This is a genomic window from Pseudomonas sp. CCI1.1, from assembly GCF_034348165.1.
Classification (GTDB): domain Bacteria; phylum Pseudomonadota; class Gammaproteobacteria; order Pseudomonadales; family Pseudomonadaceae; genus Aquipseudomonas; species Aquipseudomonas paracarnis.
In genome coordinates this window covers 6,185,878-6,240,082 of the sequence record NZ_CP133780.1, presented here as the reverse complement: position 1 = coordinate 6,240,082, position 54,205 = coordinate 6,185,878, and the positions used below count along the sequence as shown (strand labels likewise).

Here is a 54,205-nt window from a genome sequence, read left to right as displayed (position 1 = left end):
GGGGTTAGTGGTGATCAGGCGCAACTTCTCGGCCTGGCGAAACGCAACCACCAGCACGCCCCACATCAATCGGACGTAGGACAGCGACATTTCAGCCTGCATCGGCCACATGACCAGCTTGTCGAGCGTGGAACGGTCCACGGCCTCCACGGCGATATCGGCAAGCCGCGGCTTCAGGTGGCAGGAGATTATCGAGGTGTTGGTAGACCGGCGCTTGGACGACAGACTGCGATCAACGGCCTGGCGGGCGGTAAACCAGTCCAGCAGATCGCCGACAGTCTGCAAGGTGCCGGCGGCGGCCGAGGCCTTTGGGTCAGCGGCCAGACGCTCGCGGATCTTCGGCAACGCGACGATCAACCCCTTCACCGGCAACTGAGGAAACGCGGCGATCTTGTCCCACTTGCCGCCCGACACCAGGTACCAAGTGCCGCGTTCGCGGTTTTGATGAAAGCGGAAGTACACGCCTGGGTATCGAGCATCGCGCAGGTCGCGCACGCTGGTATTGCCGGCCTGCCGGCGGATCTCCGCATCGGTAAACGAAGTGAGCATTGTCTGGGTCATGCAGCGACCTTGGTTTGAGGTTGAAGAAGGTAGGCCCTGATTGCCTCAATGGCGTCGACGTGCCCACGGCAAACGATGGCCAGATAACCCTGATCGGTAAGCGCCTGCAGATATGCGTCCTGGGCCGGGGAAACGTCGGCGTCATAGGGCGCCCTGGCTTTGAATTCGATGTACAGCCCGAAATAACCACCGCGAGCCATCGGCAGCACTAGATCGGGAACTCCGGCTTTCACGCCCTGCTCTTTCAGCTTCATCGCCACCAGCTTGTGCCGGTGCCCGCCGTTCGGGACGTGATAGATCAACTTGGCGGCCGCCGGGTAGCGCAGGCTGATTTCCTTGATCAGCGCGGCCTGCTCCAGGCCTTCACGATCCACAGACTTGGCGCGCGCGGGCTTCGGACTGAACGGCTTCGCGGTGAACGGCTTCAAAGCTTCACCTTCCCTTCCCGAATGAGGATGTCCTGGGTGCGCATGACGCCCTCGGCCAGGTACAACCGAACGTCGTCACGACTCAATTGCACAGGTGCACGCAGGCGGCCGTCGGCGATGTCATGGCAGTACCCGCATGCCCAGGCGGCCTGGAAGTCGTTCGGCTTCATGCCCATACCGCAGGTGCCGCCAAGGCGGTAGTGCGCCAGGACAGTGGTGGACGGTTCGCAAGAGCAGCCAGGAAACCGAACCTGGCAGTCACGGTCACGCGCGGCCTTCGTGAGCTTGCTCATTGCGCCTCCCAATACCGAATCTGGCCAGCAACTCTTGGCGGGCAGCTTTGCCATCCGTCTTGATGCCCATCCGGGCGACTTGCGCACTGGCAACTCGCTCGGTGAGCTCAGAAGCCAGATCGGCGGCCGACTTGTTGCCGTCATAACCAATACCCACTGCGATTTCTTCGAGCGGGAGCCCCTGCACCAGCCGGCGTATGGTGATGTCGTAAGCCCGGTCAAACACCTTGCTGGCCTTCTCCGGGATCAAGTCGCCGAGGTTATGCAGCTCGCACTGCAAGGCTGCATGACGGACTGCCGGGTGAGACCAGGTGCGCGCACCAAAACGACTTGGGTGGGAGTTTTCGAGCGCCTCACGGAACGCCTTGTCGTGGGAAGGAATGCCCAGCATCTCGGGTGTCGGCTGGCACCACTTGATGAACTTGCCGACGCTTGGCGCGAAGTCTCCCCCGATCTGCCGGCAGTTCTGCAGCCCGTATCGGATCTGCTCAAGGGTCGTGATCCCTGCAACGATGAATGCCTTGATCCAGCTGCGCTTGGCGGCATTCAGCGATTCAGCATCAGGCCAAGCCTGTTTCCAGGCCGGGAAAATCGCCTGCAATTCTTTGAACAGCGCGTTCACGACGTCGGCGGTACCTGGCGGCAACTGCTTCGGCTGAACCAGCGTTACCGGCGGAAGATTGCCCATCGTGCTGAGCAGCTGTTCGGTGCTGCGTGGCTTCTTGATTTCCATCACAGATCCCCCAGATCGTTCGCCCAGCTGGTGTCATCGAAGTCAGGAGCCTTGCCCTGCCCCGAAGCTTTCACGCGTTCGCGCTTGACCCACTGAACCAGCCGGTAGCACCAGCCGGCGGAGGTGTCGATGGTTGCTGGCTTGGCGACGAAGAACCCCATGAACGCCCGGATCGCCGCTTCAGGGACGGCATCGGCAGGAAGCCCGGCGATAGTGATTTGATCGGACAGCCCCTTCTCGTTCGGAACCCAGGTGGCGAACATGGCGAAGCGCTGGCGATCATCCTGCGGTTCGATGGCGGCGCTGTTCTGTTCGGCGAGCGCGGCATCAATCTCGCGCTGCTGCAGCTGCTCTTCGGTTCCTTGATGGTTAAGTGGTGGATTGGGTGCAGCTGCTGCACCCCGTTCTGTTCCAGGCTGCACCCCGTTCTGTTGTGCGTTGCACCCCGTTGCGTCATCTGCACCCCGTTTTGTACGGGGTGCAGGATTTGCACCCCGCGATATCTGAAGGTCGTAAACGACTGGGCGGCGGTCATGACGATCGATGTGCACAGCGGCGATAGCCTGATTGCCCTTCTGGATCAACCCGGACTTCTCCAGATCGTCCAGCTTGTAGCGGACGGTACGCTCAGACAGGCCGGTGTCCTGTGCCAGGGTCGAGGCGGATGGAAAGGCACCAGCACCGTTAGGCCCGGCGTAGTTGGCGAGGCAAAGCAGCACGTGACGCGCGCTCGAATCTTTGAGAATTTCCGTTGGCAGGGCAAGCGCCCAGCCCATTGCTTGAACGCTCACAGCGAAGCTCCAATATTCTTTTCGGCCAGGTAGGTCAGGCCTTTTGGTGTTACCAGTGCCTGGAATGCCGCACGCTCGACGCCAGTCTCGGTGTCGGGCTTCAGCGCGGTGACTTTGTGCTTCATGTATCCGGAGCGAATGCGGGGCTCTGCCGCGACCCAGCGAGTGGAGCCACCGCGGCGATAGATCCAGCGGTTGGCCTGCATCCAGTCGAAGAGCTTCGACGGTGGCATGCCCAGGTGCTTGGCTGCGTCCGTGATGCAGATTGCCCCTTCCGCAGCAGCAAGCCTTTTGATGGCCGCAACCTTCGGCGCTTGAAGCTCAATGACTCCAATCAGGCGCAGGTTTTCCTCGGCCTGGTCAGCCGCAAGCCGCAATGCTTCAGGAAGCGTTGTCGGGATTTTCGGGGCTTCCGAGCATGCCTCGAGTTCGCGCCAGCGGCGGACAACAGCCATCCGCAGCGGGGCGCTGTAACCGGTCAGCAAGCAATCAGTGTGCTCACGATCCAGCAAATATTCGGTTTGATTGCGGTTCTGCGCGTCCAAATAGATGTGAGCAAAACTGCTCACATCTTCTTTCAGGTCGCGGATCATCGACTGGATGTCGCGCTTCACGTCGGGATGCCGCTTGCCGGTGAGTTGGGCTATCTCGCGGGAAGACATCGCGTGTCGCGACACGTTTTGATCTGGTCGGAAAAGTGTCGCGACATGGGGGGTATTGCCTGGAGCGGTATTGATGTTCATAATGGCCCCACAAGTTTTATTGCTGTTGAAAGGACCGCCCTGCCAGGCGGTTTTTTTATGCCTGCGATTCAGGCGGCCTTCAGCGATTCGCGAAGGATGTGCAGCGCTTCGATTGCTTCCTGAATTGCTTTCTCGCCCTGCGCTTTTTCGTGCTGGCTGATGTGGTTGTCAGCGGCAGCATCGAAGATCAATCGACCGACGTCACCGCACTCGGCGGACAGGTGGCCCAGGGCAACCATCAACGGTTTGGCCGCGGGCTTCTCACGGGCGACCAGCTCATAACCAAACTTGTCTGCGAGCGCCATCAAGGGCCGCATGTCGCCGGTATGCAGCAAGACACCGAACAGATGCTCGATGGTTAGGTGGTGAGCGGAGTTATCCGGGTTCGAGCGCTGCAGCAGGCTCACATGCGCAAGACACATCTTCCCCGCCAACTCCTCTGCCCCACTTTCCTTGATGGTGGTGTGGCAAGCCCTCAAGAAATCTTCCATTCGTAAAACCTCAAATTTGTTTCCGTGGCGCCTTTGCAGTGCTAAGGCGATCATTTGGTCAATGGAGTGCTGCGCAGGGATCTCAGGCGGCGGTCTGCTGCGCAGCATCGCCGGCCGCAGAAATGATCTGCCCCCATGGAAAAGATGGGCAAAGATCGGCGCGATTTACGGCGCCGCCGGTCAATGCTTCGATTTGAATCGCACGCTTTGCGGGAACAGGTCGCTCGCCGGAGCACCATTGATTAACGGTGGGTGCAGTGACCTTCAGCAGGCGCGCCATTTCCACCTGACTACCCAGCAAGCGAGATGCTTCTTTGGCCGCTTCTGCTGACTTCATGAGTTCTCTCCTGGAGATTTATGCCGAATATAAGGCATTACCTTATCACGGGCAAGTCATTGCCTAACCAACAACGCAATAGGCTTAATTAGGCAATGCTTACCGGACCAGAATTAGGCGCCGCCATTGAGGCCGCGCGGATCGCCAAGGGCGTATCGAAAAAGAATCTCGCAGACGACTTCTCCGTGAAGCCTCCGTCGATACAAGGCTGGGTGAAAAACGGCAGAATCGATAAATCAAAGCTGATGGACGTGATCGCCTACTTTTCCGATGTCGTTGGCCCTGAGCACTGGGGACTACGCCCAGGCTTCTCCTACGAAAACCTCGAGGAAGCTAACGAGGACTCTCCTGGTCAGCGCAGTAATGACGGGCAATCAATGGCTTCTTCTGCAGCGGATATGGTCCGCCAGATGTTGGCGACCAAGGGCAAAAGCCTTTCAGAGGATGCTCGGAACAGGCTGCTGGCCGCAGCAGAGCAGAGCGACTCAGGAAACGTCATACACGTCGACTTCTCTCGCCCAGGCCAAGTAGGCGACGAGGTATGGATTGCCCACTACGACGTGCGCGCAGCGATGGGCGGCGGGCAGATACCGCACGAATTCCCAGAGATGCTTCAAGACATACGGGTCAGCCCCAAGCATTTGCGCGAGATGGGTGTCACGTTCAAAGAGCACTTCCACCTCAAGATGATCACCGGGTGGGGTCAATCGATGGCTCCGACGATCAAAGACCGTGACCCGCTACTCGTAGACATCACGATCCGGGAGTTCACCGGCGACGGCATATACCTCTTCTCCCACGACGAGATGCTGTACGTGAAGCGCCTGCAGAAGAAAGGAAAGGACCGCTTCAAGATGATCTCGGACAACAAGCACCACGACGCCGAGGATATCCGGGTGGATGACACCCACATCCTTGCTCGAGTGCTTTACGTGTGGAACGGACAATCGGTATGACGCTATGTCCTTGACCAAGCCAAACCAAGACCTTAAGCGCGACCTACAAGGCATTGCCTCCGACCTCAAGTGGTCAGCCGTAGAGCTGATGAGGGTCGCGGAGCGACTTAGCCTTGCAGGGAATGAATCGGACGCCCAGGCCGTGCTGAGGTTGTGCGCCGTGTTTCATGCGGACGAGGATCGGCTGACGGGGTATGTGGACGAGGTGAAGGCAGGAAGGATTTTGCGGGGAAAGCCTGAATAGAAGGCGCAACGGATCTGAACACTCGATCATCACGAAGGAGCGATTTTGGTGAAAATCATCAAGTTCAGTTACAGGGATGCAAAGGGCGATTTGAGTCAGCGCGAGCTGATCCAGTGGTCAGAGAACTCGCTCTACATTCAGGGGAGGTCCGCGGCAGACTCATTCCCCAAAACATTCAGGAAAGATCGCATAGTTGAGGTTTACTTTGGGGCTGAGTTGCTGCTGAACGACGCCGCGCCACCTGCTCCCAAGCTGCTGCCAAAACCACGTCCAGCGGACATGGCCGTATCGGCCGCCTCTTCCCACCATCCACAGCCAAAGACACCACCCGGCGGGATTAACCAAATTCTTTTCACTGGCTTTGCGGCGGCGCACCGTGCCGAGCTTGAGCAAAAGGCAATGGATTCAGGACTCAAAGTTATGAGCACTCCTGGAAAATCTCTGACTTTTCTCTGCTATGGCGACAACGCCGGGCCTACGAAGGTTTCGAAAGCACAGGACGCCGGAGCATTCATTATTGATGCAGAGCAGTTTCTGAGCTTGATAGCTACAGGCGAGATGCCTTAGCAGGCATGACCCCATGCATTACAGAAAGCCCGCCAGCGAGCGGGCTTTTTATTGTCCATCAGAAAGGCGCCGCCTCTTCTTCTGGCTCAAACTCGACCTCTCCCCTTCCCACCTCCTCGACTTCTTGCTGCTCCCACCTTACCGTCACGCTACCGTCATCATTGAGAGTCAGCTCGAGTTCATCAGTGTCGGCGATCACGCCAAGCACCTCTTCCCACTCCCGATCTCCATCAGTGTCCAGCCGATGAATCGTGACCCAGCGCTGCGCCTGCGCCACCGGGTGATTGATCATCGATGAGACGCGCAGCCCCAGCCGCTCCATGCCACTCATTTCTTGCCGTACCGACAGTGCCGCCTGCTTCTTCGCCATGAAATCCCCTCCCAGACAAATGCTGTATATCCATACAGCTTAGGCGCAGCTTATATCAGGGCTTGCGAGAAAGTCATCTCCAAAAACGGAATATCGAGTACACCGAAATCATGAAATAATTAGGCATTACCTATTTACAGATGATTAGGCATTAGCTTATTGTTCATTCCATCGCAGTGACACACCGCCACTGCTGAGCACCACCGCTCTTTAACAGCCAGCGCAACAAACAACAGACCGCATTGCCTCTACCGGCGACCGGCGAGCAGACAGGCCCGAAAGCCTGCCCACGACAGGGAAAACCTTGTACGGCTGCTCGATGGTGAAACGCCAGAACCGAGTGAATGACCCGGCAAGCAATGCGCACCGCGAATCCCAGCGGCAGACGGGAGAGACACTGAATCGAATTAGCGGGCCCGATAGCTTCGGCTGGGACCGCCGGACCTCATGCACCCTGCCCCACTCAATCAGGGCACTCAGAGCTGTAGCGTGCATGTTGTAAGGACCTGTGATCCACGGCGAACAGATGCTGTTTGACGCTGTGAGTAGGAAGCTCGAAGCCCACCCACGAAGACAAACGGCCAGCCCTGCAATCAGCGGCGGGTAACTGGCCAACACCGACGACGCAACAACCCCGGTCTGCCTCCAGTAGAGGGACCGGGATTTCACCGATAGGCCTTCGCAAACGGGCCTGACGGGAAATCAACCCAGCGCAAGAGGAATCACCATGTTAGGCAAATTGTTCGGCAAGAAATCCGGCCAGGCTCGTGCAGCAGTCGCCAAGCTGGCTAATCGCGACCTGATGGAAGCGGTGGTGTACGGCTCGATCTACGTTGCGGCTGCCGACGGCGAGCTGGAAGACAGCGAGCTGTCCAAGATCGAAACCATCCTAAGCAACAACCCGGCGCTCCAGGGCTTCGGCGCTGAGCTGTCCAACACCATCGACCGAGCCAAAACCGACTTCAAGTCCGGCGCTCGCATCCTGCGCCAGAACGCCGAGAAAGAACTGGGCGACCTGGCGCACTCGCCGGCCGAGGCGCTGACCGTCCTCAACGTCATGTTGACCGTGGCCGAGGCAGACGGCGAGATCGAACCAGCCGAGATGATCGCCCTGGAGCGTAGCGCCAAGCTGCTGGGCCTGAACCTGAAAGACCACCTGTAATGCCAGGGATCACAGAGCTGGTTAAACGCCTGCGTGCGTTTCTCATCTTCGCTCTGCTCATCGGCGTGGTACTGATCGATTCGGTGTCTCGAATCATCAGCATGTGCGCCGACGGGTTCCTTGCGGTGCTGATCCTGCTTCTGATCTGGCCGCTGATCAAACAACGCTGAGCATCACCTCTGCCCATTCGCTGAGTGGGCTTTGGGATGCGGACGACAACCCAGCACACGCTGGCCACCTGCATTCAACCCACCCAGCACGGAGGATTGGCAGCCATGCACGAATAACACCCAGGCGCTCGACCGCCACCCCGGCGTCACATAGGGAGGTCTATGTAACGCAACGAAAAGCCCGGTCCCTACCGGGCTTTTTACGGACTGCCTTTATTCGTCAGCACCCTCCCCTGGGCCCACCGGCACCCACCAGGCGGTCAGGCTGCTGACGAATAAACGCAACCACAACCAAGGAGTCGGCATGAACCCAGCCATCCAACAAAGCCAAGCCGTTCTGCAGGCCCTGCGGGAACGTGTTTCGCTTTCCACTTCGGAGATGTACATGAAGATCGGTCGCGAAGAGCCAGTGAAGGTGCCCCGCTTCAACGTGGTACCGCTCGGCAATAACCTGTTCGATGTGGTGGAGCGCAACACTGGCGTTTCCCGCGGCGCACGCACCGGCCACGATGGCGCCTGCCAGTACGCCGACCAGCTCGAGCGCAACGCTGACTTCTTCAGCGCGGCAAAGGCAACGTCACGGCGTTTCGGTTTCCGAATGCTCCGCTGGACGGCCAGGTTCGCGGCGATGATGGTGCTGTTCGCCTACTACGGTGCGCAACCATGATCGGCGTTCCAATGCCCAATCCACGGGACTCGATCATTAACGACCTGAACAAGCAGCTGGACGCCTTCTTCGGCGCCGGCAACGCGGTGCAGGAAGTTGCTCCAGGCGTAAGCGGCGAAGTGGGTGGGCCAATCAAAAGCACGCGTAGCAACAAGCTCCGCACCGAACGCGACAAGATCGCGCCGAAGCTGAAAGAGGCCGTCGACTCAGGCGCTTCCCTCCACCAGGCATGCCTTGCCGCAGGCGTCGACTACAAGCGAGCCCGCCTCATTGCTCGCGAGAACGGCTTCAAACTTCCAAGCAACCCATGAAGCGCATCAACAGCCTGGTGCGCCAGCGCCTTCGACAATCGCAATTCAACCTCCCACCCAGCGGCCTGCAGGCCATACCGGAGAAACAGCCATGTCAACCGCAACAGATACAGCCGAGTTTCTTGAAGAACTCAACGGTGGCGCATTCGCCAGCCAAATTGGCCACGCCATCTCCGAAGTAGCGGCAGGCGTGGTTGACCACGGCAAGGCCGGAAAGCTGGTGATCACCCTGGATTTCAGCCAGATCGGCGAATCGCACCAGGTGAAGATCAAGCACAAGCTCGATTACAAGGTGCCGACCAAGCGCGGTACCCGCAGCGAAAACACCAGCCTTGATACGCCCATGCATGTGGGCACCGGCGGCCGCGTGACTCTCTTCGCGGAGAAGCACGACCAGCTGTTTAGCCGCGACGACGCGCCGATTCCTAAGCGCACCTGACCTATCCCGCTCACCACCCCTCCGAAATCAAAGGAAATTAGCGATGTCACTTACCAAAGATGCAATCCAGCTCATCACCGATACGGCGCTGGAAGCCAACGGCAAGAAGCTGGAAACATTGGTCCCTACCGTGGTGCTGCCGGAAAGCTCGAAAGTCATCGACTTAGAGAAGTTCCAGGCTGGGCGCAGCCGCTTCCGTGGCACCTACAGCACTCACTCGCTGGCAGACTTCAGCGCGTACGTGGTGGAACGCGCGGCACTTGGCGCCCGCGGCTTCATTGATCAGGACGCGATGAGCTGTGTGCTGCTGTTCAACCTGGGCACCGCCGATGTGCCCGGTCACGCCGATGACCGCGCCGTCCTCAAGCTGAAGCCAACCGCCGGCTACACCGCCGCCCAGCAAATCGGTGGGCGCGGCATCAGCCAGAAAGACCTGAGCGACTGGATCGAAGACTGGCACCAGTACCTCACCCCGGTTGATGAAGCTGGCAACGCTATCCCGGTGGCCAAGGCCATTGCCGCCGTGCGCACCATCACCATCAAGGCTTCCAGTGAATCGGAAACCACCGTGGGCGAGACCAGCGCCAGCCGCAGCGCCATGGATCAGATCGAGGCCCGCAGCAAGGAAACCCTCCCGGTGTCCTTGCAATTCAGCACCGTCCCGTTCGAAGGCTTAACCGAACAAGTCATCACTCTGCGCCTATCGGTCATCACCAGCGGCGCAGTGCCGGTGCTGAAACTTCGCTGGGTTGGCGAAGAGGTCCAGCGCGAAGACATCGCCCAGGAATTCAAGTCTGTGCTTCAAGCCAAAATTGGCGAATCCGCTGCACTGTCCCTGGGCGCCTTCGATCCGAAGTAACGCAACCCATCCCGCAACACCACCAGGCGCCTACGGGCGCCTTTCTCTTGTCTGGGAGATTTATGAATGAGCTGGCTCTTTTCGCAGGCTCTGGTGGCGGAATACTCGGCGGCCACCTGCTCGGGTGGCGCACCGTCTGCGCCGTTGAGCGTGATGCCTACTCCGCACAAGTTCTGGCGCAACGACAAAACGATGGAGCCCTCGCAACTTTCCCGATTTGGTCTGACGTGTGCAGTTTTGACGGAAGGCCATGGCGCGGCCTTGTTGACGTGGTTTCTGGCGGATTCCCATGTCAGGACATATCAGCTGCCGGGAATGGCGACGGCATCGATGGTGCCCGCTCTGGGCTATGGCGTGAAATGGCGCGAATCGTCGGCCAAGTACGACCTTCCTACGTCTACGTGGAAAACTCACCTTTGCTTGTGGGAAGAGGACTTGCCGTGGTCCTCGGTGACCTTGCCGAAATGGGGTATGACGCGCAGTGGTGCATTGTTTCAGCATCCGACTGCGGAGCGCCCCATCAGCGTGACCGCATCTGGATTGTGGCAAACGATAGTCGCGGACGATGCTGTGAGCCGGCCGGGCGGAAAGTGGAACAGTCGGGGCGAGCCGAAGTTATCAGCCGAAGTAATGCTCTGGCCGACACCGACGGTGCACGGCAACCACAACCAGCCAGGCAGCAGCAAGAATGCCGGATGGGGCCTGAGCAGCGCAGTGAAACAATGGCCAACGCCAACGGCAACACTGGCGACGAAGGGCGGCAGGGTGACACCGCGCAAGAGCCGGGAAGGCGGAACATTGATCGAAGCGGTATCCGCCCGGTCCTGGCCGACGCCGTGCGCGAGCGCGAGCGCGAGCGCGAGCAAAGGTTCGTCACCGGCGAGCCTGATACGCAAGTCCGGAAAGAGCCGTGTGAACGACCGAATCGACCACGCAGTGATGGCTTCCGACGGTGGCCAGCTGAACCCGGAATGGGTCGAGTGGCTGATGGGGTGGCCCATCGGGTGGACCGAATTAAAGCCCTTGGCAATGGACAGGTTCCGCGAGTGGCAGCAACAGCATTCCCCCTGCTCTCGATCGACAACGACTGACGCCGCATAACTCCCCCACTCCACCGCCGGGCATGGCCCGGCAAGGAATCCCCGTGATCAACCTGTTCTGGCGCCTGGTCGCCAAGCTGCTTGCCCGCCCGGCGGTTGCCGCCTGGCTCATCACCCGCGCCCAGCGCACCCCGTACCTGCACATCATGTCCGCCGACGACACCGAGATGTACATGGGCCGCTGGTGGCTGTTCAACCCCTACTCCCGCGAAACGCACAAGCCCGCGCTGTGGTGGTGCCCGTGGTCGTTCCGCGTGCACCACATCATGTGGCACGACGAAGACCGGGATCTGCACGACCACCCGTGGAACGCGCGCACCATCATCCTGCGCGGTTGGTACGTAGAGCAGCGACTGCTCGATAGCAAAGCCCCGGTGTTGTTAGGCCTCAACGTCCCTTCAGGCGCCCAGGCCACCGAATACATCGATCGGCGCGTCGGCGACACCGCCCGCCTCAACCACGGCGAGTACCACCGCATCGACCAGATATCACCAGGCGGCGTATACACCCTCTTCATCACCAGCAAGTGGCGTGGTGACTGGGGCTTTCTGGTCAACGGCGTGAAGGTGCCATGGCGCACCTACACCGGCACAGACAATTGAGGGTTTGAGTATGAGCAAGGTAATTCAAACAGTTGAAGAACTGGACGCCGTGCTGCACTGGCGCGGCAAGCACACTCAGGCGATCCGTGAGCGTGACGCCCTGCAACAGCTGCTCAACCAGCGCGATGAACAGGTCGAAACCTTGAAGCTGCAGCGCCAGGGTGAGGCGGCGGCATGCGCCCATGAATGGACGGACGACGGTGAGTTCACGCTGACATGCACGAAGTGCGGCAAGACAGAAAACAATGAGCCGTATGGCTGGGTGCAGACCCGCGGCAACGCGATTAACCACTTCACGCAGGAATGGGATGTGGTCGAATCCTGGGGGGATCAGGGGTTTGAATACAAGGCGATGTTCGACCACGCCGAGCAGCCCGCGCCGGTAGGGCTGGTACTGCCTGAGCGGTCGCCACAGGACTACGCCATCGAGCACGCCGAGTACATGGCCAAGTCAGCCGATGACGTGTTGGCGAAGTTCCAGGCATACGGCCTGGCTCTGCTGGCTGTCGATGAGGGTGGCGACGAAGGCGAAGGCGAGATGCTTGAGAATATCGACTCCGCACGCGGTGACCTGCAGGATTCACTGGTAGATCTGCGCAGCATGGTTTACGAATTTCGAAAGCGTGCCGCCAATTCCCGATAGGAGTACATCCGTACTCCACCCGCAAAACCTGTAAACCCTCCCCCTTCAAAGTCAGCCGCTATAGCGGCAAGGACAGGTATCGCCCAATGAAAGCGAAAATTAAAGCTGCGTTGTCAGCGGCCAGAGCATCCGCCAAGCGTGACCTCGGGATCTTCGTCGTGATGATGATCCTTGCGGTAGTTGCCCTCGTAATCGCGGTGCCGGTGATCCTGGTGCTGGGCTTGATGCCTGAATGGGCTTGGCCAGTAATCGGCGTCGGGCTCGTCATCTGGTTTGTCTTTGGCGACACCATCACTGCCACCATCAGCGCTTATCGGAGCGAAAAGCCATGATCGCCACCCTCTGGTTCGCCTACGTCTTCCCCTAGAAAGTGCCGGAATGAGCCGGCGCAAGAAGTCAAATGTTGCGATAGATCCCAAAGTGTTTAGTGGAAGGGATAGGTGAAAGCTTCACAGCTGTAAGCATCGCAGCCCTTGCCACACCGAAGGCCAGGGCTGAAGTCATAGATTCTCCTTGGCGTTCCTTGTAGTACTCCTCAAAGAGTACGCCACCGCTTGCGCTGTATGCGCCCACAAACAGCTGAACCAAACCTCTTCGAGAGGTACGCACTTGAACGTCAATCTGCCCCCCATCCGGAAGCAGGCCATCGTGACACCGAGAATGAAGCTCGCAATCGGACCAGTCCCAAAACACTCGCCCTCGTTTCTTTAAAAACATGATGTCGATCCGCATTAGAGAGTCCGCCACTTGTACTCCCTTTCCAGGCAGATAAGTGATTTAGCTCAATCTTGTTGAACTTTCTGCGGCGCTGGCGGAATCCCACGGCATTCCAAATATCCCTACATGCCTGCCGGTGAGCGGCGGGCGAGGTATTCGCATGTTCGCAATAAAACTCACCCTGCTCATTATGGGCATAACGCTGTACGTGTCTGGCACCGTCTGCTGGATCTTCTGGATCGCCCCCGAACTGGTCATGGACGGAGAGACGTCCGACCTTCTCTACGCATTCGGCGGCACTTGCGCCTGGATGCTGTTCACCTTCGGCATGATCGTTCACATCATCAAGACAGCGCGGCCCACGGTGGTCGTCGGGAGGGAAGAATGAGCAAAGTCACCCTGGATGAATGGGCGGCGGCCGAGTTCAAGACACCGCCAAGCCCCAACACCCTGCGCAAATGGGCCCGAGAGGGCCGAATCGCGCCGGTACCGGTCAAGCACGGGCGCAACTACTATGTAGAGTCCGACGCCCACTACCAAGAACCTGATCAACAGCCCGCACGGATTGTCGGCGGGAGCCTGATCAGCAGAATAGAGAGAGCACGCAATGGCGCCCAGGCCGCGTAACACCGGGTCAAAGGATCTTCCGCCCAATCTCTACCGCAAGACTGACGCCCGCAACGGCGTCACTTATTACACCTACCGCGATCCGGTCAGTGGTCGCGTATTCGGCCTGGGCAAGGACAAGGAGGCCGCGATCCGTGAGGCCGTCGCCGCCAACCACGCAGACGCGATCAAGCCAACGCTTGCAGAACGCATCAGCACCCCGGCGCCAGCAGCTGGCAAATTGTTCTCGGAATGGCTGGAAGAGTACCGAGAGCTGTTCGCCGAGCGAAAGCTGTCCGCCAGCAGCAACAAGAACGTGGGCATGCGGATAAACCGGCTGGCAGCTGTGTTCGGCTCTAAGGGGATTAAGGACATCACGACGATGGATGTGGCCGATTACCTGACGGGCATGGCCAAAGAGGGTAAGGCGCAGATGGCCAGGGCGATGCGCTCGCTGTTGCGAGACGTGTTCGCCGAGGCTCAGGCGCGAGGGTGGGCAGACGCCAACCCGGTCGAAGTGACCAAGGCCGCGCGGGTGAGCATCAAGCGCGAACGGCTGACGCTGGAACTGTGGAAGGCAATCTATGAGGAAGCCAAGAAACCATGGCTTCGCAGGGCAATGGAACTGGCGGTGCTGACTGGCCAGCGCCGGGACGATATAGCCTCGATGCTTTTCAAGGACGTGCACGACGGCTTCCTTCATGTCGTTCAGTCCAAGACCGGGGCCAGGCTGCGGATCAGCACCGCGCTTCGCCTCGAGTCGGTCGGCCTGGATCTATCCACCGTAATTAAACAATGCCGCGACCGCGTTCTGTCACAACACCTGGTGCACCATGCACAAGCTTCGGGCCGGGCAAAGGCTGGCCAGCCGCTGGTGCTGGACACTCTGAGCTCTGCATTTGCAGAAGCGCGCGACAAGGCTGGGGCGAAGCTGGGGATAACTTTCGGGCGCCAGCCACCGTCCTTTCACGAGCAGCGCTCTCTGGCCGCACGACTTCACGAGCTTGAAGGCCGTGACGCCCAGAAACTACTCGGTCACCGTTCGGCCACAATGACCGATCTGTACCGCGACAGCCGAGGCGCTGAGTGGATCGACGTGGCATAATCGACGGCTGAATTTTTGGGCGATATTGGGGAAGTTTTGGGGAGGATTTTATGCCCAATGAAATCAATCACTTACAGCTTTACGGCATCAAAGCCTGCGACACCATGAAAAAGGCGCGCACCTGGCTCGATGAGCACGGGGTGAGCTATGAGTTCCATGACTACAAAACAGCCGGTATCGACCGCGAACACTTGACCCAATGGTGCAACGAGCACGGTTGGCAGGTGGTTTTGAACCGTGCGGGCACCACCTTTCGCAAACTCGAAGACGAACGCAAAGCCGATCTCGATCAGTCGAAAGCCATTGAATTGATGCTCGCACAACCCTCGATGATCAAGCGCCCGGTGCTCGATCTCGGTGACAGAACCCTGATTGGCTTCAAGCCAGATAGTTATTCGGCGGCCCTCAAGTAGGCCAGCCTTCCATTTTTGTAGAGGTAACAGCATGTCCAATTCCCTGTTCAGCCTGGGCTTCGGCGTCGGCACTCAGAACCGCCAAGGTGCTTGGCTGGAAGTGTTTTACGCACAGCCCTTGCTCAACCCGTCGGCTGAAATCGTTGCCGCCATCGCACCGATCCTCGGTTACACCGAAGGCAACCAGGCGATCACCTTCACCGTGAGCCAGGCCCTGCAACTGGCCGACGCGCTCAAAGGCGTCGATGCTACCCAGGCCGCCCTGCTCAGCCGCCTGGCCGAAAGCCACACGCCGCTGGTCGCGACCTTGCTGGCCGAAGACGCAGCGCTGACCTCCACGCCTGAGGCCTACCTCAAGCTGCACCTGCTGTCCCATCGCCTGGTCAAGCCCCACGGCCTGAGCCTGGCCGGCGTGTTCCCGCAGTTGCCGAACGTGGCCTGGACCAGCCAGGGCGCTATCGACATCAATGAACTGGCCGAGCGCCAACTGGAAGCGCGCCTGCGTGGCGACCTGCTGGAAGTGTTCTCGGTGGACAAGTTCCCGAAAATGACCGACTACGTCGTACCGGCTGGCGTGCGTATCGCTGACGCTGCTCGTATCCGCCTGGGCGCGTACGTAGGCGAAGGCACCACCGTGATGCACGAAGGCTTCGTCAACTTCAACGCGGGCACCGAAGGCCCGGGCATGATCGAAGGCCGCGTATCGGCGGGCGTATTCGTCGGCAAGGGCTCGGACCTGGGCGGCGGTTGCTCCACCATGGGCACCCTGTCGGGCGGCGGCAATATCGTGATCAAGGTGGGCGAAGGCTGCCTGATCGGCGCCAACGCCGGTACCGGTATCCCATTGGGCGACCGCAACACCGTGGAGTCGGGCCTGTACATCACCGCCGGCACCAAGGTTGCCCTGCTGGATGAGCAGAACCAACTGGTCAAGGTGGTCAAGGCGCGTGAGTTGGCTGGCCAGCCAGACCTGCTGTTCCGTCGTAACTCCGAGACCGGTGCCGTGGAGTGCAAAACCCACAAATCGGCCATCGAACTGAACGAAGCGCTGCACGCTCACAACTAAGCAGCCACTCGATGCCACTAGCGGCCGCACCTTCGGGGGCGGCTCGCTTATACGAGTCTTGATCACCATGCTTGTGCCCTCCCCCTGGCGCGCCGATTTCCCGGCCATCGCCACCCTGCAACGGCAAGACCAGACCTATCTGGACAGCGCCGCCACCACGCAAAAACCCCAAGCCCTGCTGGATGCCATCAGTCATTACTACGCCAATGGCGCAGCCAATGTGCACCGTGCTCAGCATTTGCCCGGAGCCCATGCGACCCAGGCGTTCGAAGACAGCCGCAGCAAGGTCGCGCAGTGGTTGAACGCAGGTGACAGCGGGCAGGTCGTGTTTACCCACGGCGCAACCTCTGCGCTGAACCTCCTGGCCTATGGCCTGGAGCACTTATTCAATGCGGGCGATGAGATTGCCATCAGCGCCCTGGAACACCACGCCAACCTGTTGCCCTGGCAGCAATTGGCCAAACGCCGCGCACTCACACTGGTGGTCTTGCCTCTGGACGATGACGGCGTGATCGACCTGGACGCCGCGGCCAGCTTGATTGGCCCACGCACACGCTTGCTGGCGGTGAGCCAGTTATCCAACGTGCTCGGTGCCTGGCAGCCGCTGCCAGCCTTGCTGACGATGGCCCAGGCACACGGCGCCCTCACGGTGGTGGACGGCGCCCAAGGCATCGTCCATGGCCGTCACGACGTGCAGGCCCTGGGCTGCGACTTCTACGTGTTTTCCAGCCACAAACTCTACGGCCCGGACGGCGTGGGTGTGCTGTACGGCCGTAATGAGGCCCTGCACCACCTGCGCCACTGGCAGTTCGGCGGCGAGATGGTGCAACAGGCCGACTACCACAGCGCCAGCTTTCGCCCCGCGCCGCTGGGTTTCGAGGCCGGCACTCCTCCGATTGCCAGTGTGATCGGCCTGGGCGCGAGCCTGGATTACCTGAGTTCACTGGATCCCTCGGCGGTGATCGCCCACGAAGCCGCCCTGCATGACTACCTGCTGCGTGGGCTTAAGGCCCGCAATGGCGTACGCGTGCTGGGATCGCCGCAGGTGGCGCTGGTGAGTTTTGTGGTGGAGGGCGTGCACAACGCCGACCTCGCCCACCTGCTGACCGAGCAAGGCATTGCTGTGCGTGCCGGTCACCACTGCGCAATGCCGCTGTTGAAGGCGATGAATCTGTCAGGCGCCATCCGCGTTTCACTGGCGCTCTACAACGATTCCGACGACCTGGAGCGCTTTTTTGAAGCGTTGGACCAGGCGCTGGACATGCTGCGATGAGCTTGCCGCTGGAGGCACACGCCGCACTGCAAGCGTTCCAGGCCATTGGCAGTTGGGAGCAGCGCGCCCGGGTGCTGATGCAATGGGGTGAACGCTTGCCCGCCCTGGCCGATGATGAAAAGGTCGACGCCAACCTGGTGCAAGGTTGCGAAAGCCTGGTGTGGCTGGTGGGGCGTTTGCAGGACGGCCATTGGCAGTTTACGGCGAGCAGCGAGGCGCGGATGATTCGTGGGTTGGTGGCGTTGCTGCTGGCGCGGGTCAATGGGCTGTCGGCTGATGAACTGCAAGCGGTTGACCTGCCTGACTGGTTCAATCAACTGGGCTTGTCGCGCCAGTTATCGCCGTCGCGCAGCAATGGCTTGAATGCCGTACTGCAACGCATGCGAGACCTGACGCGTACACAGAAATAATGTGGGAGCTGGCTTGCCTGCGATAGCGGCGAATCAGTCAGTATTTTCAGTGGCTGACACACCGCTATCGCAGGCAAGCCAGCTCCCACAATTTGGATCTATGTTCGGCAATGAGATTTAGCTGGGTTTGATGCGCTCCGACGGCCTGCGCACTCCCGCCACGATCTTGTCTACCGCCTTGGTGGCCGCCACCATGCCGAACGTGGCTGTGACCATCATCACCGCGCCAAACCCGCCCGCGCAGTCCAGCTTCACGCCATCACCGACAAAACTCTTCTGCAGGCAGATGCTGCCATCAGGCTTGGGGTAGCGCAGTTGCTCGGTGGAAAACACGCACGGCACGCTGTAATGACGAGTCACGGTGCGCGAAAAGCCATAATCGCGGCGCAAGGTAGAGCGCACTTTCGAGGCCAACGGGTCATTGAAGGTGCGGTTCAGGTCACACACCTGGATCAGCGTGGGGTCAATCTGCCCACCGGCGCCGCCGGTGGTGATGATCTGGATCTTGCGGCGCTTGCACCAGGCAATCAGCGCCGCCTTGGCGTTGACCGCGTCGATGCAGTCGATCACACAGTCGATAGTCGGCGTGATGTACTCGGCCATGGTATCGCGGGTGACGAAGTCTGCCACCGCGTGCACGGTGCAATCGGGGTTGATGCCGCGCAGGCGCTCAGCCATCACTTCGACCTTGGGCTTGCCCACGGTGCTGTCCAGGGCATGCAACTGGCGGTTGCTGTTGCTGACGCAGACATCGTCCAGGTCAAACAGCGAAATCTCACCCACCCCGCAGCGGGCAATCGCTTCTGCCGCCCAGGAACCCACGCCGCCGACGCCGACAATCGCCACATGGGCCGCTTTCAAGCGTTCCAGGCCCTCAAGGCCGTACAAGCGGGCAACGCCTGCAAACCGCGGATCTTCTGTACTCATCATCATTACCCCAAAAACCGGCGCGCATTATAGGGCTACGCAGCAGCAAGTTTTAAGCTACAAGTTACAAGTGAAGAACTTAGATGGAGTTTCGCAGACTAACGTCCGGCTTTTCTCTGTCTGCTGTACGCTCAGGGAAGCGCCAGTGTAGGATGCGCGCCGTTCGGCGCAGGCCGACACCTCTTTCGTTCCGCACCCTTTGGAACCCGACATAACCATGGCATCGCGTAAATTTGGACTCAACCTGGTGGTGGTGCTGGCAATTGCCGCGCTGTTCACCGGTTTCTGGGCGCTGATCAACCGCCCGGTCACCGCTCCCAACTGGCCCGATCAGATCTCCGGCTTTTCCTACTCGCCGTTCCAGCAAGGCCAGTACCCGCAGAAAGGCCAGTACCCTACCGACGAACAGATGCGTCAGGACCTTGCGATCATGAGCAAGCTGACGGACAACATCCGTACCTACTCGGTGGACGGCCCCCTGGGGGATATTCCGAAGCTGGCCGAAGAGTTCGGCCTGCGCGTGACCCTGGGGATCTGGATCAGCCCGGACCTTGAGCGTAACGAGCGGGAGATCCAGCGCGCTATCGAGATCGCCAACACCTCGCGCAGTGTCGTGCGCGTAGTGGTGGGCAACGAAGCGTTGTTCCGGGAAGAAATCACCCCCGAAGCCCTGATCGTGCTGCTCGACCGCGTGCGCGCCGCCGTGAAAGTCCCGGTGACCACCTCCGAGCAATGGCACATCTGGGAAAAGAACCCGCAACTGGCCAAGCACGTCGACCTGATCGCCGCGCACATCCTGCCATTCTGGGAATACATCCCAATGGACAAGGCCGGCCAGTACGTCCTGGACCGCGCCAAGGACCTGAAGAAAGCCTTCCCGAAAAAGCCACTGCTGCTGTCGGAAGTGGGCTGGCCGAGCAACGGCCGTATGCGCGGCGGCAATGAATCGTCGCCGGCAGACCAGGCGATTTACCTGCGTACACTGGTCAACAAGCTCAATCGCCAGGGTTACAACTACTTCGTGATCGAGGCCTTCGACCAGCCGTGGAAGGTCAGCGATGAAGGTTCGGCGGGTGCGTATTGGGGTGTATTCAACGCCGCGCGCCAGCAGAAATTCAATTTTGACGGCCCGGTGGTGGCGATTCCGCAATGGCGGGTACTGGCCATCGGTTCAGTGGTGCTTGCGCTGCTGTCCCTGACCCTGTTGATGATCGATGGCTCGGCCCTGCGCCAGCGTGGCCGCACCTTCCTGACCTTTATTGCGTTCCTGTGCGGGTCGGTGCTGGTCTGGATCGGCTACGACTACAGCCAGCAATACAGCACCTGGTTCAGCGTGACGGTCGGTGTGTTGCTGGCACTCGGCGCCCTGGGCGTGTTCATTGTGTTGCTGACCGAAGCCCATGAGCTGGCGGAAGCAGTCTGGACCCACAAGCGTCGGCGTGAATTCCTGCCCGTGGAAGGCGATTCGGACTACCGCCCGAAAGTGTCGATCCATGTGCCGTGCTACAACGAGCCGCCGGAAATGGTCAAGCAGACCCTCGACGCGCTGGCCGCCCTCGACTATCCGGACTACGAAGTCCTGATCATCGACAACAACACCAAGGACCCGGCGGTGTGGGAGCCGGTGCGCGATTACTGCGAAACCCTGGGCCCGCGCTTCAAGTTCTTCCACGTCGCGCCCCTGGCCGGTTTCAAGGGCGGCGCGCTGAACTACCTGATCCCGCACACCGCCAAGGATGCCGAAGTGATCGCGGTGATCGACTCGGACTACTGCGTATCGCCCAACTGGCTCAAGCACATGGTGCCGCACTTCGCCGACCCGAAAATCGCCGTGGTGCAGTCGCCCCAGGATTACCGCGACCAGAACGAAAGCACCTTCAAGAAGCTCTGCTACGCCGAATACAAGGGCTTCTTCCATATCGGTATGGTCACCCGTAACGACCGCGACGCGATCATCCAGCACGGCACCATGACCATGACACGCCGCTCGGTGCTCGAAGAGCTGGGCTGGGCCGACTGGTGCATCTGTGAAGACGCCGAACTGGGCCTGCGCGTGTTCGAGAAAGGCTTGTCGGCGGCGTACTACCACGACAGCTACGGCAAGGGTTTGATGCCGGATACCTTTATCGACTTCAAGAAACAGCGTTTCCGCTGGGCCTATGGCGCGATCCAGATCATCAAGCGCCACACCGCCAGCCTGATACGTGGCAAGGACACCGAGCTGACCCGCGGTCAGCGCTACCATTTCCTCGCGGGCTGGTTGCCGTGGGTGGCCGATGGCATGAACATCTTCTTTACCGTCGGCGCCCTGTTGTGGTCTGCGGCGATGATCATCGTGCCGACTCGGGTCGACCCGCCATTGCTGATTTTCGCGATCCCGCCGTTGGCGTTGTTCGTGTTCAAGGTCGGCAAGATCATCTTCCTCTACCGTCGTGCGGTAGGCGTGAACTTGAAAGATGCGTTCTGCGCGGCCCTGGCCGGTTTGGCGTTGTCCCATACCATCGCCAAGGCAGTGCTGTATGGTTTCTTCACCACCAGCATTCCGTTCTTTCGCACGCCGAAAAACGCCGATAACCACGGCTTCTGGGTGGCCATTTCCGAAGCCCGCGAAGAAATGTTCATCATGCTGCTGCTGTGGGGCGCGGCGCTGGGGATCTACCTGGTGCAAGGCCTGCCGAGCAACGACATTCGCTTCTGGGTCGTGATGTTGCTGGTGCAGTCGCTGCCCTATGTGGCGGCGCTGATCATGGCGTTCTTATCGTCGCTGCCCAAACCTTCGGCGGCGCCCGAGCCCGCACCGGCGGCGTAAAAAGTCACGCGATGCACTAAACGGCGGCCCTTGGCCGCCGTTTTGCTATAAGATAACGGCCCTTTTGTGAGACTTGGCCTGGCCCAATTCTATGTGGGAGCTGGCTTGCCTGCGATACAGACGCCGCGGTCTGACAGGCACACCGCAGCGATGCTATCGCAGGCAAGCCAGCTCCCACATTGGAGTTGCGTCGCTCCAGGCTCTGTATTTCCACATTCGTCCTGCGCCCCATCACACGCTTTCCGGAGTTCCCCCCATGACGGCCCATGCCGACCTTTCGCCGACCCTTCAACTGGCCATCGACCTGATCCGTCGCCCGTCGGTCACGCCGATCGATGCCGATTGCCAGAAGCTGATGATGCAGCGCCTGGGCGACGCCGGTTTTGCGCTTGAACCGATGCGCATCGAAGATGTGGACAACTTCTGGGCCACCCACGGCAAGCACGAAGGCCCGGTGCTGTGTTTTGCCGGTCACACCGACGTGGTGCCGACCGGCCCGGTACAGGCCTGGCAGAACGACCCGTTCGACGCGTTGATCGATGAAAACGGCATGCTCTGTGGCCGTGGCGCGGCTGACATGAAAGGCAGCCTGGCGGCGATGCTGGTGGCAGCGGAACGTTTCGTCACCGACTACCCGGACCACAAGGGTTCGGTCGCCTTCCTGATCACCAGCGACGAAGAAGGCCCGGCGCACCATGGCACCAAGGCGGTGATCGAACGTCTGGCCGCGCGCAAGGAACGCCTGGACTGGTGCATCGTCGGCGAACCGTCGAGCACGACCCTGGTGGGCGATGTGGTCAAGAACGGCCGTCGTGGCTCCCTCGGTGCCACCTTGACCGTGCGCGGTGTACAGGGCCATGTGGCTTACCCGCATCTGGCGAAGAACCCGATCCACCTGGCTGCGGCGGCCCTGGCTGAATTGGCTGCCGAGCATTGGGATGACGGCAACGCCTTCTTCCCGCCGACCAGTTTCCAGATTTCCAACCTCAATTCGGGTACCGGCGCCACCAACGTGATCCCCGGCGACCTGACGGCGGTATTCAACTTCCGCTTCTCTACCGAGTCCACCGTCGAGGGTCTGCAACAGCGGGTCGCGGCGATCCTGGATAAACATGGCCTGGACTGGCATGTGGACTGGGCGCTATCGGGCCTGCCGTTCCTCACCGAGCCGGGTGCGCTGCTGGATGCGGTATCTGCCAGTATCAAGGCGATCACCGGGCGTGAGACCAAGGCATCCACCAGCGGCGGTACCTCCGATGGGCGCTTTATCGCCACGCTGGGCACTCAGGTGGTCGAGCTGGGCCCGGTCAACGCGACGATCCACCAGGTCAACGAACGCATCCTGGCCAGCGACCTCGATGTGCTGACCGAAATCTACTACCAGACCCTGATCAAGTTGCTCGCCTGATGCTTGCCTGCCCCATTTGCAGCGCACCGCTCAATGCGGTGGACAGTGGCGTGGCGTGCCCGGCCGGGCACCGTTTCGATCGCGCGCGCCAGGGTTACCTGAACCTGTTGCCGGTGCAGCACAAGAACAGCCGCGACCCAGGCGATAACCTGGCCATGGTCGAGGCGCGCCGCGACTTCCTCAACGCCGGGCACTACGCCCCGGTGGCCAAGCGCCTGGCCGAACTGGCCGCCGAGCGTGCACCGCAGCGCTGGGTCGACATTGGGTGTGGCGAGGGTTACTACACCGCGCAAATTGCCCAGGCCCTACCCCACGCCGATGGCTATGCCCTGGATATCTCCAAGGAAGCGGTCAAGCGCGCGTGCAAACGCAACCCGGCGCTGACCTGGTTGATCGCCAGCATGGCCCGCGTGCCATTGGCCGATGCCAGCTGCCAGTTCCTCGCCAGCGTGTTCAGCCCGTTGGATTGGCAAGAGGCCAAGCGCCTGCTCAGTCCCGGCGGCGGTTTGATGAAGGTCGGCCCGACCAGCGGCCACTTGATGGAACTGCGCGAGCGTCTTTACGACGAGGTACGCGAGTATACCGACGATAAACATCTGGCCCTGGTGCCGGATGGCATGCACCTGGCACACAGTGAAACACTGGAATTCACCCTGAGCCTGGCCGAAGCCCAGGACCGCGCCAACCTGCTGGCGATGACGCCCCACGGCTGGCGAGCCAGTGCCGAGCGCCGCCACGAGGTGATCGAGGCGGCCGAGCCGCTGCAGGTCACGGTGTCGATGCGTTACGATTATTTCGTGCTTCAATGACTGACGTTCACCCACCCGCGAATGGATTTTCGAATCCCGCAACGAGGAACATCCATGCGCCAACCCGATATTGAGATTTACCTGAAGGACGCCGACGTCGATCACAAGGCCATCGCCGCCTGGCTGGGTGCCGCCCTGGGCCCGTGCACCGACTGGGTCCAGAAAGGCCAGACCTACAAGTGCAAGGCCGGCAGCGTGCCGGTGACCTGGCTGCCCAAGGCGGTGGGCAAATGGAACAGCCTGTACCTGGAAAGCGACCAGACCCCGTGGGACGACGACATCGCCTGCGCCCGCGCCGCGTTTGCCGCGCTGAACGTCGAAGTGCGCTGCGCGCCGGGCACCTGGGTTGAAGAAGAGGGTGAGGAAAGTGCCGACACCTGGATTCGCATCAGCGTAGACGGTGAAGAACAGATCACTTGGAAAACCGCCTGACAGCCCATTGCCAACCCAATCAATGTGGGAGCTGGCTTGCCTGCGATGCAGACACCTTGGTCTATCAGTCAGACCACAGTGATGCTATCGCAGGCAAGCCAGCTCCCACAGTTGATTGGGTTATCAAGACCAAGTTGTTACAGGCCGACCACATCCTCCGCCTGCAAGCCCTTCTCGCCGGTCACCACGGCGTATTCCACCTGCTGGCCTTCGGCCAACGAGCGGTGGCCTTCACCGCGAATGGCGCGGTAGTGCACAAACACATCCTTGCCATCTTCACGCTGGATAAAGCCGTAGCCCTTTGCATCGTTGAACCACTTCACATTGCCGGTTTCACGCGTTGTCATCTGTTCACTCCCACTGGTTTTTTTATTGTTGAGTCGCTCGCATTGAACTGCCGAGTATAAGACAGGCTCAAAAACCATCAACTCAACTTTACATCGCTGCTTTTTTGCCGATTTTCGGCGAATACGGCACACTACCCGCCCGAGCGCCTGCTCGGTTTTTTCCACTTGAAGCAGTTCGCCTATGACCCGCTCCCCGTTCCGCCGTCTGGTGTTTGGCACCTTGCGCCGACTGTTGTACCTCTGGGTTCGCTCAGAGACGATCAACCAGTCGTCCCTCACCCTTAACCTGGACCGCAGCCGGCCGGTTTTCTACGTCCTGCAATCACCCTCCCTCACCGAGTTGGCAGTGGTCGACGCCGAGTGCACCAAGGCCGGCCTGCCACGCCCGGTGCTGCCAGTGTCAGTGGGGCCGTTGATGGAGCCTGCGGCGTTCTTCTACCTCACGCCGGATCCGGATTGGCTTGGGCGCCAGGACAAGCGTGGCGCACCACCCACCCTGACGCGGCTGGTCAATACCCTCACCGAACACGCCGAAGAGAATGCACAAATCATTCCGGTCAGTGTGTTCTGGGGCCAATCCCCCGAAAGCGAGTCCAGCCCCTGGAAGCTTTTATTCGCCGACAGCTGGGCGGTCACCGGGCGTCTACGCCGGTTGTTGAGCATCCTGATCCTGGGGCGCAAGACCCGTGTGCAATTCTCCGCGCCTATCAACCTGCGCGAATTGATCGAGCACAATAAAGGCCACGAACGCACCGTGCGCATGGCCCAGCGCATCTTGCGTGTGCACTTTCGTAACCTGAAGACGGCGGTGATCGGCCCCGACCTGTCCCACCGCCGTAATCTGGTGAAGGGCCTGGTCAATATGCCGCTGGTGCGCCAAGCCATTGCGGATGAGGCCGAACGCGAAAAGATCGCCCCGGAAAAAGCCAAGGCCCTGGCCCTGCGCTATGGCAACGAAATTGCCTCGGACTACACCTACACCGCGATCCGCTTCCTGGAAGTGGTCTTGAGCTGGTTCTGGAACAAGATCTACGACGGCATCAAGGTCAATAACATCGAAGGCGTGCAAAAGGTGGCCCAAGGCTACGAGGTAATCTACGTGCCTTGCCACCGCAGCCATATCGACTACCTGCTGCTGTCCTACCTGCTGTTCAAGAACGGCCTGACCCCACCGCATATCGCCGCCGGCATCAACCTCAACATGCCGGTGATCGGCAGCCTGCTGCGCCGTGGCGGTGCGTTTTTCATGCGCCGCACCTTCAAGGGCAACCCGTTGTACACCTCGGTGTTCAACGAATACCTGCACACCCTGTTTACCAAGGGCTTCCCGGTGGAGTACTTCGTCGAAGGCGGCCGCTCGCGCACCGGGCGCATGCTACAACCGAAAACCGGGATGTTGGCGATCACCCTGCGCAGCTTCTTGCGCTCCTCGCGCATGCCTATCGTGTTCGTGCCGGTGTATATCGGTTATGAGCGTGTCCTCGAAGGCCGCACTTACCTGGGCGAACTGCGTGGCGCCAGCAAGAAGAAAGAGTCGATCTTCGATATCTTCAAAGTGGTCGGCGCGCTCAAGCAACGCTTCGGCCAAGTGGCAGTCAACTTTGGCGAACCGATCAAGCTGGCAGAGTTCCTCGACGCCGAGCAACCGGACTGGCGCGCCCAGGAACTGGGGCCGAACTACAAACCGGCCTGGCTCAACGAAACCACCAATCGCCTCGGCGAACAGGTGGCGCGTCATTTGAACGAAGCCGCTGCGGTGAACCCGGTGAACCTGGTGGCGCTGGCCCTGCTGTCCACCACCCGCCTGGCCCTGGATGAACAGGCCATGGCCCGCCAGCTGGACCTGTACCTCGCGCTGTTGCGTCGTGTGCCCTACTCGCCCCACACCACCCTGCCGGAAGGCGATGGCCTGGCGCTGATCAAGCACGTCAAGGACATGAACCTGTTGTCCGAGCAGAGTGACGCCCTGGGCAAAATCGTTTATCTGGATGAGCAGAATGCCGTCCTGATGACCTACTACCGCAACAACGTGCTGCACATCTTCGCCCTGCCGGCGTTGCTGGCGAGCTTCTTCCAGAGCAGCTCGCGGATGAGTCGCGAACAGATCCTGCGCTACACCCACGCGCTTTACCCGTACCTGCAATCGGAACTGTTTATTCGTTGGTCCTTGGACGACTTGGACAACGTGGTCGATCAATGGCTGGACGCGTTTGTCGAACAAGGCCTGCTACGTTTCGAAAACGCCGTGTACCTGCGCCCGGCGCCGAGTTCGCGGCACTTTGTGCTGCTGACGCTGCTGTCCAAGAGCATCGCCCAGACCCTGCAACGCTTCTACATGGCGATCTCGTTGCTGCTCAACAGCGGCCAGAACAGTATCAGCGCCGAACAGCTGGAAGACCTGTGCACGATCATGGCCCAGCGCCTGTCAATCCTGCACGGCCTCAACGCTCCGGAATTCTTCGACAAGAGCCTTTTCCGACATTTCATCCAGACGTTGCTGGAGCAAGATGTGCTGCGCCGCGATGAAGCCGGCAAGCTGGGCTATCACGACCTGCTCGGCGAACTGGCAGAAGGTGCGGCCAAACGCGTGTTGCCGGCGGATATTCGCCTGTCGATCCGCCAGGTGGCCTTGCACCGCGTGGACGGCGCAACCGAGACCGCGCCTGAACCGGTTGCCGCCCCTCCTGAAGAAAACCGCTAAATTGAACGAGGCGTCGGGCGGATTCCGGCGCCGTTGAAAAGGAGTTGCACCGTGAAAAAACTCATCCTTCTGGGCCTGACCGCCCTGCTCGGAGCCTGCCACTCGATGACCCCAACCCCGAAGGCCAGTCTGGACGGCGAAGTGTTCTACCTGCAACGCATCGCCCTGCCGCCGGCCGCCACCTTGAGTGTCAGCCTGCAGGACGTGTCCCTGATGGACGCCCCGGCCGTGACCCTCGCCGAACAGAAAGGCCCGGTCAAAGGCCAGGTGCCGCTGCCGTTTCACCTGAGCTATGACCCGGCTCAGGTCAAACCGGGCCACACCTATTCGGTCAGCGCTCGCATCGAGCTGGACGGCAAGCTACTGTTTATCACCACCGAGCGGCACACCGTGCAACTCAACGGCCAGGACCCACAACCGCTGCGCCTGCGGGTAGATGCGGCCGCACATTGATCATTCCCACTTCATAAGGAAGCGCCCATGCTCCGCAAATCTCTTCGCCTCACCGCCCTGTGTGCTGGCTTGCTGTTCGGCGCCAACGCCATGGCCCTGGATCTGGGCAGCCTGTCCCAGGGTGACGCCAGCGGCGGCCTCAAGGATGCCTTGACCCAAGGTGCACAGATTGCTGTGAAACAACTCGGGACGCCCGGTGGTTTCAGCAACAACCCGGACGTGAAGATCGGCCTGCCGGGCAAACTCGGCAAAGTCGCCGACAAGCTTAAAATGTTTGGTATGGGTGACCAGGTCACGCAACTGGAAACCAGCATGAACAAGGCCGCAGAAACCGCCGTGACCCAGGCCCAGCCAATTCTGGTCAACGCCGTGAAGAACATGAGCGTGACCGACGCCAAGGGCATTCTCAGTGGAGGCCAGGACTCCGCCACCCAGTACCTGAACAAAAGCAGCCGTGAAGAAATTCGCGCCAAGTTCCTGCCCATCGTCAAGGCCGCCACCGACAAAGTCGGCGTGGCTCAGCAGTACAACGCTCTGGCCGGCAAGGCCGCAGCCTTTGGCGCCGTGGATGCCAAGAGCGCCAACGTCGAAAACTACGTGACCGAGCAGGCGCTGGATGGTTTGTTCAAGATGATTGCGCAGCAGGAAGAAACCATTCGCAAGAACCCGGCGGCGGCAGCCACCAGCTTGGCCAAGAAGGTGTTTGGGGCACTTTAAGCCTTCGCCAGCGACTTGTACCGGGACGTAACGCGGCAAACACTCTGCGGGTGCAGAGTGTTTGCAATGGCTGAATATCAGAACTCAGCGCATTCAACGGCCGATTTGAGCGTTGGTATTCGCATTGCTGTTCGCGTTGGAAACGCTGTTGTTGATCGTAAAATTAGTGGTGGGCTGGGGATGATCGTATTTGAACGATTTGAGCGCGTCCGAAAGCTCACGCCGACTGACGGAGTCATTATGTGAATGTTTGGCGCAAGCGCCGCCCATCTGACCGCCGCCCAGTATCATACCAATCACCGAGTAAAAGTTTCCCACTGCTTGTAGGAGCATATCTATTTCGCCTCTATGAACGTTCTGGAAATGTTATCCACGTGATAAAAACCACCGAATAAAGTACCTGCGAACAGGTAACTATCTGTGGCAAGCCTGAAAAAAAGGTTCCCATTGGGGCCGCCCAAAAACAGTCACAGATTTACTCCACGTCCTTCCTGATCCTGAACCAAGCCGCGTACAACGCCGGCAAGAACAACAGTGTCAACGCCGTCGCCACGATCAACCCCCCCATGATCGCCACAGCCATGGGCCCGAAGAACACACTGCGCGACAACGGAATCATCGCCAGCACCGCTGCCAGCGCCGTCAGCACAATCGGGCGAAAGCGTCGGACGGTGGCTTCGATAATTGCCTGCCAGGGTGCCAGGCCGGCCTTGATGTCTTGTTCTATCTGGTCCACCAGAATCACCGAATTACGCATGATCATGCCCGACAGCGCGATGGTGCCGAGCATGGCGACGAAACCGAAGGGTTGGCGGAACACCAACAGGAACAGGGTCACGCCGATCAGCCCCAACGGTGCGGTGAGAAAGACCATGGCCGTGCGCGAAAAGCTGCGCAGTTGCAGCATCAGCAAGGTCAGCACCACCACGATAAACAGCGGCACGCCGGCCTTCACCGAGTTTTGCCCCCGCGCAGAGTCTTCAACCGTACCGCCCACCTCCAACAGATAGCCGTCCGGCAGCTCGGCTCGCACATCGGCGAGCGTCGGCAAGATCTGCTGCACGAGGGTCGCCGGCTGTTCCTTGCCATAGATATCGGCCCGTACGGTCACTGTGGGCAGACGGTTGCGACGCCAGATGATGCCTTCTTCGAATCCATATTCGAGGGTGGCAATTTGCGACAGCGCCACGCTTTTACCATTGTCGGTGGGCACGGCCAGGCTTGGCAGGCGCGACAGCTCGCTACGCTCATGCACCGTGCCGCGCAGGAGGATCTCGATCAATTCGTTGTCCTCCCGATACTGGCTGACGCTGGCGCCGGTCAGGGAACTCTGCAGGAATTTCGACAGGTTGGCAGTGCTCACACCCAGGGCACGGGCACGGTCCTGGTCGATATTCAGGTATACGATTTTGCTCGGCTCTTCCCAGTCCAGATGCACATTCACCACATGGGTATTTTCGCGAACCTTGGCCGCCACTTTGCGCGCCAGCGAACGGACTTCTTCGATGTGCTCGCCAGTCACACGAAACTGCACGGGGTAGCCTACGGGCGGGCCGTTCTCCAGGCGCGTGACCCGCGAACGCAGCGCGGGGAATTGCTCGTTGAGGGTTTCGATCAACCAGGTGCGCAGGCTTTCTCGCTCCTCGATGGTGTTAGCCAGCACCACAAACTGGGCGAAGCTGGCAGCGGGCAATTGCTGGTCCAGTGGCAGGTAAAACCGTGGCGAACCGGTGCCCGCGTAGGCGACATAGTTATTGATGCCGGCATGCTCCTTGAGCAACGCCTCCAGGCGCTTGACCTGTTCGGCGGTGTTGCTCAGGGAAGCGCCTTCGGCCAGTTTCAGGTCGACCATCAACTCCAAGCGACCGGAAGCCGGGAAGAACTGTTGCGGCACGAAGCGAAACAGTGCAACCGAGCCGATAAACAGCAGCAGGGTCAGCACGATCACGGTTTTACGCCGCTGCACGCACCACTCCACCAGACGCCTTACACGCTGATAGAAGGGTGTGCCGTAAGGGACCGGGCCGTCGGTGCCGTGTTTGGCCGCATGAATCTTCGCCAGGTCGGGCAGGAGTTTTTCCCCCAGGTAGGGCACAAACACCACGGCCGCCACCCAGGAGGCCAGCAGTGCAATGGTCACCACCTGGAAGATCGAACGGGTGTATTCACCAGTGCTCGATTGCGCGGTGGCAATCGGCAAGAAGCCTGCGGCCGTGATCAGGGTGCCGGTGAGCATGGGGAATGCGGTGCTGGTCCAGGCGAAACTCGCGGCTTTGAGGCGGTCGTAACCCTGTTCCATTTTGATCGCCATCATTTCCACGGCGATGATCGCGTCATCCACCAGCAAGCCCAGGGCCAAGACCAAGGCGCCCAGGGAAATCTTGTGCAGGCCGATGCCCAGGTAATACATGGCGGCAAAGGTCATCGCCAGTACCAGCGGAATCGCCAGGGCGACGACCATGCCGGTGCGCACGCCGAGGGAGAAAAAGCTCACCAGCAAAACAATCGCCAGCGCTTCAGCCAATACCTGGACGAATTCGCCGACGCTGGTCTTCACAGCTGCCGGCTGGTCCGACACCTTGCGCAGCTCCATCCCTGCCGGAAGGTTCTTTTGCAGGCGTGCGAATTGCGCTTCAAGGGCCTTGCCCAGTACGAGGATGTCGCCACCGTCGCGCATGGCCACGGCCAGGCCGATGGCATCTGCGCCCATGTAGCGCATGCGCGGTGCCGGTGGGTCGTTGAAGCCTCGATGGATGTCAGCCACGTCACCGATGCGGAAGGTGCGATCCCCCACGCGTATCGGAAAGTTGCGGATCTCCTCTACTGTCTTGAAGTTGCCCGAAACGCGCAGTTGCACGCGCTCGGTGGGGGTTTCAAAGAAGCCGGCGGTGGACACCGCATTTTGCTCCTGCAACGCCTGTTGTACCGCAGCCAGAGGCAAGCCGAGGGTGGCGAGCTTGAGGTTGGACAGCTCGATCCAGATCTTCTCGTCCTGCAGGCCGAGCAGCTCGACCTTGCCCACATCCGGGACGCGTTGCAGCTGGATCTGGATGCGGTCGGCGTAGTCCTTGAGCACCGCATAGTCAAAGCCGTCGCCGGTCAGGGCGTAGATATTGCCGAAGGTGGTGCCGAACTCGTCGTTGAAAAACGGCCCCTGGATATCCGGCGGCAAGGTGTGGCGGATGTCGCTGATTTTCTTGCGCACCTGGTACCACAACTCAGGAATCTGCGCCGAACGCATCGAATCACGGGCAATAAAGGTGACCTGGGATTCACCAGGACGGGAGAACGACACGATGCGTTCATACTCACCGGTCTCCATGAGTTTTTTCTCGATTCGCTCAGTGACCTGGCGCGAAACCTCCTGGGCCGTGGCTCCAGGCCAGTTGGTCTTGATCACCATGGCCTTGAAGGTAAAGGGCGGGTCTTCGCTTTGTCCCAACTTGGTGTAGGACAAGGTGCCAACCACGGCCAGCAGGATCATCAGGAACAGTACGATCTGGCGATTACGCAACGCCCATTCGGAAAGATTGAAACCCATGGGGACTACTCCTTGGCCGCCAGATTCACTACACGGTTGGAGCGATCCACCGGGCGCACGGGTTGGCCCTCATGGAGCACATGCACGCCTGCGGCCACCACCCAATCGGTGGCGGCCAAGCCTTCGAGTACCGGCACGGTGTTTTCGCCAAACGCACCAATGCGTACAGGGGTGCGTTCAAGGGTGTTGTCCGGTTTTACACGCCAAACGTAGGACGCACCGTTCTCGGCACTCAGGGCAGACAGCGGTACCGATAGGGGAATGACACCGTCGACCTGGATGAAAACCCGTGCGCTTTGGCCCAGTTCGGCGGGCACTTTGCCGCCGGTGAAGGCTACGCGCGCGGCGAAGGTGCGAGACTTGGGGTCGGCGGCAGGCGACAGTTCACGAATGCGCCCGGCGAAGCGTTGCTCTGGCTGGCTCCACAACTCCACCGACACCGGCTGGCCGATCTTGAAGCGGCCAAAGCCCTGCTCGGGCAGGCTGATCAAGACTTCACGCTCGCCATCGGTGGCCAGGGTGAACACCGTCTGGCCAGCGGAAACCACTTGCCCCACCTCGACGGCACGCTTGGCGACTACCCCATCCTGAGGCGCACGCAGCACGGCGTAGCCGGCCTGATTGCTGGACACATCGAACTCGGCCTTGATCTGCTTCAGGCGTGCTTCACCGGCTCGGTAGAGGTTTTCGGAATTGTCGTACTGCGACCGACTGACCATCTGACGGTCCATCAAGGTCTTGTAGCGATCTCGCTCCGCACGCACCAAGCTCAGATTGGCCTCTGCGGCGGCTACTTGGGCGCGGGTGGCCTCCAGTTGCAGGCGCACGTCCTGGGGGTCGAGTTCGGCCAGCGGCTGGTTGGCCTTGACCCGTTCGCCCTCCTCCACCAGGCGCTTGCTGACTTTGCCGCCGATGCGAAAGGCCAGGTCCGGCTCATAACGGGCACGCACCTCACCGGGGTAGCTGTCCATTGCCTGCGCCGACGGCTGCGGTTGCACCACCATGGCCGGGCGCACGGTGGTCTGGGCCGCTTCTTCATGGCCGCAAGCGGCCAACAGGAAGATCAGGCTGACAGGCAAAGCAAGGGGCAGGAAAGCGCTGCGCATGCTGAAGGACCTTTCGCAAATAGAGCTTGGAATAATTATACTGGCCGGTATGTTATTAATACCAAACTCACCAGTCCAGTATTAAAGGTGAAAATGTCCGACAATCCTCTGAACACCGCAAGCCCCGGGCGCCCCAAGGACATGGCAAAACGCCAGGCAATCCTCGAATCGGCAAAATCGCTGTTCCTGGACAAGGGCTATGCAAACACCAGCATGGACGCCGTCGCCCTGGCGGCCGGCGTATCGAAACTCACGGTCTACAGCCACTTCACCGACAAGGAGACGCTGTTCACCGCGGCGGTAGTGGCCAAATGTGAAGAGCAATTGCCGGTGATGTACTTCGAGCTTCCCGAAGGCATGCCCGTCGAGACGGTGTTGCTCAACATCGCACGCGGCTTTCATCGGCTGATCAACAGCGAGGAGTCGGTAAACCTGCATCGCCTGATGATGACCACCGGCAATCAGGACGTGAAACTCTCCCAGATCTTCTTCAACGCCGGCCCCATGCGCATGCTGCAAGGCATGGAGCGCTTGCTCGGCAAGATTGACCAGGGCGGCGCGCTGAGCATCGACACACCGTTCAAAGCCGCGGAACACTTCTTTTGCCTGCTCAAGGGCACGGCGAACTTTCGCTTGTTGTATGGCTGCGGCGGACAATTGAGCGCGCAAGAGGCCGAAGAGCATGTGCAGGACGTGGTGCAGTTGTTTATGCGGGCCTATCGCAGCACGGGGCTCGACAGCACCGCATAGGCGGTAGCAACCGACGGTAACCACGATGCGAAGCGAGTCGCTCTTGATCTGCTCTTGATCTGCTTTTGATTTGATCTTAAGCGCCCCGTCAAACCACGCTGGCCGGAATTCGACAGGGATTTGGGGGGTAAACCGGCAGGGATGCCGGTTTAGCCGCCCCGCGCCATGGATGGCGCGTGGCGGCGGCCCCCCAACTCACTGGCGGATTACGGGCACACCGAGCCCAGGCGAGGTGCCGAGTGGTGGGGCAAGAGCGTTTTGCTTACTTTTGCGCTTTTCAAAAGTGAGCCGCTGTCAGAGCGGAACCCTAGGTGGCCGTTACCGCAGGAATGGATATGTACACAATCTAACTGTGTTGACTGCCAGGCAGCCTTCGCGAGCAAGCCCGCTTGTATGCTAGGACTTGAAGGGAGGAGAAGGGACAAAGCCCGATTCTGACTGTTGACGCAGTACAGACCGTGGGAGATTTCGCCCCTCCTCCTTTCACCCAAGCGCCGATAAAGAATGCATCTGGCTATGACCGACGATAGGAACAAGCCTGCGCCTCTGGGTGAGCCCTTCAAGTGCTCAAAACCTTAGCCCGGAGGAAGCCCCATGGCAATGCCAGTTTCTGTCTCAAAGCCAATCGTAGGCGTCGATGTCGCTAAGAATGAACTGGTGATTTATCACGCTGAAGTCGATCTGTTAGAAACAATCCCAAACACCAAAGCCGCTATCAAAAAATGGCTGAAGGCCTTGTCCTGCAAAGTGGCCATCGCAATTGAAGCCACCAATATCTACCACTTGGAGTTTGCTGATCTAGCTCATGAAGCTGGTTGCGTGGTTTACATGGTTGGAGGTTATGAGCTCAAGCATTACCGCGAAAGCGTGAAGATCCGGGCCAAGACCGATGCTTTGGATGCCAAGCTGCTCGTCCGCTATTTGAGAAAGGAGGCAGACGAACTGCGTCCCTGGACACCTCCATCACCGCTGTATCGCCATCTTCTAAGCCTGTTTCGTCGGCGCGCAGCCTTGGTTCAGGCGCGCGTCAGCCTGACGCAAAGCTGGGCGAACGAGCCGCTTCTTAAGGCCTCGTTTGCCGAGCAGGTGAAGTCGATGCAGAGACTGGAAGGGTTAATCGAAAAAATGATCAGTGACTGCCTGAAAGAAGCAGGTTTACTGGGTCAGTTGAAGCGTTGCTTGAAAGTCGAAGGCATCGGTTTTTTGACTGGCGCGCGTTTGATTGCCACCTTCCAACGGGGAGAGTTCAGGAATTCGGACGCGTTTATCGCCTTTCTTGGTATGGATTTGCGCGTCAACAAGTCAGGACAGAAGGATGGTCGTCGTAGTTTAAGTAAGCGCGGCGACTCAGAAGCTCGGCGCCTGCTGCATAACGCAGCGATGGCGGCTAGCCGAACAGAGACATGGAAAGCGTTTTATCAAGCACAGAGGGCGCGAGGCTATAGCACCACACAGGCGCTGGTAATACTGGCCCGCAAGCTTGCTAGGGTGGTGTTCGCTCTGCTGAAAGGGCAAAGCGAATATCAGCCAAAAGTTGGTTGAGGGTTGCCCCTCAACCATAGAATCTCCCACAGTTTGGATAGCGGGGCGTCAGGTAGACAGGTGTCGGCTTTCAGGCCGTCATCGCAGGCAAGCCAGCTCCCACATTTGGATTGCGGCGCGCCAGAGAGATAGGCATCGGCTGTCAGGCCGTCTTCGCAGGCAAGCCAGCTCCCACAGTTGGATCTCGCCGCACCTGGGAGATAAGTGCTGCTGTTTGCAGCTTACGGCTTGAGCGCTTTCTTGGGATAAATGTCGTAGCGGCTGGACTTGCCATCCAGCGCATGGCTCGGCTTCGGCCCCTCAATGCAGGGTGCCTTGCGCGGACGCTTGACCACCACACGATGGCTGGCCAGGGCCAGAGCCGCCGCGAGCAACGCCGGGGCATCCGGGTCATCGCCCACCAATGGGCGGAACAGGCGCATTTCCTTCTTCACCAGGGCGGTTTTCTCACGGTGCGGAAACATCGGGTCCAGGTAGATCACCTGAGGCGGCTCGCCCTGCCAATTGAGCATCACGTCGATGGAGTTGCCCTTGAGCAGCTTCATGCGCGCCACAATCGGCGCCACGTCAAAATCCTCGGCAGCGCGGGCCAGACCATCTTCGAGCAAGGCGCCGATCAGCGGCTGGCGCTCGATCAGGCTCATCTCACACCCGAGGCTGGCCAGCACGAACGCGTCCTTGCCCAAGCCAGCCGTGGCATCCAGCACCCGCGGGCGCACGCCCTGGGCGATGCCCACCGCCTTGGCGATCATCTGCCCGCTGCCGCCACCATACAACCGCCGATGCGCCGCGCCGCCTTCGACAAAGTCGACCCGCACCGGCCCTGGCGCATCAGGCCCAAGCTGTTGCAACTGCAAGCCGTGCTCCCCCACTTGCAGGGAAAAATCCGCATCGGCCACCTGCAGAGGCAACCCCAGCAGCGAAGCCCACTGTTCAGCGCGGGCCTGGAAGCTGTCAGCCAAGGCTTGGACCTGGATGCGGCTGGCCGCTGGTTGTTCGTTCATCAATCGCCACGCTCAAAAATATTAAGGATCGGCAAACAACGGCCGATAAAAATCACAGTCAGGTATTTTGCCAGAGCTGAGCGTCGACCGAGAAAAATGTCAGACATTCTTCCCCTTTCCATCGGTGTACTGCCGACCCACAACCATTACGGCCTGCGCAATACCCAAGCGCTGGCCGGGGTGAGTCATGTGTGGCAGGACTTCTTCGCCCGTGCGTTGGCCGAGCAGCTCGGTGAAACGTCGGACGCGCTCGCCGCCAAGACGCCTGCCCCGGCAGACCCGGCGGTTGAACCCCGCGAAGGCGCCGACCTGCTGGCGCAGATCCTCACCCAGCGTGAGTGCGATGTGAAAGACACCGAGATCGCCCCGCCGGAACCGCTCTTCCTGCCAATTGCCGAGTTCGAAACCGAGCTGCTGCCACCGGCCGCGACGCCGTTCCCGGAAGAAGAAATAGTCGCCCAGCAACGCCAGCAAGCGTTTGAGAGCGAGTGGGTGCGCCCCATTGTGCTGAACGCCGGCCAACCGCTACCCGCGCCGGGCCCGGCGCCACAACCACGCCCACTGCACCTGCCGATTGCCGAATTCGAGCTGGACCTGCTGCCACCGGCCGCCACGCCGTACCCCGAAGAAGAACTGCTGGCGCAGCAAAAGGCCCTGGATTTCGATTACTACTGGGCGCGCCCGCTGGTGACCCACAACCTGCGCCTGGCCGCCTGAACCTTAGCGACACACCCACCAACGCCCCATGTCCAGATGGAAATGGTTGCGATGGGCGGCGTTGTAGTCCGGGCTCAACACCACGTTGAAATCATCACAGGCGCCATCGCGTACCAAGCGCAGGAAACGCGCACTGTCGCCCTGGCCCGGCCAATCCTTGAGCACGCTGATGCTGCGCCCATCGGCCAGGCGAAAACCGGCGATATCCAGGGCATTGGCCGAGGCATGCTGGCTGAGCCTCCCGTCGGCGCGATTGTAGATGTTACGGCAGGCAAAACTGCCCAAATGCTCGACGCGGCTCACCGCCTGGCCAAATACCGCTTGAGCCGCCGGCTGCAGGCTATGTCGCTCGAACAAGGCGAACGCCACCGCCAGCGGGCAACTGGCAAGAAAGCTGCTGCTCAAGGCCACGTCAGCGCCCTGCACGCGCAGGACACTGCGCAAGGGGCACGCTGCATCAGTCGGTGTATCGGCCTGGCGGCTCACGCGCAGACCAGAGGTGTTCAACACCTGGTCACACAGCGCTGGATCATCCTGCAAACGACTGAGCTTGTAGCGCGTCAACAGGTTGGGGCTCGCTCGCACATCCAAGGGCGCCCAGGGGTTCCATTCAGGCGGCATCGGCACCCAACCGCGCCAGACAGCCAACGCAAATGCCCCCACCAACAACAGCAACACACTCAATGTCTTGACCACACCCACGGCTCAACCCTCAAAGTAGTCCGAGCTGCTCCGCCACGGGTTCTCGATGCAAGGCAGGCAGCGGCGGTAGCCCTGGCAGGCGCACCATCAGCTTGGCGTGGAAGCGCAGCGCCAGCTGTGCCGCGAGACGGTTGTCCGACGTGTGCAGGAACATATAGGGCGTGCGGCCCTCTTCGATCCAACTGGCAATCTTTTCCACCCAGGGAATCAGGAACGGGTCATTGGCCTCAAGGTCCGGATGCCCGATGAAGCGCACCTGGGGAAACTGCGTCAGGGCCGCCGGGCGCGGTGGCACCCGGGGCTTTTTTGACTGGGCATGCAGCACCGCTTCCGAGGTAGAAGTACAACTGAACAGTGCACGGGGATCGAGGCAGATGCGCTCGACACCGCGATCGCGCAACAGGCGGTTGAGCATGCGCTCAGCATCACCCTTGGCAAAGAACTGTTCATGACGCACCTCCACGGCCAGCGGCCGATCAATGCCATCGAGAAATCCAGCCAGCTCCGCCAGGCGTGGCGGCGTAAAGCTCTTCGAGAGCTGCAGCCACAGCGGTGAAACGCGCTCACCCAGCGGGCTCATCAAGCCGACAAAACTTTCTGCCGCCGGCAACTGTTCACGCAAATCGCCAGCATGGCTGATATCGCCGGGGAATTTGGCGGTGAAGCGAAAATCATCAGGCATGATTTCGGCCCAGCGCTGCACAGTGGCGGCCGAGGGGCGAGCGTAAAAAGTGGTATTGCCCTCAACGGCGTTGAAGACCTGGGAATAGAGCCCGAGGTAATCGCTGGAACGTGCCTCAACGGGATACAGGTACTCGCGCCAGGCGTTTTCACTCCAGGACGGGCAGCCGATGTAATAAGGCAAACGCATCAGATATGGATATCGAGACCCAGCACTTCCATATCCCATTCGACAAAGCCGGCAGTGGTCAGGTAGCTGGCCAGGGCGGTGGCAACGCTTTTGCTCATGGAACGGGGAAAGACCATGTCTTGCTGACGGGCAGGAACGCCGCTGATACGTGCGCTCGAGGCGCCTTGAGCTTTGGAAGGCGTATCGGTGTGTACTTCGATGAAGTCCGGTGAATCCTCGACGGACTCGTCTACCGTCACGCTCGCCTTGCGCGGCTTACGCTTGAGGGGGTACGACTGTGAGGAAAAACCGTCTATACGCATACATGCAGACTCGGTATCAATGATGGCAATTTAGCGGCACTTTCCATGGCGCGCAAATGCTCTGGTGATAACTAGAACACATAATTTGTAAAAGGTTTAAAAACCCAGGCAAATTCTGACGATTGGCGAAATTTGCCGCGTAACGCCCACATTTTTGACGTCAAATAATCCCGCGTTCGGCCTTGGTCTGCGCGACTTTATCGCGCAGGTACACCGGTGCTGCCTGGTCCGCCGCAATCGCCTCGCCGCGCTCGAATGCAAAACGTGCCAACGCCAGCAGGTCTTCGGCGTGGGGCAACATCGCCGCGTCCTGTTCGGCGCAGGTCACCTTGATGCGTTCGCCATAACCCCAGCCCGTACCGGCACCGAACCAATCGCCGCTGGCGTCAGCGGGCAGTTGCGCCGCTTCGGGGGCCAGCACCGCTTCCGTGCCGACCAGGCGCATTTCGCCTGCGGTCTCACGGTAGCAACCCCAGTAAACTTCATCCATGCGCGCATCAATTGCCGCTGCCACGTGCGACGCCCCGTGCTCACGCAACGCGCGCTGGGCCAGTACCGCCAGGTTGGACACCGGCAGCACCGGGCGCTCCAGCGCAAAGGCCAGGCCCTGCACCACGCCAATGGCAATGCGCACGCCAGTGAATGCACCGGGGCCACGGCCGAACGCGATGGCATCCACGGCAGCCAGGGTGGTACCGGCGTCTTCAAGCAGTTGCTTGATCATCGGCAACAATTTCTGCGCGTGCAGGCGCGGGATCACCTCGTAGTGGCTCGTAACCTTGCCATCGTGCAGCAAGGCAACGGAGCAAGCTTCAGTCGCGGTGTCCAGGGCCAGCAGGGTGCTCATCGGTGTGGGTGTCCAAGTCGGAAAAAAGTGCGCCAGTATAAACAACAACGGCCCGCAAGCGGGCCGTTGTCTGTGCCGCCGATCACAGGATCAGCTCAGTGCTTGCAGCACCTTGGCGGTGATGGCCTCTACCGAACCCACACCTGGGATGTGGCTGTATTTCGGCTTGCCCTGGGCTGCGGACAGCTTCTGGTAGAAGTCCACCAGGGGCTTGGTCTGGGAATGGTAGACCGACAGGCGATGACGCACAGTTTCTTCGGTGTCGTCTTTACGCTGCACCAGGTCTTCGCCAGTGACATCGTCCTTGCCTTCGACTTTCGGCGGGTTGTAGACGATGTGGTACACGCGGCCCGAGCCTTCGTGAACGCGACGGCCAGCGATACGCTGGACGATCTCTTCGTCTTCAACTGCGATCTCGACCACGGCGTCCAACTCCACGCCCGCCTTCACCAAGGCTTCAGCCTGGGGAATGGTGCGTGGGAAGCCGTCGAACAGGAAACCGTTCTTGCAGTCTTCCTGGCTGATGCGTTCCTTGACCAGGTTGATGATCAGGTCATCGGAGACCAGGCCGCCGCTGTCCATCACGCTCTTGGCGATCAGGCCCAGCTCGGTGCCAGCCTTGACGGCCGCACGCAGCATGTCGCCGGTGGAGATTTGTGGAATGCCGAATTTTTCAGTGATGAACTTTGCCTGAGTACCTTTACCGGCCCCGGGAGCTCCCAGCAGAATGACGCGCATCGATGTGCTCCTCAATTTTTTATAGAGATGACGCTCGGATTCGCCGCGTGGGGCCAATCTCGTAAAAATGTGGTTCTAGGCCGATCAAACGGCCAAAGGCTGATCAAGATACACAGCGGGCCCTCACCATACAAGCCGCCAAAAGTAGGAGAAACCCGCGCCGCACATGCGTCAGCGCCAGGGTGTGCCTGAGCGCAACCCGCCTGCTCAAAAGACGACCGCCCGTTTCCGGGCGGTCGTCGTGGTTTATCCGCAAGCCATTGAGTGCACGCAAAAAACCTCAACCGGTGTTGCGCAAACCGGCCGCAATACCGGCCACGGACACCAGCAGCGCCTGTTCCAGAGGGCTGTCTTGCGCAGCCTCCTGCTGACGGGAACGTGCCAACAACTCGGCCTGCAACAGGTGCAAGGGGTCCAGGTAGGTGTTGCGCAGGCGGATGAACTCCAGGGTGTCGGGGCTATGGGCCAGCAGCTGCGACTGGCCGGTCAGGCCAAGCACCACGTCACACGCCTGCGACAATAGGTCGCGTAAGTGCGCACCCAATGCCAGCAGGTCCGGCTGCACCAGACGCTCATCATAAAGACGGGCGATATCGGCATCGGCCTTGGCCAGCACCATTTCCAGCATGTCGATGCGCGTGCGAAAGAATGGCCACTGCTCGCGCATCTGCCCCAGCAATTGACCTTCACCGCGCTCCAGCGCCTTGCTCAGTGCCGCTTCCCAGCCGAGCCAGGCGGGTAGCATCAGACGCGTCTGGGTCCAACCAAAAATCCACGGGATAGCGCGCAAGCTTTCTATCCCGCCCGCACGGCGCTTGGCCGGGCGACTGCCCAAGGGCAAACGGCCCAACTCCTGCTCCGGCGTGGACTGGCGGAAGTACTCGACGAACTGCGGATTTTCCCGCACCACGGCCCGGTAAGCGCTGACACCGTCTGCCGCCAGTTCGTCCATCAGATGACGCCAGGCAGGCTCGGGAGGGGGCGGCGGTAACAGGGTCGCTTCCAGTACCGCTGCCAGGTAGAGATTGAGGTTCTGCTCAGCGATATCCGGCAGACCGAATTTGAAGCGAATCATCTCGCCCTGCTCAGTGGTACGGAAACGCCCCGCCACCGAGCCCGGCGGCTGCGACAGGATAGCCGCGTGTGCCGGGCCACCGCCACGACCAACGGTGCCGCCGCGACCATGGAACAACAATAGCTCCACTTGTTGCTCGCGGCAGATATCCACCAGACGTTCCTGCGCCCGGTACTGCGCCCAGGCGGCGGCCGTGGTGCCCGCGTCCTTGGCCGAGTCCGAGTAGCCAATCATCACTTCCTGCGGGCCCTGCAAGCGTGCGCGGTAACCCGGCAATTGCAGCAGGCGCTCCATCACCGGTCCGGCGTTGTCCAGGTCGGCCAGGGTCTCGAACAACGGCACTACGCGCATCGGCCGTTGTACGCCCGACTCTTTCAACAGCAGTTGCACCGCCAATACATCCGACGCGGCGCCCGCCATAGAGATGACATACGAACCTAATGACGCCGCCGGTGCGGCGGCGATTTCCTTGCAGGTATTCAATACCTCGGCAGTGTCCGCCGAGGGTTTGAAGTAACCCGGCAGCAAGGGCCGCCGATTGGCCAGTTCCTGGGTCAGGAAGCTGATACGCGCATCCTCATCCCAGTCCTCATAACGCCCCAGGCCCAGGTAGTCGGTGATTTCGGTCATGGCCGCCGAGTGACGGCTGGAGTCCTGACGCACATCCAGGCGCACCAGGAACAGGCCGAACGTCACGGCACGGCGCAGGCAGTCGAGCAGCGGGCCATCGGCGATCACGCCCATGCCGCATTCGTGCAGCGATTGGTAGCACAGTTGCAGAGGGTCGAGTAGGTCGCGGTTGTCCTGCAACACCTCGGCCGGCGCCGGGGTGGTGCTGGTCAACGAGGTGTGGGCCCACTGGCGCGTGGCGCGCAGGCGTTCGCGCAGTTGCTTGAGCAAGGCACGATAAGGTTCGACGCTGTCGCCGACTTTCGCTTGCAACGCCGGGCTGGCCTGTTGCATCGACAGCTCGGAAGCCAGTTGATCAATGTCACGCAGATACAAATCCGCCGCCATCCAACGCGCCAGCAGCAGCACTTCGCGGGTGACCGGCGCGGTGACGTTGGGGTTGCCGTCACGGTCGCCGCCCATCCACGAAGCAAAGCGAATCGGCGCAGCCTCCAGGGGCAGGCGCAAGCCGGTGGCGGCGTGCAGGGCCTGGTCGGCCTTGCGCAGGTAATTGGGAATGGCGTGCCACAGCGAATGCTCGATCACCGCAAAGCCCCATTTGGCTTCATCTACCGGCGTGGGGCGCACGCGCCGGATTTCTTCGGTGTGCCAGGCTTCGGCGATCAAGCGTTGCAAGCGCTCGCGAATCTGCTCGCGCTCGGCGGTGGTGAGATCGCGGTGATCCTGCAAGGCCAGTTGCGCGGCAATGGCATCGTATTTCTGAATCAGCGTGCGGCGGGCCACTTCGGTGGGGTGGGCGGTGAGCACCAGCTCGATGTCCAGCCGCGCCAGCTGCCGGGCCAAGGATTCATTGCTGTGCCCTTCGCTTTGCAGACGGGCCAGCAATTCTGGCAAGACGCGGGATTCGAACGGCGCAGATTGCGATTCATCGCGCCGATGAATCAACTGATATTGCTCGGCAATGTTGGCCAGGTTGAGGAACTGGTTGAAGGCCCGCGCCACGGGCAGCAACTCCTCCTCCTGCAACTGATTGAGGCTGGCGCTCAGTTCATCACCAGCGGCATTCTGCGAAACGGCTCCACGGCGGTCGGCCTTGGCGCCTTTGCGGATCTGCTCGATCTTATCGAGGAAAGCCTCGCCGTACTGCTCTCGAATGGTGTTGCCCAACAGCTCACCCAGCAGGTGAACATCCTCACGCAAGCGTGCATCGATATCACTCATCAGCCAATCTCCAGCCAGAAATCCGGGACGCGCAGGTGCTTCAGAGTGCCGCCGACGTCGGTTTCTGACAAGGCCGAACGCGAACGACTTTAAACCTTGGCGCTTACAGCTAGTCTCAACGATGAGTCGCCGCGTTATTTTCACGCAGGCGGCTGGTCACTCATCACCGCCTGCCATCGCAGGCTTTATTGAGGTAGCCATGAAAATTCGAGAACTGGCCCAGCATTGGGAAGAAACCGCCAAGGGTCGTTTGACCAAGACTGAATACGCCATTCATCTGGATGTAGAAGCCGCTGCCCGGCTGGCGGCCATTGCCGAGATGTACCCCAAGCGCCACGTCGAAGAACTGCTCGGCGAGCTGATCGGCGCCGCACTGGAAGAGCTGGAAGCCAGCTTTCCCTACATCCAGGGCCAGCAGGTGATTGCCACCGACGAAGAGGGTGATCCGCTGTATGAAGACGTCGGCCCCACCCCACGTTTTCTCACGTTATCCCGTCGCCATTTGCATGATTTATCAGCCGTTGCTGACGAACAAAAACACTGATAAACATTTATTGACGTCAATTAAACCCACGTATTCCGGGCCTTTTACAGGCCCGGAGGTACCGCTGCCCGCCGCGAAAGTTCCATTTTTTAAACATTGACCAGTCAGTCAGATATTTTTTTAGGCAAATCGCCATATCCGCTGAACTTTTGAAAAAAGCCTCCGGTCACAGCCAGTAGCCATCACTTGTGGAACGGTCGTTTGAACGGACGCCATGTGCTTTACCGACGGGCCCGAAATCGATACGCCCCGATGGATTTTGATGTTTTTCAGGAGTTATCCAATGGAGTTGAAGACGATGAACACCAGCACTGCCAAATCCTCGTTTAACCACCTGCGCGGGCTCAAATTGGCCGCGCTGGCAATCGGCACCAGCTTCGTTCTGGCGGGCTGCGCCGGCAACCCTCCAACCGAGCAGTACGCCGTAACCCAATCGGCCGTCAACAGCGCAGTCAGCGCCGGCGGTACCGAGTATGCGGCGGTGGAAATGAAGTCGGCCCAGGACAAGCTCAAAGAAGCTGAGATTGCCATGCACGACAAGAACTACGACAAAGCTCGCCAACTGGCTGAACAAGCCGAGTGGGATGCTCGCGTCGCTGAGCGTAAAGCCCAGGCTGCCAAGGCTCAACAGGCTGTGAAGGATTCCCAGAAGGCTGTTGACGAACTGCGTAAAGAAGGCATGCGCCCAGCTGCAATCATGCAGAAGTAAACCGCTGCCACTTGACTGCATCGCACCTGATATCGAATTGAAAGGACGACACGACTATGCGTAAACAATTGATGATCCCTGCCCTGCTGGCGATGAGCGTTGCCTTGGCGGCCTGCTCCACCCCGCCGAACGCGAACCTGGAAAATGCGCGGACCAATTTCTCGTCCCTGCAAACCAACCCACAAGCCACCAAGCTGGCTGCGCTGGAAACCAAAGACGCCAGCGACTGGCTGGACAAGGCTGACAAGGCCTACCGCGACAAAGAAGACGAGAAGAAAGTCGACCAACTCGCATACCTGACCAACCAGCGCGTTGAAGTGGCCAAGGACACCATCGTCCTGCGCGAATCCGAAGCCAAGCTGAAAAACGCCGGTGACGAACGCGCCCGTGCCCTGCTGGACGCGCGTGATGCGCAGATCAAGCAACTGCAAAACAGCTTGAACGCCAAGCAAACCGATCGTGGCACCCTGGTGACTTTCGGTGACGTGCTGTTCGCCACCAACAAGTCCGACCTGAAATCCAGCGGCCTGGTGAACATCACCAAGCTGGCTCAGTTCCTGCGCGACAACCCAGACCGTAAAGTGATCGTCGAAGGCTACACCGACAGCACCGGTTCTGACTCGTACAACCAGAGCCTGTCGGAGCGTCGTGCCGCTTCCGTTCAACGTGCACTGGCTCAACAAGGCGTGGATATCTCGCGCATCGTGACCCAGGGTTATGGCAAGGAATATCCGGTTGCCGATAACGGCAGCGTTTCCGGCCGCGCCATGAACCGTCGCGTTGAGGTGACAATCTCCAACGACAACCAGCCGGTCAAGCCACGGTCTTCCGTCGCTAACTGATCATTGGTCTGGTAAAAAGCCCCGCCTTCAGGCGGGGCTTTTTCGTTGCCATTCATGAAAGCGTATTCAAGCTTTAGTCATTGAGGTATCCGAAGGTGATGCGATTGCCACAAAAAAACCACCAGAAACGGTGGTTTTTTTGACTAGGGAAACTTGATCATGCGATCAGTATCTTCATCCGGCGGCGTTATCTTTTTGTTATGACGGGAGGTATCAGATGAGCAACCTGCCAACTGATTACGCGCCTGTTCTTGCGCATCCGCCCGCTCCAACGCCTGATGCGCCCTGGCCATAGCCAGCATATTGCATATCGCATCAATTCTTATCACTGCCTTCCCGCCCCCACTGTGCGTAAGTTACATCGCCCTTTGTGGTACCTGACGCAATTAGGTTCCAAACAATTTCGTTACACGCCCCCGGTACGCCGATAAGTGCAATGCCGCTGACATGAAAAACCTGTCGATAACTGACAGGTTTTTAAGGGTTGCCTATCAGTAGGTGACTGAGCCTTGATTCTCGCCACCGCCGGCCTGAATCTGGCCTTGGCCAGCTGAGCCACCTTCACCGGCTTGGCCACTTTGAGCCGCTTTTTTTTCCAGCAGTTGCTTCAGCATTTCAAGCAGCTCTTCAATGCTTTCTCCCCCACCAGCGCCTTGGCTTGCTCCGGAACCTTGAGCGCCTCCACCCCCCTGGGAACCACCGGAACCAGAACCTTGCGAACCTTCACCGCGCTTAGCGCGGATTTGCTCTTGAAGTTGCTGGATTTGCTGATCAAGACCTTGCGAAGCCCCCTGAGAACCTCCCGAATTGCCGACGCCAATTGAAGGTGCTGCGCCAATACCATTCATAAAACTCGTACTCCAGATTGATGAAATAAAGTGCGCTGATCAGCCAGGCCAATCAGTACCTCATCTGTGGCGTACGAATGAAGATGGTTCCAATCTGTAAAGGCTCGAAAGCCCTTGAGCAACTAAGCTGCACACCGGATGGTTTTTGGGCTCACTGTTGCAACTGCGGGGTTTCCTGCCCCATGCAACGCACGGCCTGCTTCTTGTTATTGACCAGCACGCCGCTCAAGCCTTTCTGTTCGGTATCAAACATCACCAACACGCCGTCAACGCACTGCGCCACTTGCGCAGCCGGGGTCAGGGAGATCTTGTAATCCTCGCCCGGCACTGTCTTGAGCATGGTGAAGTCGCTGAGCAGCAACGCATCTTCGGGCTTGGCGAAGTGCAGGTAGCCGTAGTACCACAGGCACCCTACGGTGCCGATGATGGTGCCGATGCCGGTGAGAATCAGCGGGATCATATTGCGTTCTTCGCTCATTGCGGGCTCTCTGATGAATCAACTTTAGGAACAGGGTAATTCGGGATTTCTCCCAGGCGGCGCAAGCTGTTGAAGTGCTGCGGGTCGTCCAGATAACGCAGCATGACGGTTTGCCAGGTTTTGTCGGCAAAGGTCTGCACATGGCCGCCACGGGTCAGTTGCAACACCCTGGGCGGGGGGGCGGCCTGATACAAGCGGATGCCATTGGACACCGGCACGATAGGGTCATCCAGGCTGTGGAACAGCAACTTGGGCACGCCGGTCAGCCCTGGCATGGCCTTGATCGCACTATCGCCGTCAGGCACCAGCCATGACAGCGGCACCTGCAACGGCCAGGTTAACCAGGAAGTGCTCAAGGCGAATTGTCCTACGTCACGATAACTGGCGGGTACGCCGTCCAATACCAGCGCCTTGAGTTGGGATTGGCGCTCCGGGTGGGCTGCCAGGTAATGCACTGCCAGTGCACCACCCAGGCTTTGGCCGAGGATAATCAGCGGTTGACCCTGGGTTTCAGGCGCCTTGTCGATCCAGCTGAAAGCGGCGTCGATATCCTGGTAGATCGCCGGCAACGATGGCTTGCCTTCCGAAAGCCCATAGCCACGATAGTCCAGCAACAGCACTTGATAGCCCTGTTCCGGCAACCACCAACTGCCCCCCAGGTGCCAGGCGAGGTTACCGCCATTGCCGTGCAAATGCAGGACGGTGCCCTTGAGCGGTACACCGGGTTTGGCCGGCAGCCACCAGGCGTGCAGTTTCACGCCATCTGCAGTGGTGAGCGTGACGTCGCGGTAGGGAAGATGGGCTTTTTCCGGCGTGAAGGGCAGGCCGGGCTCGGGGTAGAACAGCAAGGAGCTGCAGCCGTTCAGTGTGAGTAGCAGGCATAAAATGCCGAGGATTCTCATCCGTTGAAGCCTCGCGAAAGTTCTGAAGACCCGTGCAGATCAAATGTGGGAGCTGGCTTGCCTGCTCCCACATTTTGATCCGGTTTCGTCCGTTAAAGGATATTGGAGTAATCCGCCTCGATCCGGTCCAGGCTCAAGTGGTTGAGGAAGTTGGAGAAGCACATCCAGGCCGCCAGCGCGTTCATGTCGCGAAACTGCTCCGGCAGGTACTTGGGCGGCACCACCAGGCCTTCGTCGACCAACTGGCGCAGGGTACGCATGTCTTCAAGGGTGGTCTTGCCGCAGAACAGCAGCGGCACTTGCTCCAGCTTGCCTTTACGTACAGCGAGCTGGATGTAGTTGTAGACCATGATAAAGCCCTTGAGGTAGGACAAATCCTTGGTAAATGGCAGACCGGTGGGCACCGAACCACGGAATACCCGGCTGGCATTCCCATAGCTTTCGGCCATTTCAAAGCCTTGCTCGCGGAAGAACTCAAACACCTGCAGGAAGTCCGCCCCCTCCTCCACCATATGGATGGCACGTGTCCGGTTGGTAAGTTTGCGCAGGCGGCTGGGGTAGGAGGCAAACGTGATGATTTCCATCAGGATCGCCAGGCCTTCCTGGGTGACGGTGGACGACGGCGGGCCTTTGGACAGGAACGTGCAGATCGGCTGGTTCTGGCCGTTGAGGGTGGTGCCCACATGCACCAGGCCTTCATGCACCTCCAAAGCGCGCACGTCGCGGTCGTTGAACATCGCGTCGGCGCGGATCTTGATGTAGTCAGCGCCCGCCGCTGCGTCGGCGACAATGCCATCGGACTCGAATACGCGGATGGTTTCTTCCGCCTCGCCAAATACCTTGTTCAGACGGGTTTGCAGCAGGCTGACCGCATCTTTGGCGGTGAGGGTCTTGGCTTCGTCCTTGAGGTCACCCCTACCGTCGATGTTGTTGAGGTAATCGGAGAGCATCAGGCCAAGGTCGGCCAGGGTCGGGTCGCCGGCGTGGAACGCATCGGAGGCGGCGCCGTACAGCTCTTGGGAAATCAGACCGAAGTCCTCGGTGCCGCGCGCTTCAAGCATGCGCACCACCATGCGGTATTCGCGGCACATGCGCCGCATGATCTGCCCCACCGGGCTGAATTGTCCAAGGCGACGGGTGATGTCGCGCTCGATGTTCTGGAATTCCAGCTTCACCGCGCTGGAGTCGAACGACAGCGGTCGGTTCAGGTAGTAATCGCGGTCTACGGCAGGCATCGCCTTGCCCTTGGCCTTGAGAAATCCCTGGCGAATGTTTTCGTCCCATTTCACCGCATCGAGAACGCGGATCGGTGTTTGCGCCAGCACAATGCGATCGGACAAGGTGCGTATCGTCTGCTGGTAATCGTCCACCCGGTGCTTCCTCTTTAAACGTTATTGGCCCACGCGCAGGTAGCGCACGGCTTCAGCAGCAAGCCCAGCTCCCCCAAAGCAGATTGCGCACAGGGCTAGACCGAGGCCAATACCAGGTGCATGTAACGCTTGAGAATTTCAAGCATCTCGTCACCCGTCAGAGGCTCTGCGCCGCCCAACAGGCCCTGATATTCCATCCGACTGATGATAGCCGTCAACACCTTGGCATCCTGCTGCGGCTCACGGGAGCCCAATACCTGGAAAAACTGCCCGGTACCCTGCAACAGGATCTGTTGATGGGAGCGTACCAGTTCGGCCAGCCGCGGGTTCAGCAGGGCTTCCTGGCGAAAAGCCTGCTCAGCCATCAGGTATTCGCGCCGGTTGGTCAGTTGGCGCAGCACATAGTCAGCGGTCAGGCGCGCGATATCATCGGCCAGTTGCGAGCGCGACTCCGGACTGCCATCGCCATAGGCGACCATCTCGCGCAACAGGCCTTCGTTGCGCACCCACAGTTTGCCCATGAAAGCGGCGCTGCGTTCCACGTACTGGGCGAAGGTATCGGTGAGCAGGTCGTCGATGTCTTTGAAGTAATAGGTGGTGGCCGACAGCGGCACCCCCGCCTCTGCCGCCACTGCCCGGTGACGTACGGCCCGCACGCCATCGCGCACGACGATACGCATGGCCGCATCGAGAATGTCTTGCCGGCGTTGCTCGCTGCCCCGTCGGCTGGCCTTGCGGCCCTGGTACTGAACGCTTTCAGCCACGGCAGCAGCAATGCCGGCGGCACCTTCTTGAGCTATTACGCGGTTCACCACACTTCTTCCTTTAGAGGTGACGCGGAGCGTCACAGGGTGCATTCCCACGCGGAGCGTGGGAACGATCACTGACGAGCACCACTTGAACAGGCCACATAAAAAAGCCGCCTTATAAAAGGCGGCTTCGGATTTCGCTACGGTTACGCTTGCGGCCGCATGTGCGGGAACAGGATCACGTCGCGGATCGACGGCGAGTTGGTCAACAACATCACCAGACGGTCAATGCCGATACCTTCACCGGCAGTCGGCGGCATGCCGTACTCCAGGGCCCGAACGAAGTCGGCATCGTAGTGCATGGCTTCGTCATCACCGGCGTCCTTGTCGGCCACCTGGGCCATGAAACGCTCGGCCTGGTCTTCCGCGTCGTTAAGCTCGGAGTAGGCGTTGGCGATTTCGCGGCCACCGATGAACAGCTCGAAACGGTCGGTGACGTTGGGGTTGTCGTCGTTGCGACGGGCCAGCGGCGACACTTCGAACGGGTACTGGGTAATGAAGTGCGGCTGCTCCAGCTTGTGCTCCACCAGTTCTTCGAAAATCATCACCTGCAGCTTGCCCAGGCCTTCGAAGCCCAGCACCTTGGCGCCGGCTTTCTTGGCAATGGCACGGGCCTTGTCGATGTCGTTGAGGTCGTCAGCGGTCAGCTCGGGGTTGTACTTGAGGATCGAGTCGAACACCGACAGGCGCACGAATGGCTCGCCGAAGTGGAACACCTTGTCGCCGTACGGCACGTCAGTGCTGCCCAGCACCAGCTGTGCCAGCTCGCGGAACAGTTCTTCGGTCAGGTCCATGTTGTCTTCGTAGTCGGCGTAGGCCTGGTAGAACTCCAACATGGTGAATTCAGGGTTGTGACGGGTCGAGACGCCTTCGTTACGGAAGTTGCGGTTGATCTCGAACACCTTTTCAAAGCCGCCCACCACCAAGCGCTTGAGGTACAGCTCCGGCGCGATACGCAGGAACATTTCCATGTCCAGCGCGTTGTGGTGGGTTTCGAACGGTTTGGCTGCGGCACCACCCGGGATGGTCTGCAGCATCGGGGTTTCCACTTCCAGAAAGTCACGCTGCATCAGGAAGCTGCGGATGTGAGCAATGACTTGCGAGCGTACGCGGAAGGTCTGGCGCACGTCTTCGTTGACGATCAGGTCAACGTAGCGCTGGCGATAGCGCTGTTCGGTGTCGGTCAGGCCGTGGTGTTTGTCTGGCAGCGGGCGCAGGGACTTGGTCAGCAGGCGCACATTGGTCATCTCGACGTACAGGTCGCCCTTGCCGGAACGGGCCAGGGTGCCTTCGGCTGCGATGATGTCGCCCATGTCCCAGGTTTTCACCGAGGCCAGGGTTTCTTCGGACAGGGTCTTGCGGTTGACGTAGACCTGGATGCGACCGGTCATGTCCTGGATCACCATGAACGAGCCACGGTTGAGCATGATGCGACCTGCCACCTTGACCGGGATCGCAGCCTCTGCCAGTTCTTCCTTGGTCTTGTCCGCGTATTGCTTCTGCAAGGCATCGCAGTAGTTGTCGCGACGGAAGTCGTTGGGGAAGGCGTTACCCTTGGCGCGCTCGGCAGCAAGCTTTTCCTTGCGCAGGGCGATCAGGGAGTTTTCTTCCTGTTGCAGGGCTTGCGGGTCGAGTTGTTGGTCGCTCATGTCTTTAAATATTCCATCAGGTTCGTTGCCCCCAGCCTTCGGCGGGGGATCGCGGGCAAGCCCGCTCCCACAGAGGGTATTAGAGGCCGGATTTCAGGCTGGCTTCCAGGTATTCGTCGATATCGCCGTCGAGTACCTTGTCGCAGTCGCTGCGTTCGATGTTAGTGCGCAGATCCTTGATCCGCGAGGCATCGAGCACGTACGAACGGATCTGGTGGCCCCAGCCGATATCCGACTTGGTGTCTTCCAGCGCCTGGGAAGCGGCGTTGCGCTTCTGCATCTCCTGCTCGTACAACTTGGCCCGCAGCATTTTCATGGCGGTGTCCTTGTTGGCGTGCTGGGAACGTTCGTTCTGGCAGCTGACCACGGTGTTGGTCGGTACGTGGGTAATACGTACGGCCGAGTCGGTGGTGTTTACGTGCTGGCCACCGGCGCCGGAGGAACGGTAGGTGTCGATCCGCAGGTCGGCCGGGTTGATCTCGATTTCCACTTTGTCGTCGATCTCTGGCGAGACGAACACCGCAGAGAATGAGGTGTGGCGACGATTGCCGGAGTCGAACGGGCTCTTGCGCACCAGGCGGTGCACGCCGATCTCGGTGCGCAGCCAGCCAAAGGCATATTCGCCCTTGATGTGCACGGTCGCGCCCTTGATACCGGCCACTTCACCGGCGGACAGTTCCATGATGGTCGCGTCGAAACCGCGTTTGTCGGCCCAGCGCAGGTACATGCGCAGCAGGATGTTGGCCCAGTCCTGGGCCTCGGTGCCACCGGAACCGGCCTGGATATCCAGATAGGCGTTGTTCGGGTCCATTTCATGGCTGAACATGCGGCGGAATTCAAGCTTGGCGAGGTTTTCCTCGAGACGGGCCAGCTCGGCGACGACATCGCCCACTGCGCCTTCGTCGTTTTCTTCGACGGCCATGTCCAGCAGGTCGCGGCAATCACCCAGGCCGGTGTTCAGTTCGTCGAGGGTATCGACGATCTGTGCCAGCGCAGCGCGCTCGCGCCCCAGTTCCTGGGCGTACTCAGGTTTGTTCCAGACACTCGGATCTTCAAGCTCGCGATTGACCTCGGTCAGACGCTCATGCTTTTGATCGTAGTCAAAGATACCCCCGAATAGTTTCGGAGCGCTCGGACAGGTCCTTGATGGTGTTAAGGATCGGGTTGATTTCCATGGCGGGCAGCACTCGTTGGCGAACTTTTGAAAGCCGGCGAGTATAACGGCAAACGGCTGCGAACGGCAGTCCGCTTGGCCGAAAAGGCGGTGGTTTGTACAGGATCCATAGCCAGATAGCGATCAAATGTGGGAGCTGGCTTACCTGCTCCCACAGAGGTGCCCGGCGCTTGGGATTATTCGATGCCCACCTGATTACGCCCATTATTCTTGGCCGTGTATAACCCCTTGTCCGCCGCCATGATCAACTGTCGACAATCGGTGCCCTGGACAGGCGTCAACGTCGACAGCCCAATACTGATGGTCAGGCTGGCACCTTCAGCCGGGGCGATGTGCGGGATTTTCAACGCCGCTACCGCCATGCGCAGCTTTTCCGCGACCAGGCGTGCGCCGCCCGGTGAGGTGTTGGGCAGGACCAGCGCGAACTCCTCGCCGCCGTAGCGCGCCGGCAAATCCGAAGGGCGGCTGCTGGCTTCACGGATGGTGTTGGCGACTTTGCGCAAGGCTTCGTCGCCCTCGACGTGGCCGAAGCTGTCGTTGAAGGTCTTGAAGAAATCCACGTCGATCATCAGCAGCGACAGTTGGGTCTGGTCGCGCATGGCGCGGCGCCATTCCAACTCCAGGTATTCGTCGAAGTGGCGGCGGTTGGACAGCCCGGTCAGGCCATCGGAGTTCATCAGGCGTTGCAGCACCAGGTTGGTGTCCAGCAACTGTTGCTGGCTGACGCGCAACGCGCGGTAGGCCGCGTCGCGCTGCAACAGGGTCATGTAGGAGCGCGAGTGGTAGCGGATGCGCGCCACCAACTCGATGTTGTCCGGCAGCTTGACCAGGTAATCGTTGGCCCCGGCCGCAAAGGCCGCGCTCTTGATCAGCGGGTCTTCTTTGGTGGACAGCACGATGATCGGAATATTCGCGGTGGCCGGGTGATTGCGGTATTCGCGCACCAGAGTGAGGCCGTCCAGGCCCGGCATCACCAGGTCCTGCAGGATCACCGTGGGCTTGATGCGGATCGCCTGGGCAATCGCCTGGTGCGGGTCGGCACAAAAGTGGAAGTCGATGTTTTCTTCATGGGCCAGGCCACGCCGCACGGCTTCACCGATCATGGCCTGGTCGTCGACCAGCAACACCATGGCGGCGTTTTCGTCGGTCTTGAAGTCGTCGAGCTGTAAATCAT

Annotated in this window: 62 protein-coding genes (2 of these 62 running past the window's edge); 33 read left to right on the top strand and 29 right to left on the bottom strand. The window is 60.0% G+C overall.

Features of this window, described 5'->3' with window-relative positions; genetic code table 11:
• The 8 genes from RHM69_RS28270 to RHM69_RS28235 form a co-directional block, all read right to left on the bottom strand.
• Window positions 1-561, bottom strand: the 5' portion of a protein-coding gene (locus RHM69_RS28270; RefSeq protein WP_282375551.1) for a tyrosine-type recombinase/integrase. 720 nt of this gene lie to the left of the window's left edge; 561 of the gene's 1,281 nt are visible here — the first part of the coding sequence; it begins with the start codon at window positions 559-561; the stop codon falls past the left edge of the window.
• Window positions 558-989: a VRR-NUC domain-containing protein gene (locus tag RHM69_RS28265; RefSeq protein ID WP_282375552.1), complete on the bottom strand. Its 432-nt coding sequence runs from the start codon at window positions 987-989 to the stop codon at window positions 558-560. Before RHM69_RS28265 ends, RHM69_RS28270 begins: the two co-directional genes overlap by 4 nt.
• The gene (locus tag RHM69_RS28260; RefSeq protein ID WP_282375554.1) at window positions 986-1,282 is read right to left on the bottom strand and encodes a DUF1364 domain-containing protein; all 297 of its coding nucleotides are present in this window, start codon (window positions 1,280-1,282) and stop codon (window positions 986-988) included. The genes RHM69_RS28265 and RHM69_RS28260 overlap by 4 nt, the downstream gene beginning before the upstream one ends.
• A complete protein-coding gene (locus RHM69_RS28255; protein WP_282375556.1) occupies window positions 1,254-2,015 on the bottom strand; it encodes a replication protein P in 762 nt (253 codons plus the stop codon). Before RHM69_RS28255 ends, RHM69_RS28260 begins: the two co-directional genes overlap by 29 nt.
• Window positions 2,015-2,791, bottom strand: a complete 777-nt coding sequence (locus RHM69_RS28250) for a helix-turn-helix domain-containing protein (protein WP_282375594.1) — start codon at window positions 2,789-2,791, stop codon at window positions 2,015-2,017. Before RHM69_RS28250 ends, RHM69_RS28255 begins: the two co-directional genes overlap by 1 nt.
• Before the next feature lie 11 nt (window positions 2,792-2,802).
• Window positions 2,803-3,468 (bottom strand): phage regulatory protein/antirepressor Ant, encoded by a 666-nt coding sequence (locus RHM69_RS28245; protein ID WP_282375596.1) that lies wholly within the window; start codon window positions 3,466-3,468, stop codon window positions 2,803-2,805.
• Between the two features lie 149 nt (window positions 3,469-3,617).
• On the bottom strand, window positions 3,618-4,040 hold the full coding sequence (locus RHM69_RS28240; protein ID WP_169902699.1) for a phage regulatory CII family protein: 423 nt from the start codon (window positions 4,038-4,040) through the stop codon (window positions 3,618-3,620).
• An 82-nt stretch (window positions 4,041-4,122) separates the two neighbouring features.
• Window positions 4,123-4,377: a transcriptional regulator gene (locus RHM69_RS28235; protein ID WP_282375558.1), complete on the bottom strand. Its 255-nt coding sequence runs from the start codon at window positions 4,375-4,377 to the stop codon at window positions 4,123-4,125.
• Between the two features lie 95 nt (window positions 4,378-4,472).
• On the opposite strand from RHM69_RS28235, the gene RHM69_RS28230 reads away from it, so the two are divergent.
• The 3 genes from RHM69_RS28230 to RHM69_RS28220 are packed head-to-tail and all read left to right on the top strand — an operon-like array spanning window position 4,473 to window position 6,144.
• The gene (locus tag RHM69_RS28230; protein ID WP_282375560.1) at window positions 4,473-5,333 is read left to right on the top strand and encodes a S24 family peptidase; all 861 of its coding nucleotides are present in this window, start codon (window positions 4,473-4,475) and stop codon (window positions 5,331-5,333) included.
• A 4-nt stretch (window positions 5,334-5,337) separates the two neighbouring features.
• Window positions 5,338-5,577, top strand: coding sequence for a hypothetical protein (locus RHM69_RS28225; protein WP_262376809.1), 240 nt, complete (start codon window positions 5,338-5,340; stop codon window positions 5,575-5,577).
• 48 nt (window positions 5,578-5,625) lie between these two features.
• Entirely contained in the window at window positions 5,626-6,144 is a 519-nt protein-coding gene (locus tag RHM69_RS28220) for a BRCT domain-containing protein (protein ID WP_282375567.1), read from the top strand.
• Between the two features lie 58 nt (window positions 6,145-6,202).
• Here RHM69_RS28220 and RHM69_RS28215 read toward each other — a convergent pair whose 3' ends face one another.
• On the bottom strand, window positions 6,203-6,514 hold the full coding sequence (locus RHM69_RS28215) for a DUF1654 domain-containing protein (protein WP_282375569.1): 312 nt from the start codon (window positions 6,512-6,514) through the stop codon (window positions 6,203-6,205).
• Window positions 6,515-7,241: 727 nt separating this feature from the next.
• Here RHM69_RS28215 and RHM69_RS28210 point away from each other — a divergent pair.
• The 17 genes from RHM69_RS28210 to RHM69_RS28130 all read left to right on the top strand — a co-directional run bounded on the left by RHM69_RS28210 (window position 7,242) and on the right by RHM69_RS28130 (window position 18,057).
• Window positions 7,242-7,676, top strand: a complete 435-nt coding sequence (locus RHM69_RS28210; RefSeq protein WP_282375572.1) for a tellurite resistance TerB family protein — start codon at window positions 7,242-7,244, stop codon at window positions 7,674-7,676.
• Window positions 7,676-7,846 carry a DUF3927 family protein gene (locus RHM69_RS28205; protein WP_200600240.1) on the top strand — a complete coding sequence of 57 codons (171 nt, stop codon included), beginning with the start codon at window positions 7,676-7,678 and terminating at the stop codon, window positions 7,844-7,846. The genes RHM69_RS28210 and RHM69_RS28205 overlap by 1 nt, the downstream gene beginning before the upstream one ends.
• A gap of 304 nt (window positions 7,847-8,150) precedes the next feature.
• Window positions 8,151-8,513 carry a hypothetical protein gene (locus RHM69_RS28200; protein ID WP_282375578.1) on the top strand — a complete coding sequence of 121 codons (363 nt, stop codon included), beginning with the start codon at window positions 8,151-8,153 and terminating at the stop codon, window positions 8,511-8,513.
• Window positions 8,510-8,824 (top strand): hypothetical protein, encoded by a 315-nt coding sequence (locus RHM69_RS28195; RefSeq protein WP_282375580.1) that lies wholly within the window; start codon window positions 8,510-8,512, stop codon window positions 8,822-8,824. Before RHM69_RS28200 ends, RHM69_RS28195 begins: the two co-directional genes overlap by 4 nt.
• A gap of 91 nt (window positions 8,825-8,915) precedes the next feature.
• On the top strand, window positions 8,916-9,263 hold the full coding sequence (locus RHM69_RS28190) for a hypothetical protein (protein WP_028619156.1): 348 nt from the start codon (window positions 8,916-8,918) through the stop codon (window positions 9,261-9,263).
• A gap of 43 nt (window positions 9,264-9,306) precedes the next feature.
• Window positions 9,307-10,122 carry a YfdQ family protein gene (locus RHM69_RS28185; protein ID WP_282375587.1) on the top strand — a complete coding sequence of 272 codons (816 nt, stop codon included), beginning with the start codon at window positions 9,307-9,309 and terminating at the stop codon, window positions 10,120-10,122.
• Between the two features lie 62 nt (window positions 10,123-10,184).
• The gene (locus tag RHM69_RS28180; protein WP_322255331.1) at window positions 10,185-11,213 is read left to right on the top strand and encodes a DNA cytosine methyltransferase; all 1,029 of its coding nucleotides are present in this window, start codon (window positions 10,185-10,187) and stop codon (window positions 11,211-11,213) included.
• Window positions 11,214-11,266: 53 nt separating this feature from the next.
• Window positions 11,267-11,824, top strand: a complete 558-nt coding sequence (locus tag RHM69_RS28175) for a hypothetical protein (protein ID WP_282375597.1) — start codon at window positions 11,267-11,269, stop codon at window positions 11,822-11,824.
• Between the two features lie 10 nt (window positions 11,825-11,834).
• On the top strand, window positions 11,835-12,467 hold the full coding sequence (locus RHM69_RS28170; RefSeq protein ID WP_282375590.1) for a hypothetical protein: 633 nt from the start codon (window positions 11,835-11,837) through the stop codon (window positions 12,465-12,467).
• A gap of 86 nt (window positions 12,468-12,553) precedes the next feature.
• A complete protein-coding gene (locus RHM69_RS28165) occupies window positions 12,554-12,799 on the top strand; it encodes a hypothetical protein (RefSeq protein WP_322255328.1) in 246 nt (81 codons plus the stop codon).
• 545 nt (window positions 12,800-13,344) lie between these two features.
• Window positions 13,345-13,572 carry a hypothetical protein gene (locus tag RHM69_RS28160; RefSeq protein ID WP_282378630.1) on the top strand — a complete coding sequence of 76 codons (228 nt, stop codon included), beginning with the start codon at window positions 13,345-13,347 and terminating at the stop codon, window positions 13,570-13,572.
• Window positions 13,569-13,811, top strand: coding sequence for an excisionase (locus RHM69_RS28155; RefSeq protein WP_057975987.1), 243 nt, complete (start codon window positions 13,569-13,571; stop codon window positions 13,809-13,811). Before RHM69_RS28160 ends, RHM69_RS28155 begins: the two co-directional genes overlap by 4 nt.
• Entirely contained in the window at window positions 13,792-14,895 is a 1,104-nt protein-coding gene (locus RHM69_RS28150; protein WP_282378627.1) for a phage integrase Arm DNA-binding domain-containing protein, read from the top strand. Before RHM69_RS28155 ends, RHM69_RS28150 begins: the two co-directional genes overlap by 20 nt.
• A gap of 50 nt (window positions 14,896-14,945) precedes the next feature.
• A complete protein-coding gene (locus tag RHM69_RS28145) occupies window positions 14,946-15,308 on the top strand; it encodes an ArsC family reductase (protein WP_282378625.1) in 363 nt (120 codons plus the stop codon).
• A 31-nt stretch (window positions 15,309-15,339) separates the two neighbouring features.
• A complete protein-coding gene (dapD, locus tag RHM69_RS28140) occupies window positions 15,340-16,374 on the top strand; it encodes a 2,3,4,5-tetrahydropyridine-2,6-dicarboxylate N-succinyltransferase (protein WP_014717226.1) in 1,035 nt (344 codons plus the stop codon).
• A 67-nt stretch (window positions 16,375-16,441) separates the two neighbouring features.
• Window positions 16,442-17,647: an aminotransferase class V-fold PLP-dependent enzyme gene (locus RHM69_RS28135; RefSeq protein ID WP_014717225.1), complete on the top strand. Its 1,206-nt coding sequence runs from the start codon at window positions 16,442-16,444 to the stop codon at window positions 17,645-17,647.
• The gene (locus RHM69_RS28130; protein WP_014717224.1) at window positions 17,644-18,057 is read left to right on the top strand and encodes a SufE family protein; all 414 of its coding nucleotides are present in this window, start codon (window positions 17,644-17,646) and stop codon (window positions 18,055-18,057) included. The genes RHM69_RS28135 and RHM69_RS28130 overlap by 4 nt, the downstream gene beginning before the upstream one ends.
• Before the next feature lie 117 nt (window positions 18,058-18,174).
• On the opposite strand, the gene tcdA is transcribed toward RHM69_RS28130, so the two are convergent.
• Window positions 18,175-18,984, bottom strand: a complete 810-nt coding sequence (gene tcdA, locus RHM69_RS28125) for a tRNA cyclic N6-threonylcarbamoyladenosine(37) synthase TcdA (protein WP_019817865.1) — start codon at window positions 18,982-18,984, stop codon at window positions 18,175-18,177.
• 217 nt (window positions 18,985-19,201) lie between these two features.
• Here tcdA and RHM69_RS28120 point away from each other — a divergent pair, with 217 nt between their 5' ends.
• The 4 genes from RHM69_RS28120 to RHM69_RS28105 all read left to right on the top strand — a co-directional run bounded on the left by RHM69_RS28120 (window position 19,202) and on the right by RHM69_RS28105 (window position 24,442).
• A complete protein-coding gene (locus RHM69_RS28120; protein WP_014717222.1) occupies window positions 19,202-21,793 on the top strand; it encodes a glycosyltransferase in 2,592 nt (863 codons plus the stop codon).
• Between the two features lie 256 nt (window positions 21,794-22,049).
• Window positions 22,050-23,201 (top strand): succinyl-diaminopimelate desuccinylase, encoded by a 1,152-nt coding sequence (gene dapE / locus RHM69_RS28115; protein ID WP_005785553.1) that lies wholly within the window; start codon window positions 22,050-22,052, stop codon window positions 23,199-23,201.
• The gene (locus RHM69_RS28110) at window positions 23,201-24,010 is read left to right on the top strand and encodes a putative RNA methyltransferase (RefSeq protein WP_014717221.1); all 810 of its coding nucleotides are present in this window, start codon (window positions 23,201-23,203) and stop codon (window positions 24,008-24,010) included. The genes dapE and RHM69_RS28110 overlap by 1 nt, the downstream gene beginning before the upstream one ends.
• Window positions 24,011-24,064: 54 nt before the next feature.
• Window positions 24,065-24,442 carry a hypothetical protein gene (locus tag RHM69_RS28105; protein ID WP_014717220.1) on the top strand — a complete coding sequence of 126 codons (378 nt, stop codon included), beginning with the start codon at window positions 24,065-24,067 and terminating at the stop codon, window positions 24,440-24,442.
• 137 nt (window positions 24,443-24,579) lie between these two features.
• On the opposite strand, the gene RHM69_RS28100 is transcribed toward RHM69_RS28105, so the two are convergent.
• Window positions 24,580-24,789, bottom strand: a complete 210-nt coding sequence (locus RHM69_RS28100; protein WP_003189131.1) for a cold-shock protein — start codon at window positions 24,787-24,789, stop codon at window positions 24,580-24,582.
• A 181-nt stretch (window positions 24,790-24,970) separates the two neighbouring features.
• Here RHM69_RS28100 and plsB point away from each other — a divergent pair, with 181 nt between their 5' ends.
• Genes plsB through RHM69_RS28085 form a run of 3 tightly spaced genes read left to right on the top strand, consistent with a single transcriptional unit; the run spans window position 24,971 to window position 28,660 of the window.
• Complete coding sequence (gene plsB, locus RHM69_RS28095) at window positions 24,971-27,490, top strand: glycerol-3-phosphate 1-O-acyltransferase PlsB (protein WP_200600449.1); 2,520 nt, start codon at window positions 24,971-24,973, stop codon at window positions 27,488-27,490.
• Between the two features lie 51 nt (window positions 27,491-27,541).
• Window positions 27,542-27,943 (top strand): YbaY family lipoprotein, encoded by a 402-nt coding sequence (locus RHM69_RS28090; RefSeq protein ID WP_014717218.1) that lies wholly within the window; start codon window positions 27,542-27,544, stop codon window positions 27,941-27,943.
• A gap of 27 nt (window positions 27,944-27,970) precedes the next feature.
• Window positions 27,971-28,660, top strand: a complete 690-nt coding sequence (locus RHM69_RS28085) for a DUF4197 domain-containing protein (RefSeq protein ID WP_003189124.1) — start codon at window positions 27,971-27,973, stop codon at window positions 28,658-28,660.
• Window positions 28,661-28,753: 93 nt separating this feature from the next.
• On the opposite strand, the gene RHM69_RS28080 is transcribed toward RHM69_RS28085, so the two are convergent.
• From RHM69_RS28080 to RHM69_RS28070, 3 genes are all read right to left on the bottom strand, one after another.
• Entirely contained in the window at window positions 28,754-28,993 is a 240-nt protein-coding gene (locus tag RHM69_RS28080; RefSeq protein WP_019817869.1) for a hypothetical protein, read from the bottom strand.
• Between the two features lie 142 nt (window positions 28,994-29,135).
• A complete protein-coding gene (locus RHM69_RS28075) occupies window positions 29,136-32,201 on the bottom strand; it encodes an efflux RND transporter permease subunit (RefSeq protein WP_200600451.1) in 3,066 nt (1,021 codons plus the stop codon).
• Window positions 32,202-32,206: 5 nt separating this feature from the next.
• Entirely contained in the window at window positions 32,207-33,307 is a 1,101-nt protein-coding gene (locus tag RHM69_RS28070; protein ID WP_014717215.1) for an efflux RND transporter periplasmic adaptor subunit, read from the bottom strand.
• 93 nt (window positions 33,308-33,400) lie between these two features.
• On the opposite strand from RHM69_RS28070, the gene RHM69_RS28065 reads away from it, so the two are divergent.
• Together RHM69_RS28065 and RHM69_RS28060 are read left to right on the top strand one after the other, a co-directional pair.
• The gene (locus RHM69_RS28065; protein WP_019817872.1) at window positions 33,401-34,057 is read left to right on the top strand and encodes a TetR/AcrR family transcriptional regulator; all 657 of its coding nucleotides are present in this window, start codon (window positions 33,401-33,403) and stop codon (window positions 34,055-34,057) included.
• Window positions 34,058-34,657: 600 nt separating this feature from the next.
• A complete protein-coding gene (locus RHM69_RS28060) occupies window positions 34,658-35,599 on the top strand; it encodes an IS110 family transposase (protein ID WP_172832683.1) in 942 nt (313 codons plus the stop codon).
• Window positions 35,600-35,820: 221 nt separating this feature from the next.
• Here the strand turns inward: RHM69_RS28060 and RHM69_RS28055 are convergent, their stop codons facing one another.
• Entirely contained in the window at window positions 35,821-36,603 is a 783-nt protein-coding gene (locus RHM69_RS28055; RefSeq protein ID WP_014717213.1) for a class I SAM-dependent methyltransferase, read from the bottom strand.
• A gap of 96 nt (window positions 36,604-36,699) precedes the next feature.
• Between RHM69_RS28055 and RHM69_RS28050 the strand changes: the two genes are divergently transcribed.
• The gene (locus tag RHM69_RS28050) at window positions 36,700-37,320 is read left to right on the top strand and encodes a hypothetical protein (RefSeq protein WP_014717212.1); all 621 of its coding nucleotides are present in this window, start codon (window positions 36,700-36,702) and stop codon (window positions 37,318-37,320) included.
• A 3-nt stretch (window positions 37,321-37,323) separates the two neighbouring features.
• On the opposite strand, the gene RHM69_RS28045 is transcribed toward RHM69_RS28050, so the two are convergent.
• From RHM69_RS28045 to ppc, 6 genes are all read right to left on the bottom strand, one after another.
• Window positions 37,324-38,022, bottom strand: a complete 699-nt coding sequence (locus RHM69_RS28045) for an extensin family protein (protein WP_014717211.1) — start codon at window positions 38,020-38,022, stop codon at window positions 37,324-37,326.
• A 10-nt stretch (window positions 38,023-38,032) separates the two neighbouring features.
• Window positions 38,033-38,893 (bottom strand): DUF72 domain-containing protein, encoded by an 861-nt coding sequence (locus RHM69_RS28040; protein WP_038449171.1) that lies wholly within the window; start codon window positions 38,891-38,893, stop codon window positions 38,033-38,035.
• Window positions 38,893-39,195, bottom strand: coding sequence for a hypothetical protein (locus RHM69_RS28035; protein ID WP_034126521.1), 303 nt, complete (start codon window positions 39,193-39,195; stop codon window positions 38,893-38,895). The genes RHM69_RS28040 and RHM69_RS28035 overlap by 1 nt, the downstream gene beginning before the upstream one ends.
• Window positions 39,196-39,355: 160 nt before the next feature.
• Window positions 39,356-40,042, bottom strand: coding sequence for a tRNA (adenosine(37)-N6)-threonylcarbamoyltransferase complex dimerization subunit type 1 TsaB (tsaB, locus tag RHM69_RS28030; RefSeq protein WP_014717208.1), 687 nt, complete (start codon window positions 40,040-40,042; stop codon window positions 39,356-39,358).
• A gap of 90 nt (window positions 40,043-40,132) precedes the next feature.
• Window positions 40,133-40,780 (bottom strand): adenylate kinase, encoded by a 648-nt coding sequence (adk, locus tag RHM69_RS28025; RefSeq protein WP_003189104.1) that lies wholly within the window; start codon window positions 40,778-40,780, stop codon window positions 40,133-40,135.
• A 280-nt stretch (window positions 40,781-41,060) separates the two neighbouring features.
• Entirely contained in the window at window positions 41,061-43,706 is a 2,646-nt protein-coding gene (gene ppc / locus RHM69_RS28020) for a phosphoenolpyruvate carboxylase (protein ID WP_014717207.1), read from the bottom strand.
• Window positions 43,707-43,905: 199 nt separating this feature from the next.
• On the opposite strand from ppc, the gene RHM69_RS28015 reads away from it, so the two are divergent.
• From RHM69_RS28015 to RHM69_RS28005, 3 genes are all read left to right on the top strand, one after another.
• Window positions 43,906-44,250: a hypothetical protein gene (locus RHM69_RS28015; RefSeq protein ID WP_014717206.1), complete on the top strand. Its 345-nt coding sequence runs from the start codon at window positions 43,906-43,908 to the stop codon at window positions 44,248-44,250.
• A 283-nt stretch (window positions 44,251-44,533) separates the two neighbouring features.
• Window positions 44,534-44,959 carry a DUF4398 domain-containing protein gene (locus tag RHM69_RS28010; protein WP_003189094.1) on the top strand — a complete coding sequence of 142 codons (426 nt, stop codon included), beginning with the start codon at window positions 44,534-44,536 and terminating at the stop codon, window positions 44,957-44,959.
• Window positions 44,960-45,015: 56 nt separating this feature from the next.
• The gene (locus tag RHM69_RS28005) at window positions 45,016-45,801 is read left to right on the top strand and encodes an OmpA family protein (RefSeq protein WP_003189093.1); all 786 of its coding nucleotides are present in this window, start codon (window positions 45,016-45,018) and stop codon (window positions 45,799-45,801) included.
• Window positions 45,802-46,292: 491 nt separating this feature from the next.
• On the opposite strand, the gene RHM69_RS28000 is transcribed toward RHM69_RS28005, so the two are convergent.
• The 8 genes from RHM69_RS28000 to RHM69_RS27965 all read right to left on the bottom strand — a co-directional run.
• Window positions 46,293-46,649 carry a hypothetical protein gene (locus tag RHM69_RS28000; protein ID WP_014717203.1) on the bottom strand — a complete coding sequence of 119 codons (357 nt, stop codon included), beginning with the start codon at window positions 46,647-46,649 and terminating at the stop codon, window positions 46,293-46,295.
• Between the two features lie 151 nt (window positions 46,650-46,800).
• Window positions 46,801-47,127 carry a hypothetical protein gene (locus RHM69_RS27995; protein WP_003172217.1) on the bottom strand — a complete coding sequence of 109 codons (327 nt, stop codon included), beginning with the start codon at window positions 47,125-47,127 and terminating at the stop codon, window positions 46,801-46,803.
• Entirely contained in the window at window positions 47,124-48,029 is a 906-nt protein-coding gene (locus RHM69_RS27990) for an alpha/beta hydrolase (RefSeq protein ID WP_200600385.1), read from the bottom strand. The genes RHM69_RS27995 and RHM69_RS27990 overlap by 4 nt, the downstream gene beginning before the upstream one ends.
• A 92-nt stretch (window positions 48,030-48,121) precedes the next feature.
• Window positions 48,122-49,399 carry a flavohemoglobin expression-modulating QEGLA motif protein gene (locus RHM69_RS27985; protein ID WP_014717201.1) on the bottom strand — a complete coding sequence of 426 codons (1,278 nt, stop codon included), beginning with the start codon at window positions 49,397-49,399 and terminating at the stop codon, window positions 48,122-48,124.
• A gap of 95 nt (window positions 49,400-49,494) precedes the next feature.
• The gene (locus RHM69_RS27980; RefSeq protein WP_014717200.1) at window positions 49,495-50,211 is read right to left on the bottom strand and encodes a TetR/AcrR family transcriptional regulator; all 717 of its coding nucleotides are present in this window, start codon (window positions 50,209-50,211) and stop codon (window positions 49,495-49,497) included.
• A 143-nt stretch (window positions 50,212-50,354) separates the two neighbouring features.
• Window positions 50,355-51,857: a lysine--tRNA ligase gene (gene lysS / locus RHM69_RS27975; protein WP_003189082.1), complete on the bottom strand. Its 1,503-nt coding sequence runs from the start codon at window positions 51,855-51,857 to the stop codon at window positions 50,355-50,357.
• A 79-nt stretch (window positions 51,858-51,936) separates the two neighbouring features.
• A protein-coding gene (prfB, locus tag RHM69_RS27970) for a peptide chain release factor 2 (protein WP_096001736.1) occupies window positions 51,937-53,032 on the bottom strand; the annotation gives its coding sequence in 2 pieces (ribosomal slippage) (window positions 51,937-52,959 and window positions 52,961-53,032; 1,095 coding nt in all).
• A 175-nt stretch (window positions 53,033-53,207) separates the two neighbouring features.
• Window positions 53,208-54,205 carry the 3' portion of a response regulator gene (locus tag RHM69_RS27965; RefSeq protein ID WP_014717198.1) on the bottom strand. 4 nt of this gene lie beyond the right edge of the window, so 998 of the gene's 1,002 nt are visible here — the last part of the coding sequence; its start codon lies off the right edge, out of view — the gene reads right to left on this strand; it ends in the stop codon at window positions 53,208-53,210.

Excerpts from the sequence above, each read along its gene's own strand:
- RHM69_RS28145 (WP_282378625.1), top strand. The coding sequence starts at position 14,946 with ATGCCCAATGAAATCAATCACTTACAGCTTTACGGCATCAAAGCCTGC.
- RHM69_RS28230 (WP_282375560.1), top strand. The coding sequence starts at position 4,473 with ATGCTTACCGGACCAGAATTAGGCGCCGCCATTGAGGCCGCGCGGATC.
- dapD (WP_014717226.1), top strand. The coding sequence starts at position 15,340 with ATGTCCAATTCCCTGTTCAGCCTGGGCTTCGGCGTCGGCACTCAGAAC.
- RHM69_RS28180 (WP_322255331.1), top strand. The coding sequence starts at position 10,185 with ATGAATGAGCTGGCTCTTTTCGCAGGCTCTGGTGGCGGAATACTCGGC.
- RHM69_RS28255 (WP_282375556.1), bottom strand. The coding sequence starts at position 2,015 with ATGGAAATCAAGAAGCCACGCAGCACCGAACAGCTGCTCAGCACGATG.
- RHM69_RS28185 (WP_282375587.1), top strand. The coding sequence starts at position 9,307 with ATGTCACTTACCAAAGATGCAATCCAGCTCATCACCGATACGGCGCTG.
- RHM69_RS28035 (WP_034126521.1), bottom strand. The coding sequence starts at position 39,195 with ATGCGTATAGACGGTTTTTCCTCACAGTCGTACCCCCTCAAGCGTAAG.
- RHM69_RS28190 (WP_028619156.1), top strand. The coding sequence starts at position 8,916 with ATGTCAACCGCAACAGATACAGCCGAGTTTCTTGAAGAACTCAACGGT.
- RHM69_RS28000 (WP_014717203.1), bottom strand. The coding sequence starts at position 46,649 with ATGAATGGTATTGGCGCAGCACCTTCAATTGGCGTCGGCAATTCGGGA.
- RHM69_RS28225 (WP_262376809.1), top strand. The coding sequence starts at position 5,338 with ATGTCCTTGACCAAGCCAAACCAAGACCTTAAGCGCGACCTACAAGGC.
- RHM69_RS28160 (WP_282378630.1), top strand. The coding sequence starts at position 13,345 with ATGTTCGCAATAAAACTCACCCTGCTCATTATGGGCATAACGCTGTAC.
- RHM69_RS28110 (WP_014717221.1), top strand. The coding sequence starts at position 23,201 with ATGCTTGCCTGCCCCATTTGCAGCGCACCGCTCAATGCGGTGGACAGT.
- RHM69_RS28070 (WP_014717215.1), bottom strand. The coding sequence starts at position 33,307 with ATGCGCAGCGCTTTCCTGCCCCTTGCTTTGCCTGTCAGCCTGATCTTC.
- RHM69_RS28085 (WP_003189124.1), top strand. The coding sequence starts at position 27,971 with ATGCTCCGCAAATCTCTTCGCCTCACCGCCCTGTGTGCTGGCTTGCTG.
- RHM69_RS28210 (WP_282375572.1), top strand. The coding sequence starts at position 7,242 with ATGTTAGGCAAATTGTTCGGCAAGAAATCCGGCCAGGCTCGTGCAGCA.
- RHM69_RS28250 (WP_282375594.1), bottom strand. The coding sequence starts at position 2,791 with ATGGGCTGGGCGCTTGCCCTGCCAACGGAAATTCTCAAAGATTCGAGC.
- RHM69_RS28170 (WP_282375590.1), top strand. The coding sequence starts at position 11,835 with ATGAGCAAGGTAATTCAAACAGTTGAAGAACTGGACGCCGTGCTGCAC.
- RHM69_RS28245 (WP_282375596.1), bottom strand. The coding sequence starts at position 3,468 with ATGTCTTCCCGCGAGATAGCCCAACTCACCGGCAAGCGGCATCCCGAC.
- RHM69_RS28050 (WP_014717212.1), top strand. The coding sequence starts at position 36,700 with ATGTCAGACATTCTTCCCCTTTCCATCGGTGTACTGCCGACCCACAAC.
- RHM69_RS28215 (WP_282375569.1), bottom strand. The coding sequence starts at position 6,514 with ATGGCGAAGAAGCAGGCGGCACTGTCGGTACGGCAAGAAATGAGTGGC.
- RHM69_RS28200 (WP_282375578.1), top strand. The coding sequence starts at position 8,151 with ATGAACCCAGCCATCCAACAAAGCCAAGCCGTTCTGCAGGCCCTGCGG.
- RHM69_RS28005 (WP_003189093.1), top strand. The coding sequence starts at position 45,016 with ATGCGTAAACAATTGATGATCCCTGCCCTGCTGGCGATGAGCGTTGCC.
- RHM69_RS28065 (WP_019817872.1), top strand. The coding sequence starts at position 33,401 with ATGTCCGACAATCCTCTGAACACCGCAAGCCCCGGGCGCCCCAAGGAC.
- RHM69_RS28240 (WP_169902699.1), bottom strand. The coding sequence starts at position 4,040 with ATGGAAGATTTCTTGAGGGCTTGCCACACCACCATCAAGGAAAGTGGG.
- dapE (WP_005785553.1), top strand. The coding sequence starts at position 22,050 with ATGACGGCCCATGCCGACCTTTCGCCGACCCTTCAACTGGCCATCGAC.
- RHM69_RS28080 (WP_019817869.1), bottom strand. The coding sequence starts at position 28,993 with ATGCTCCTACAAGCAGTGGGAAACTTTTACTCGGTGATTGGTATGATA.
- RHM69_RS28235 (WP_282375558.1), bottom strand. The coding sequence starts at position 4,377 with ATGAAGTCAGCAGAAGCGGCCAAAGAAGCATCTCGCTTGCTGGGTAGT.
- RHM69_RS28130 (WP_014717224.1), top strand. The coding sequence starts at position 17,644 with ATGAGCTTGCCGCTGGAGGCACACGCCGCACTGCAAGCGTTCCAGGCC.
- RHM69_RS28060 (WP_172832683.1), top strand. The coding sequence starts at position 34,658 with ATGCCAGTTTCTGTCTCAAAGCCAATCGTAGGCGTCGATGTCGCTAAG.
- RHM69_RS28040 (WP_038449171.1), bottom strand. The coding sequence starts at position 38,893 with ATGCGTTTGCCTTATTACATCGGCTGCCCGTCCTGGAGTGAAAACGCC.
- RHM69_RS28195 (WP_282375580.1), top strand. The coding sequence starts at position 8,510 with ATGATCGGCGTTCCAATGCCCAATCCACGGGACTCGATCATTAACGAC.
- ppc (WP_014717207.1), bottom strand. The coding sequence starts at position 43,706 with ATGAGTGATATCGATGCACGCTTGCGTGAGGATGTTCACCTGCTGGGT.
- RHM69_RS27995 (WP_003172217.1), bottom strand. The coding sequence starts at position 47,127 with ATGAGCGAAGAACGCAATATGATCCCGCTGATTCTCACCGGCATCGGC.
- tsaB (WP_014717208.1), bottom strand. The coding sequence starts at position 40,042 with ATGAGCACCCTGCTGGCCCTGGACACCGCGACTGAAGCTTGCTCCGTT.
- RHM69_RS28100 (WP_003189131.1), bottom strand. The coding sequence starts at position 24,789 with ATGACAACGCGTGAAACCGGCAATGTGAAGTGGTTCAACGATGCAAAG.
- RHM69_RS27990 (WP_200600385.1), bottom strand. The coding sequence starts at position 48,029 with ATGAGAATCCTCGGCATTTTATGCCTGCTACTCACACTGAACGGCTGC.
- adk (WP_003189104.1), bottom strand. The coding sequence starts at position 40,780 with ATGCGCGTCATTCTGCTGGGAGCTCCCGGGGCCGGTAAAGGTACTCAG.
- RHM69_RS28055 (WP_014717213.1), bottom strand. The coding sequence starts at position 36,603 with ATGAACGAACAACCAGCGGCCAGCCGCATCCAGGTCCAAGCCTTGGCT.
- tcdA (WP_019817865.1), bottom strand. The coding sequence starts at position 18,984 with ATGAGTACAGAAGATCCGCGGTTTGCAGGCGTTGCCCGCTTGTACGGC.
- RHM69_RS28010 (WP_003189094.1), top strand. The coding sequence starts at position 44,534 with ATGGAGTTGAAGACGATGAACACCAGCACTGCCAAATCCTCGTTTAAC.
- RHM69_RS28260 (WP_282375554.1), bottom strand. The coding sequence starts at position 1,282 with ATGAGCAAGCTCACGAAGGCCGCGCGTGACCGTGACTGCCAGGTTCGG.
- RHM69_RS28205 (WP_200600240.1), top strand. The coding sequence starts at position 7,676 with ATGCCAGGGATCACAGAGCTGGTTAAACGCCTGCGTGCGTTTCTCATC.
- RHM69_RS28075 (WP_200600451.1), bottom strand. The coding sequence starts at position 32,201 with ATGGGTTTCAATCTTTCCGAATGGGCGTTGCGTAATCGCCAGATCGTA.
- RHM69_RS28120 (WP_014717222.1), top strand. The coding sequence starts at position 19,202 with ATGGCATCGCGTAAATTTGGACTCAACCTGGTGGTGGTGCTGGCAATT.
- lysS (WP_003189082.1), bottom strand. The coding sequence starts at position 51,857 with ATGAGCGACCAACAACTCGACCCGCAAGCCCTGCAACAGGAAGAAAAC.
- RHM69_RS28135 (WP_014717225.1), top strand. The coding sequence starts at position 16,442 with ATGCTTGTGCCCTCCCCCTGGCGCGCCGATTTCCCGGCCATCGCCACC.
- RHM69_RS28150 (WP_282378627.1), top strand. The coding sequence starts at position 13,792 with ATGGCGCCCAGGCCGCGTAACACCGGGTCAAAGGATCTTCCGCCCAAT.
- RHM69_RS28015 (WP_014717206.1), top strand. The coding sequence starts at position 43,906 with ATGAAAATTCGAGAACTGGCCCAGCATTGGGAAGAAACCGCCAAGGGT.
- plsB (WP_200600449.1), top strand. The coding sequence starts at position 24,971 with ATGACCCGCTCCCCGTTCCGCCGTCTGGTGTTTGGCACCTTGCGCCGA.
- RHM69_RS28155 (WP_057975987.1), top strand. The coding sequence starts at position 13,569 with ATGAGCAAAGTCACCCTGGATGAATGGGCGGCGGCCGAGTTCAAGACA.
- RHM69_RS28165 (WP_322255328.1), top strand. The coding sequence starts at position 12,554 with ATGAAAGCGAAAATTAAAGCTGCGTTGTCAGCGGCCAGAGCATCCGCC.
- RHM69_RS28105 (WP_014717220.1), top strand. The coding sequence starts at position 24,065 with ATGCGCCAACCCGATATTGAGATTTACCTGAAGGACGCCGACGTCGAT.